Raw genomic sequence first — 56,580 nt, forward strand, 5'->3', positions numbered from 1 at the left:
CTCGGCCTCAACCTGAAGCGCTACGCGCATTTCACGTCGCCGATCCGCCGCTACGCCGACCTCATCGTGCATCGCGGACTTATTGCCGCACTCGGCCTCGGTCCGGGCGGGCTGACGCAGGACGAGGCAGCGCGGCTCGAAGACGTTGCGGTGCTGATCTCAGGCACGGAACGGCGCGCAATGGCCGCCGAGCGCGACACCGTCGACCGGCTGATCGCCGCCTATCTCGCCGAGCGCGTCGACGACCGGTTCGACGCCCGCATTTCCGGCGTCACCAAATCGGGACTATTTGTCCAATTGCCGCAGTACGGCGCGGATGGTTTCATCCCGGTGTCAACATTGAATGGCGATTACTATATATACGACGAAACGGCCCGCTCCCTGTTCGGAGAACGCTCGGGCAAAGGCTACCAGCTCGCGGATCGCGTCGAGGTCCGGCTCGTCGAAGTGGCGCCAATGGCCGGCGCCATTCGCTTCGAGATGTTGACCGACCCAAAGCCTTTGCCGGACTCCAAGCGGTCGTTTCACAAGGCCAAAGGCCGCGCCCGCGCGTCGCAATCGCGACCGGGTTCGCGCGGCAGGAGACGATGATGACAACAGCCATGGAAGAACAGTTTTCGGCGGAGAACATCACTCGGGCCGGGCCGCCCGCCCGCTGTGGACGGCGATGAAGCGTGGCATGCTCGGCCGCTGCCCGCATTGCGGCGAAGGCAAGCTATTTCGCGCCTTCACCAAGACCGTCGACACATGCAGCGTCTGCGGCGAGGAACTGCATCACCATCGCGCCGACGACCTTCCGGCCTATCTCGTCATCGTCATCGTCGGCCACCTCGTGCTCGGCGCCTTCATGGGTATCGAGGCGACATCGACCCTGTCCACGTGGCAGCACATCGCCATCTGGGTACCGCTGACCATCATCCTGGCGGTGGCGCTGCTGCAGCCGGTCAAGGGTGCCGTCATCGGACTGCAATGGGCCTTCTATATGCACGGATTCGGTGGCGAGAAGGATGTGATCGAACCACATCCCGGGATCTAAAACGCCGCCTGGCGCAACATACCGACCGTGAAAGGCCGCTTTCGCTTGCCAGAAGTTTCCGTTAGGTCCTGCGCATGGACGGTATGACCAAGGCGGAAGTCGACAGGATCGAGCGGAGCATGATCGCGCATAGCGGCCAGCCAATTCGTCCGCGCGACGCGGCGACCCTGATCCTGCTTGACCGCAAGGGCGATGAGGTGCTGGTCCTGATGGGCCGCCGCCACCCCGGCCACGCCTTCATGCCCGGCAAGTTCGTCTTTCCCGGCGGCCGCACTGATCCGGCCGACAGCCGCGTCCCGGTCGCCGCCGCATTGCATCCGGAGCAGGAAGCAAAGTTGATCGCCGGGCCTGGCCGCACAAGCGTCGCACGGGCGCGCGCGATCGCCTTGTCGGCCATCCGCGAGACCTATGAGGAAGCCGGGCTGCTGATCGGCCGCAAAGGCGCTTTCGCCACCGCCAGAGCCGATTGGCAGGGCTTTGCCGAACACGGCGTGCACCCCTCTCTCGATATGCTGCGTTTCGTCGCGCGCGCCATCACACCGCCCAACCGGGTGCGCCGCTTCGACACGCGCTTCTTCAGCGCCTGGCGCGACGATGTCGCCGTCGAACTGCCGGGGGGCGGCCCGACAAACGAACTCGAAGAGCTGGTCTGGCTACCGCTTGCCAAGGCCAGGGAAGCCGACATACCCGACATCACCCGAATGATCCTGGGCGAACTGGAAGAGCGCCTCGCCCATGATCCGCTGTTGCGCCCGGGTGGCCCCGTGCCCTTCTACCGGCTTGTCCGCAACCGCTTCACCCGCGAAATTCTGTAGAATATCGAGTATTCAGCATCCCATGACGGTCGATACCCAACCACAGGCCGACGAGCGCGTACATTGGCTGCCGATGGTGGCGGCGATCTCGTCGATCAGCGTCGTCGGCATCGCCATCGGCCTCGGCATGCCGTTGCTCAGCGTCATTCTTGAAACGCGCGGCCATTCGGCCTCGATGATCGGTCTCAACACGGCTGTCGCCGGCCTGGCCTCGATCGCCGGCGCGCCGCTGGCCACACCGCTCGCCATGCGGTTCGGCGTTGCCTGGACCATGATTGCCATGATCGCCGCTGGCGCCCTGGCCTTCATCGGCTTTCATTTCGCACCCGATTTCTGGATGTGGTTTCCGCTGCGCGTTGTGCTGCATATCGCGCTGACGGTGCTGTTCATCCTGTCGGAATTCTGGATCAGCACTTCGGCCCCGCCGCACCGGCGCGGGCTTGTCCTCGGCATCTACGCCACTGTTCTGTCGCTCGGCTTTGCCGCGGGGCCGTGGCTGTTCGCCCATCTTGGCAGTTCCGGCTTCAGGCCGTTCGGCGTCATCATCGCACTGGTGACGCTGGCCGCCATACCGGTGCTGGCGGCGCGCAACGAGAGCCCGACCATTGTCTCCGATGGCGAGACCAGCAATTTCCTGCGCTACATCTGGCTGGTGCCGTCGGCGACTGCAGCCGTGCTGGTGTTCGGCGCGGTCGAAACCGGCGGCTTTGCGCTGTTCCCGGTCTACGGCAACCGTATCGGCTACTCCGAGGCCGATGCAGCCCTGCTCCTGACCATGATTGGCCTCGGCAACGTGCTGCTGCAGATCCCGATCGGCATGATCAGCGACCGCGTCCGCGACCGCCGCTATCTGCTGATTGCCTGCGCCACCGTCGGCCTTGCCGGCACGATCTTCATGCCCTTCTTTGCCCAGAATTGGCACCTGATGGCGGCACTTCTGTTCGTCTGGGGCGGCGTTGTCGCTGCCATGTACACGATCGGCCTTGCCCACCTCGGCTCGCAGCTTTCCGGCCACGAACTGGCGTCCGCCAACGCCGCTTTCGTGCTTTGCTACGGCGTCGGCATGGTGCTCGGCCCGCAAGCGATCGGCATCGGAATGGATGCGTTCGGTCCATCCGGTTTCGGCTGGTCGCTCGGCCTGTTCTTCGCCGCCTACATCGCCCTGGTCAGCGTCAGGCTGATCCGCAAGATCCTCCTTTAGCGCGACACTTCTTCCAGCCTGCATTTCACGCGGCGACACTACACGCTGCTGACAGAACCGTGTCAGCAGCCCCCGATTATAAGGTTGCCTCAAACATCTGAAGTTGAGGATCCTCCCATGATCGACAGCGGCTTTGAAACCACTTCGTTGCGAATGACACTGCTCCTGCTCGTGACCTTCCAGGCGCCGGCCGCCGATGTCGACCGCATCATGGACGCGGTGGTTGCGATAGCGCCGCTGGCGATGGGCAAATACGACCGCAATGCCTATCAGTCGGCGCATGGCATCGAACGCTACAGGCCGCTTGACGGTGCGGCCGCCGGCGCCGAAACCGAGTTGCGGCGACGCCCCGGCACGGTCGAGGTTTCGTTCGAATTGCCCGACGACCAGACACTGGCCGCCCGGGTGGTCGAGGCGATTTTCCAGGCGCACAGCTACCAGGAACCGGTGATCCGCATTCAGCCGATCCTCGCCAGCCGCTCCAAGGGGCTGGACGACCGCGCCAATCCGAATCGCTGGTGGAACACGACCGGGGACTGGAAGAAGGTTGCCCCCGTTAGGGAAGAAGCTTAGAGCGGCCTTCCCTTCCCCCTTGTGGGAGAAGGAAGAGACAGCACCGCCGGGCTTGACTTTCCAGGCACGTTCTTTATGTGTCGCGCCAAGTTTCCCGCGTCCGGGTGTTTCCCCGTGCTCCAGCGGCCAAAACCCCACGAACATAACGGACTGAAATCATGGCCAAAGCCGCAAACATCAAGATCAAGCTTCTGTCGACCGCCGACACCGGTTTCTTCTACGTGACCAGCAAGAACAGCCGCACCAAGACCGACAAGCTGTCGTTCCGCAAGTACGACCCGGTCGCCAAGAAGCACGTCGAATTCAAGGAAACCAAGATCAAGTAATCTGGTTTCCTCCGCGAATGCCGAACGCCGCCCATTGGGCGGCGTTTTCGTTTGCAGGGCCATCGGGCGGAGTCTGCTGAGGCCAATGCAAACCCTACCCTTGGCCCGTCTCACACTTTTCCTGGAATCGCTTCAGGGTTGCCGTGGTGCGACCGCCTCGAGCGCCATTTGACCGGGCAAGGTGGCGTGGCTGGAATTTTGCCAGCCACCGGCGGGCGCGGAAAATACTGGGTCGTGACCTGCACCGCCTCGGCTGTCGCCTCATCGAACAGCAGCGAAATCAGTTTCAAGGCTTCGTCGAGGCCTGATGAGATGCCGCCACCGGTCAGTCGGTTGCCGGATTTGATGAAGCGCGCATGCGTCGTATCGACCTCGATCTTCGGAAAACTCTGCAGGCATTTGACGAACGCCCAATGGGTCGTGGCCTTGTGACCGTCAAGCAGCCCGGCGCGGGCAAGCAACAGGGCCCCCTCGCATACCGAGCAAACCCAGAGCGCATCCGCCGCCACCTGCCGCAGATAGGCGAGAAAAGGCGAATTGGCATCCGACATCATCGCGCTCAACGCTTCCGGCGCGCCGCCCGGCACCCAGAGGACATCGAGCGTTGGCGTTTGGGCAAAGCTGGCATGGGCTTCGAAACGCAGCCCGTTCACGGTCGTGACCGGGCCACCGACGGCGGACAGGATTTGGCAATCGAGCCCCTTCGCCGGGTCGACCCATTTGAACATTTCATAAGGTCCGGCAACGTCGAGCAAGTCCACGCCGTCATAGACTGGAATTCCAAGTTTCATGGTCTCCCCTCCTCCTGCTTCCGCAATCACTATGCGACAGCCGGCACTGGCGATAGGCGGCGATCGGACGATGAGGCCGGTCTAGCCGATGCGATCGCCGCTTTCCGGATCGAACAGATGCAGCGATGCCGGATCGGCCGACAGCCGCACCACGTCGCCGGGCTTCACGCCGGTACGGCCCATGGCAAAGACGCAGAGCTGCTGGCCGGCCAGCTTGACGTAGAACTGCGTCGAGAGGCCGAGCGGCTCCACCACCCCTACCTCGCCTTGCAGGGCGCCACCGTCCGCCAGCCTGACATGCTCGGGCCGCAGACCGACGGTGATGACGTCACCGTCCTTCAGCGGCAGGCCGTCCGGCAGGCGCAGCGCCTGGCCATCGGCCAGCACGGCCTCCGACGTGCTTCCCTTTCGAACCGTCGCCGGCATGAAATTCATGCCGGGCGAGCCGATGAAGCCGGCGACGAACATGTTCGCCGGCCGGTCATAGAGATCGAGCGGTGCGCCGACCTGCTGGATCAGCCCGTCATGCATGACGACGATCCGGTCGGCCATGGTCATGGCCTCGATCTGGTCGTGGGTGACATAGACCGAAGTGGTCTTCAACTGCTGGTGCAGCGCCTTGATCTCGGCGCGCATATGGACGCGCAGCTTGGCGTCGAGGTTCGACAGCGGCTCGTCGAACAGGAAGACCTTGGGATTGCGCACGATGGCGCGGCCCATGGCGACGCGTTGGCGCTGGCCGCCGGACAGTTGGCGCGGCAGGCGTTGCAGGAAAGTGTCGAGCCCGAGCCGCTTGGCGGCACTGTCCACCCGCGCATCGATCGCCGACTTTTCGGCTTTGCGCAGCATCAGGCTGAAGCCCATGTTCTTCGACACGTCCATATGCGGATAGAGCGCGTATGACTGGAACACCATGGCGATATCGCGGTCCTTCGGCGCGACGTCGTTGACCAGCCGCTCGCCGATGCGGATCTCGCCGCCTGACGCCTCTTCCAAACCGGCGATCATCCGCAGCAAGGTGGACTTGCCGCAGCCTGACGGGCCGACCAGGACGACGAACTCGCCATCGGCGATCTCAAGGTCGACCGCGTGCAGGACGCGGACGGCACCATAGTCCTTGCGGACCTTTTCGAGCGTAACAGAGGCCATCGATCATCCTTTGACGGCGCCGGCGGTCAGGCCGGTGACGAGATAGCGTTGCAGGAAGGCGAAGAAGATGCAGACCGGGATCAGCGCCAGGATGGACGCCGCCATCATCTGTCCCCAGTCGACGGCGAATTTGCCGATGAAGGTGAGCAGGCCGACGGCGAAGGTCTTCTGGTCGTCGCTGGAAATCAGCATCAGCGCGAACAACAACTCGCTCCAGGCGGCGGTGAAGACGAAACCGAGCGTCGCGCCCATGCCCGGCAGCGTCAGCGGCACGATGACCTTGCGCATCGCCTGCGCACGCGTACAGCCGTCGATCATCGCCGCCTCCTCCAGGTCCTTCGGGATGCCGTCGAAGAAGGACTGCATCAGGAAGGTGGCGAAGGCGGTGTTGAAGGCGGTGTAGATGATGATCAGCCCGGTCAGGCTGTTGATCAGGCCGATCTGCCCCATCACGCGGTAGATCGGTGGAATGACCATCACCAGCGGGAAGGTCTGGGTCAAAAGCAGCAGCAGCGCGAGCGCCGCCTTGCTGCGAAAGGTGAAGCGCGACATGGCATAGCCGGCGAGCGTCGCAACGACCGTCACCAGTGCAGCCGTCGACACCGAGACGATGACGCTGTTTAGGAAATAGCGCGGGAAATCGGTGGCCTCGAGCACGGTGACGAAATTCTGCAGCGTCATCTGCGACGGCCAGAAGGTGATGCCTTCGGAATAGAGAAGCCGCTCCGGCGTGACCGAGATCTTCAGCGTCCAGTAGATCGGGAACAGCGCAAAGATCACGTAAGCCGCGATTGCCGCGTAGAGGCCGATGCCGCCGAAAAACCGTTGCGAGGCCGAGCGTCCTGCGATCATCAGACGTGCCTCACCAGGGAGCGGCGAATGCCGATCAGCGCGATCGCATAGGCAATTAGCAGGACCAGCAGCAGCACGGCGACCGCCGAGGCATAGCCCTTGTCCAGCGATTTGAAGGCGCTGACATAGATGTAGACCGGCACCGTGTTGGTCGAGCCGGCAGGGCCGCCCTCGGTCATGACGAAGATCAGATCGGCGAAGGTGGCGATCCAGATGGTGCGCAGCATCACGGTGATGGCAATGGTCGGCGCCAGGAAGGGCAGCGTCACCTTGGTGAAGCGCTGCCAGGGCGAAGCGCCGTCGATGGCCGCTGCCTCATGCAGTTCCGATGGAATGGATTTCAGCGCCGCCAAAAGCGTGATGGCGAAGAACGGAATGCCGAACCAGACATTGGCGACGATCGGTCCCCACATGGCCGTTGAAGGATCGGACAGAATATTGGTCGGCTCGGCCTTCAGCCCCAGCGCGAACAGCCAGTGCGGCAGCGGACCGATGATCGGATTGAACAGCCAGGCCCAGGTCAGGCCCGACAGGAAGGACGGCACCGCCCAGGGCAGGAACACCAGGGCTTGCACCACCTTGCGGCCCGGGAATGGCTTGTCGAGCAGCAGCGCCAGGCCAAGACCGAGGAAGAACTGGAAGAACAGGCTGGCGACAGTCCACCACAGCGTGTTGACCAGCGCCTGCCCCAGCACCGGATCCGACAGCATCGCCCGATACTGCCCGAGCCCGACAAATTCCGACTTGAAAGCCGAGAATTTGCGGAAGGAGTAGCTGATACCGATGACCAGTGGCACCAGAAGCACCACGGCCAGAAGGATGATCGCCGGGCTGAGATAGAGCCAGGGCTCGATAGCGGCGTGCGATAGCCGCTTGCGACGCGGCTTGCCGGCGGATCGTATTTCGGACACGACATAGGTCATTGGCGGCTCTGCGGTGAATGGTGGATGCCGGCGTCGGCGACAGCGTCCTTCTCCCGTTTCACGGAGAGAAGATGCCGGCAGGCAGATGGGGGCTGCGCGGACCTTCTAACGATGGCGCCGCCTCCATCCGTCACTCTGCTTTATGCAAGTCGTGATCCCAAAACCGCTTCGCACTTTTGGGCGACATGCATTTTTGTTTTATGCAAGTCGTGATCTCAAAACCGCTTCGCACTTTTGAGCGACATGCATTGGTGACACCTTCTCCCCGTGAACGGGGAAAAGGGAAGAAAAACTACTTCTTGTTCTTCGCCAGCCAGTCCTGCTGTTCCTTGGTCAGGAAGGCAGCCCATTGGTCGGCAACGTCCTTGGCCGTCTTCTGGCCAAGCAGCACTTCCTGGAAATTCTTGATCGCCACCTGGTCGACGAAATTGCCGAGATTCTCCAGATGCGTCGGTGGCGTCACCATTTCATACTTGGAGCTGTCGCTCAGCTCCGTGAACCAGCCCTTGAACTGCTCGGTCTTGAAATGGGGATCCTGGTCGGCGCCATTGTGGATCGGGACGACACCGACCTCCTTGGCCCATTCCAGATTGTCCTTGGGCGACAGCAGCGTCGCCATCAGCTTCCAGGCGTCGTCCTTGTGCTGCGAGTTGGCGAACATCGCCCAGCCAGCATAGCCGAGCGTCGGGTAGGATTTGCCGCTCGGCCCGACCGGCAATGGCGCCACGGCGAAGTCGTCGGCGCTCATCTTGTCGGCGATGCCGAGCAGCGCGTCGGGGTCCTGGTTGAGCATGGCGCAGGTACCGGAATAGAAACCGGTGACCGTCTCGTTGAAGCCCCAGCTCACCGCATCCTTCGGCGCCAGGCCGTTCTTGTACATGTCGGCCAGCATCTGCAGACCCTTGACCGAGCCTTCCTCATTGATGGTCGAGGTGCCGTCCTCGTTGAAATAGCCGCCCTTGCCGGCGGCGATGTTCATGAACATGTGCATGCCGTTGAAGGCGCCCGGACCGCCGCGCAGGCAGTAGCCGTATTTGCCGGGAAGTGCCGAGATCTTCTTGGAGTCGGCGATGAAATCGTCAAGCGTGGCCGGCGGGCCGTCGAGGCCGGCTTCCTTGAACAGCTTCTTGTTCCAGAACAGCGCGTTCACATAGTAGCCGTAGGGGATCATGAACTGCGTGTTGTTGACCGTCGAGCCGAACTGCTTGGCGCGGTCGCCCAGCGTCTTGGCGTCGTCCCACTTGGCCATGTAGGGGCCGAGATCCTCGAGCTGTGCGTTGTTGGCATAGAGGCCCATCCAGCGTTCGGGCATCTCGACCACGTCGGGCGTATCGCCGGCCTGCACCATGGTCAGGAATTTTTCAAAGGCCTGGCCCCAGGGCAGCGAGATCAGCTCGACCTTGACGCCCGGATTGGCGGTTTCGAACTCGGCGATCTGCTTTTTCAGGAATTCGGTGCGCGGCGGGCTGGTGATGACTTCGACCATCTTGAGGGTCGAATCGGCCACAGCACTTCCGGCGGAAATCGCCAGCCCCGCAACGGTGGCAAGCATGACGGTCAGTTTTTTCATGTTCAAGACTCCCATTTTGAACCCGCTTGTTATTTTCTGGCTTTTTCGAAGGCTTGGGCGATGTCCTCCCACAGGTCTTCGACACTCTCCAATCCGACACTGAAGCGGATGGTTCGGGGGCTGACGCCGAAGCGCGCCATCGAATTCAGGCCCGGCGTCTGCTCCAGTGACGCCTTGGCAGGCACGACAAGGCTTTCGTGCCCGCCCCAGCTGACGCCGATGCGGAAATATTTCAGCGCATCGACGAAGACGGGGATGTCGATATCGTCCGTCACCTCGAAGGAGAACAGACCGGCATAGCCGGCCAAGGTGGCCTTGCCCGGGTGGTTCGAATAAGCGGGGTGGTTGACGCGCTCGACATTGGCATGCGCCTTCAGCCGTTCGGCGATGGTCAGTCCGCTCTTCATGTGGTGCGGCAGGCGCAGCGGCAGCGTGCGCAGACCGCGCAGCAGCAGCCAGGCCTCGAACGGCGACAGCTTGCCGCCGAGATAGGAATACGTCTGTTCGTTGATATGCTTGATATGGGCGGCCGAACCCGCCACCACGCCGGCGACGGTGTCGCTGTGGCCACCGAGATATTTCGAGGCCGAGTGCAGCACCAGGTCGACGCCGTGCGCGATCGGCTTCTGGAACACCGGCGTCGCCCAGGAATTGTCGATGCTGGTGACGATGCCCTGTTCCTTGGCCAACCGCGTCAGATGCGCGATATCCTGCAGCTCGAACATCATCGAGGTCGGGCTTTCCAGATAAAGCAACTTGGCGCCGGGAAGTGCCGCGGCGACCGCGTCCGGGTCGGAGCCATCGACGTAGTCGACCTTGATGTTGAGCCTCGGCAAGAGCCGCTCGAACAACCGGTAGGCATCGCCGTAGCAATTGCGCACCGCCACGATGCGCTCGCCGGCACCGACGAAAGCAAGCACCGTGGCGCTGATCGCCGCCATGCCGCTGGAAAAGCCGCGCGCGGCCTCAGCGCCTTCGAGCGCCGCCACCCGCGCCTCGAACTCCATCACGCTCGGGTTGTCGCCGCGCGAATAGATCGGCTGCTTTCGTTTGCCGGCGAAGGTGTCGGCCATCTCGGCATAGTTGGCGAAGGTGAACAGCGAGGTCTGGTAGATCGGCGGCACCACCGCACCACCCGGGAATGGCTCGTCATGCGCCAGCAGCGTTGCCGCCTCGGCGAGATAGTCGTGGTCGAAACCGGATGGGTGCTCGGTCATGTCTGGCTCGAAAGTTTGAGTTTGGCAGCACCGCGCTTCAGATCGTCCTCGACGGTGGCGATCAGCTTGAGCGCCTCGGCGCGGGCGCCCTGAGGATCGCGCGCGGCAATGCGTTCATAGATGGTGCGGTGATAGGGAAAGCTGGCATGGCCGAAGTCGCGCACACCCAGCGGATGCTCCCAGAAGCGATGGAACAGCTCATGCATGGCGGCAATGATCTGCTCGAACAGCGGATTGCCCGAGACCCGGTAGATCGCCTGGTGGAACTCCCAGTCCTCTTCCGACGACATGCCGTCGCGCGTGCGAAACGCCTGCTCCATGATGTCGAGCTTGCGCGCGATCTCGGCAATGTCGGCCTGGCTTGCACGCTCGGCACAGAGTGCGGCGGCCTCCGCCTCCAGCGCGCGGCGGATCTCCAGCGTCTGCATCAGGCTGGTGAAATCATTGCCGCCCGCCAGCGTCAGCGGCATATGCAGCATGTCTGGTGAGACGGCCGCCTTGAGATAGGTCCCGCTGCCTTGCCGGCGCTCGACCAGACCGAGCCCTTCCCAGCGCGTCAGCGCCTCACGCACGGTGTTGCGGCTTACCTTCAGCCGCTCTGCCAGAATGCGTTCGGTTGGCAGTCTCTCACCGGGCTGCAGGGCTTCGGCGCGAACAAACCCCACCAACGCCTTCAGCACGGCGTCATCGCGCGCCGTCGTCTGAATGGGTGGCAGGCTGTTCTGGTCCACATTTCCTCCAAGTGGTGCAATGGCCCAACCAATTTCTGCACATGCAAGAGATCCTGTCAATCGGTTGTCAGCAGACCGCGTCGCCGCAAGCGGCGACGCGATGCGTTTCAAGAGGCTAGGTGAGCCTGCTTCATTGTGGCTGTGGCGCCACGGCAGGCGGTCCGAACCAGACGGTCAGCGCCTCGGCAAGTCCAAGACGGGTTGAGTCCCCCACCCAGGCCACATATCCGTCGGGCCGGATCAACACGGCGGTCGGAGCGGCGACGGGACCAAGCACCGGAAGCTCCCATGGTCCGGAATATGTGGCGTCGATCTGCCGGACCCGATCCGCCCACGGTGTGATGTCGAAACCGCCTGGCTGACCGAAGTTGAGCAAGACCGGCCGGGCATGGTGCAGCAAGGCAAAGACCCGCAGCGGGCCGTTGACAGTGAGCAGGTCGAGGTCGGGCATCCGCCGGCCAAGCAGAGGATGCCCCTCGCCAAAATTGTAGTGAACGCCCAGACCGGACATCTCGCCGGCCATTCGTCTGCGCGGTTCGTCCATCCCGAGCAGTTCGGCAACGATGTCGCCCATGGCCTTGCCGCGGTCGTCCATACGCCGAAGCGCAACCTGCGCCATCGTGTTCTGCAAGACACGGGCGGCGACCGGGTAGCGCTCAGCCTGGTAGGTATCGAGGAGGTTCTCCGGTGAAACCCGCTTGACCACCTGCGCCAGCTTCCAGCCGAGGTTCACCGCATCCTGTACACCGATGTTGAGGCCCTGGCCGCCCATCGGGGGATGGATGTGTGCGGCATCGCCCGCCAGCAGGACGCGTCTGTCGCGGTAGGTCGCCGCTTGCCGCGACATGTCGGTGAAGCGCGAGAGCCAAGTCGGACTGTGGACCCCATAGTCGGTCCCATAGATGGCAACCAGCGCCTCGCTGAGATCGCGCAGTGTGGGTTCTCCGCCGGTCTTCAGTCGCGGTTCTGTCAGCACGACGCCGACTGTCCCACCCTCCCCGATCTTGCCCAATGCGTGGATACCGGAATCCGTGTTCCGGAAGCCCAACGGCGGATCCTCAGACATTTCGACCTCGGCGATCATCCAGCTCATCGTCGGATCCCATCCGGCGAATTCGATGCCAGCCGCTTTTCGGATGACGCTTCGCCCTCCGTCACAGCCCACCAGATAGTCCGTCTTCAATCGCTGGCCATCTGCCAACTCTATGGTGACCCTGCTGTCGTCCTGCGTGAACCCCGCAACCTCACGGCTGCGATAAATCGGCACTTTCAACTCGTCGACCCAACCGGCCAATATGCGTTCGGCGTGGTTCTGACGCAGCCCGAGCACGCAGTTGTACCGCGTTGGAAAATCGCTGATGTCCAACCGGATCATGTGGAAGCCCACGAACTGAAAGCGCTGTCCCTGTGACAGGAATCTGTCGGCAATCCCACGTTGATCGAGAACCTCGATGGCGCGTGCGTGCAGGCCGCCCGCACGCAAGCCAACAAGCTCCTGGTCGGCGCGCCGCTCGACAATAGCCACATCAACACCCGCCAACGCGAGTTCACCGGCCAACATCAGCCCGGTCGGACCGGCTCCGCCGATCACCACCGCATGATTTGAAATCATCAATCGTCACTCCCGTTTTCGTACCTGGTCTGGGTCGCCGTTTTACGGGAGGAGCCGGGTCTTGCCGCAAGCCCCTTGTGCGCCATATGTATGAACTGGAGAGGGTACTCTTCCCTTCAGGGCGCCATCCACGAATAAAGATTCTCGGGCAGTGACCGTGCGCGCCATATCGCTATCGCCGTTGATCCAAGAGAACAGAATCCGGATTTTTCACACGAAAAAAAGCAGAGTCATCCGTGCCTTGGCACGGAACTCTGATGTTCTGTCTGGAGAGGGGGCCGGTCGGCGTTTGGCAGCGGTACGAGGAGGCCACTATGTGCCAGCGCCGGCCGGCCGACCCCACGGACCCAGGAGATGCGGCGGACCTGAGCATCATGGGGTATTCCAGGGATCGAGCCGGCTGTCTATCCTCGTGCCGGCTTCGTCTTGGCCTGCACACTTGCGCAAGAGCTTAAGAAAATCAACCGTTTCTTAACCAAGGCTGGCAAATCGCTTGGATTAAGGTAAACGGGTAACCCTTTCGGGTTGACAGGATAATCGGGCCTGGGCCGTCACGCCGCCTTGGCGACGACGCGGTTGCGGCCGCCGCTCTTGGCTTCATAGAGCGCGAGGTCGGCGCGCTTCATCAGCGCCGCCACCGTGTCCACCCCCTTCAGCACCGACGACACGCCGACGCTGACGGTGACTTCGATCGTCTTGCCGTCCTGACCGATGGCAAAGGGCGCCTGAGCGATTTCGGCGCGGATGCGTTCGGCCACCTTCTCGGCCACCGCGCCATCGGTGTCCGGCATCACCACGACGAACTCCTCACCGCCAAAGCGGCAGGCAAGGTCGATGCCGCGGACATTCTTGCGCAGCCGTCGCGCGAATTCCCGCAACACTTCGTCGCCGCCGTCATGGCCGTGCGCGTCGTTGATCGACTTGAAACGGTCGAGATCGGTGATCATCAACGACAGCGGCCGCCGGCGCGCCACCGCGCGATCGAACAGCGTCTGCAGATGACTGTCGAGATAACGGCGGTTGTGCAGCCCGGTCAGGCCGTCGGTCACCGCCATCTCGATGGTCTGGGTGACGCTGGCCCGCAGTTGGTCGTTGTAGCGCTTGCGGCGCACCTGGGTGCGCAGCCGTGCCGTCAGTTCCTGCTGGTCGATCGGCCGCATCAGATAGTCGTTGATGCCGAGTTCGAGGCCGCGGATGATGCGCTCCTCCTCGCCCGCCTCCGCCAGCAGGATGATCGGGACGAACCGGGTGCGGTCGAGCGAACGCAGTTGCGAACACAGGCGGAGCGGATCGAAATTGGCGAAGGCGGTCGAGATCATCACGCATTCGTAGGACGTCTCGGCAGCCTGGAAGAAGCCGGCATGCGGATCGCTGGTGACATCGAGATCGGCGCGGTCGCGCAGCATCCTCTGGACGCGCTCGACGGAGGATTTGCGCTCGTCGATCAAAAGCACTTTCGGCGTCGTGTCCTCGGAGGCGAAATTGCGGCTCAGCAGCTCTTCGATGCCGATGTTGCGCGTCGTCGAGGCGCGCAGCCGCAACTCGTCGGTCAGCGACTTCAGCCGAACCAGGCTCTTGACGCGCGTCATCAGCTGCAGGTCGTTGACCGGCTTGGTCAGGAAGTCATCGGCGCCGGCTTCAAGCCCGCGCACGCGGTCGGAAACCTGGTCGAGCGCGGTGATCATCACCACCGGAATGTGCGATGTCGCCGGGTCGCTCTTCAGCCGCCGGCAGACCTCGAACCCGTCCATGTCGGGCATCATCACGTCGAGCAGCACGACATCGACTTTGCCGTTCTCGCACGTCTCGATGGCATCCGGCCCGTTGGTGGCGGTCAGCACCTCGAAATATTCGGCCAGCAGCCGGACCTCCAGCAGCCGCACATTGGCAGGGACGTCGTCGACGACGAGGATCCGTGCAGTCATTTCACAAGACTCCGGCTCGGCTGGAAGGGCGCATCATGCATCGCCCAAATAGGATTTGATGGTCTCGATGAAACGCGGCACCGAGATCGGCTTGGAGATATAGGCCTCGCAACCACCCTGGCGGATGCGTTCCTCGTCGCCTTTCATCGCGAAGGCGGTGACCGCGATGACCGGGATGACGTGCAGTTCGTCGTCCTCCTTCAGCCATTTGGTCACCTCCAGCCCCGACACTTCAGGCAACTGGATATCCATCAGGATGAGATCCGGCCGGTGCTGGCGCGCCAGATCGAGCGCTTCAAGACCGTTGCGGGTGCGCACGGTCTCGTAACCGCTTGCTTCGATGAGGTCCCGAAAGAGCTTCATGTTGAGCTCATTGTCCTCGACGATCATGACCTTCTTCGGCATCGACATCCCGTCCCGGCCGTCCTTCCGCTCGAAGGCGACCGTCATGCGCCCGTCTCGAGACGCACCAAACCCTGCTTCACTCTACGGCAATATGATTGACGAAACGGAAATCCACCGTGCGAAAAGCTGCCTGGATTCCACCTCGGGCGCCGCTCTAATGGCTTGCCGCAAGCATCTCTTGCCATTACTGCGGAAGAGACTCATTCCACACACCGAAGGTAGTGATGGCAAACGCAGCGTCAATGCGCGAAGAAGCGGAATCGATTGCGGTGAAGGCCCTGGGCTTCGTCGCCTCCGATCCGGAGCTGTTGCCGCGCTTTCTGGCGATCACCGGCATCGAGGCGCATTCGATCCGCAAGGCTGCCAGCGAACCGGGATTCTTGGCCGGCGTGCTGCAGTTCATTCTCGCCCACGAACCGACGCTGATGCGCTTTGCCGAGCAAACCGGCACGCCGCCGGCTGCTGTCGGCAAGGCGTTGCGGGCGCTGCCGCTGGGCGACGACAACCATGAGCATTCCACATGAGCGATGATCCCGAAACCGCGCGACAGATCGAGGAACTGGCCGCCGACGACCGTCCGCTGCTGGTGCTCGACGTCGACGACGTCGTGCTCGAATTCATCCGCCCCTTCCCGAATTTCCTCAAGGCGCGCGGCTTCGGCCTGACGCTGGCTTCCTTCCGGCTGACCGGCAACATCGCCGAGACGGCGAGCGGTCGCCTGATCGAACAGCCCGAAGTCACGGCACTTCTGGGCGATTTCTTTGACGCCCAAGCCGACTGGCAGACCATTGCCGACGGCGCCGCGGACGCCCTGGCGGCACTGGGCGATCGCGCCGAGATCATTCTGCTGACGGCCATGCCGCACAAGCACCGTGCCGTGCGTCGCGCCCATCTCGATGCCCTTGGCCTGGGCTACCCGCTTCTGACCACTGAAATGGCCAAGGGACCGGCGGTGGCCAGGCTTCGCGGCAAGACCGGCCGGCCGTTGGTCTTCGTCGATGATCAGCCGCACAATCTGGCATCGGTGCGGGAATCCGTCGCCGACGCCGATCTCTTCCACCTGATGGCCGACAATTCGCTGCGCGCATTCCTGCCGCCGGTGCCGGACGACATCGTCGTCGTCCAGGACTGGCACGAAGCCGCGCCGCTGATCGCCAGATCGCTGGGGCTGTAGCCTTCAGGGGTTCAGCTTCGCTCCCGCCCCGCTATCATCCCCGCCGCTATCGTCTCCGCTGTCACCATCATCGACGCTGTCGTCCACCGCAGGATCGGCCGGCTTGAGCATGACGCCGTTGACCATGACCGAGCCGTCGGCCTTGGCGTTGACGACCCATTCGATGCGCCCATCGGGCAGCGTCTTGCCAAAACCCTTCACCATGAGAGCGGCAGGTACGTACTGCGCCACCTCCGGTTCCGACTTCGCCGCCGCCTGCAGGCCCTCGACAAGCTTGTCGAAGCCGGTGACGTCGACCGTCATGCTTGCCTCGGGCTTCTCGCCGGGGAAGGTCATCTCGCCTTCCAGTGCGATCTCCGTGTCCTTGTTCTTCACGGTGCTGTGGCCGAGGACGACCTTCGGCGTCTTGGCCAAGAAGTCAGCTTTGAGCTTGTCGCCGAAATCAGCCGACAGCGGCGGATTCTGATTGAGATCAAAGGCTTCGATCGCCTTCTTCGCCATGCTGTCGAGATCGATATTGGCGCCACCGAAGTTCAACTCGACATCGGTGGGCAGCAGCGCCACGCTCCAGCTTGGCAGAAGCTGTTGCGGCACGGTCAGCCCCGACGCCTTGATGCCATAGGTGATCTTGCCATTCTGGGCGACGCCATCGGATCCGAACGCGGTGCTGAGTTGCGCCGCGCCGAAATTGCCGACCGGGCTTTCCACAGCGAAATCCTTGAAACCGTAGGTTCCCTCGACATGCTCCCAAACCGGCAAGGCGGCGAGCAGAAGCGATTTGAGTTGCGCCTGGTTTGCCTTCAGCATCGCCTCGTCTTCATTGGCGACCGCAAATGCCAGGAGATCGAGCAACGGCTTTGTCCGTACGCCCTTGCCGCTGGCCTCGACCGACAGTTCCGGCGATTTGACGTTGACCGGGAATTTCAGCCCGCTCTCAGGGTCGTCGAAATTGATCGTTTCGACGAAGTTCGACACCTTCTGCGAGGTTGTGAAATCGACGCCGCCAGTCGCGGACTTGGTCGCGGCGATCGTCGCAGTGCCGGCGCCGGCGCTCGCCTCCATGTGCTGCTTGGCATCCTTCGATGCCATCGTCATGCCGGCCATCGAACTGGTGCCGCTGGTGAAGGCCGCCAGATTGGGGTCGTAGACGCCTGAACCCTTGCCGTCCTTGATCGAAAACTGCGTGCTTTGCAGACCCTCGGGCCCGTTGAACTCGAAGGAAGCGCTCTGCGAAAAATCCATCGAGACATCCCAGGATCCATCGCTGCGCGGCCTGACCATCAAGGCATAGGGCACAACGTCCAATTTCAGCAGCTTTTGATCGGGCAGCGATTCGGCAAGCGCCTTGAAATCAAATGCGATCTTGTAGGCGTCGCCTTCGAACGAAACCTTCAGAATGCCTTTGTCGAGCGCCTTTTTGCCGACATAGCGGGACAGGTCTTCGGACAATTGCTTCGCACCCTGGTTGTCGACGGTCTGGCCGAAAGCAGGCGCGCTCAACGCAACAAGGAAAACAAATGGCAGGGCACGGTTCACGCGAATTCTCCGTTTGACCTAATGCATGTCGCCCAAAAGTGGGCAGCGGCTTTGGAACAACGACATGCATAAAGCAAAAGCTTGAAGCGCGTCGACTGAATCCGTTTCCATGCGACGCACTGTAGAAGGAACGCTTCGTTCGTCTGGTATGAAATTACCGCTTCAACCGCAAGGTGAGATCAACAAAGTCATCCAAGCGGACAATCTCGATCAAAGCACCAGCCGCATCAACGGCCGGCCTGCCTTGCGCTCCACAAGCCGCTCGAAACCGGCCTTCTCGAAGACCCGCGACGAGCCGACGAACAGCCCGATCGAACGCGAATCCCGGGACAGGTCGATCGGGCAGGCTTCGACCTGCCGGGCGCCATTCTTGCGGGCGAAATCGATGCCACCTTCGACCAGGCGATGCGTGATGCCCCTGCCGCGCGCCTTGGTGCGGATGAAGAAGCAGGAGATCGCCCAGACGGCCGGATCCATGGCGTCGGCGGGATCGACGGGTGCCGACCCCCTGCCCTGATTGTTCCATTCGGGCACGTCGGCGCGTGGTCCGATCTGCATCCAGCCGACCGCCTTGCCGTCTTCGAATGCCAGCAGGCCGGGCGGCGGACCGGCTTCGATGCGCGCCTTGATATGGTCCTTGTTGCGTTCCCGGCTGCTCTCGCGGCGCACCGCCGGCGCCAGCCGGAAATGCGTGCACCAGCAGCCGTAGCAGGCGCCCTGCTTGCCGAAGAGGTCCTCGAAATCCGCCCAAAGCTCGGGCACCAGCGGCGCTATGGTCGTGCTCATGCGTTCTCCCCAGGCCAGCCTTGTCGCTGGCCTTGCACTGTCGTACCATTGCTTCTGTTCTCTTTATGTTCGCAGCGATGGCGGCCCCTGTCAACAATCCCGATCACGGTTTTTGCCGCGACTGCCTGACGTTTCAGCGCAGCGAGACGCGCCGCTGCGAATGCTGCGGCAGCCCGCGGCTTGCGCGCCATCCCGAGCTTTACCGTCTGCATCTGGCCCATATCGATTGCGACGCCTTCTATGCGGCGATCGAAAAGCGCGACAACCCGGCGCTCAAGGACAAGCCGCTGATCATCGGCGGCGGCAAGCGCGGCGTCGTCTCCACCGCATGCTACATCGCCCGCATCCAGGGCGTGCGCTCGGCAATGCCGATGTTCAAGGCGCTCGAAGCCTGTCCAGGGGCGGTCGTCATCAGCCCCAACATGGAGAAATATGTCCGCGTCGGCCGCGAGGTGCGCGCCATGATGCAGGCGCTGACGCCGCTGGTCGAGCCGCTGTCGATCGACGAGGCGTTTCTCGATCTCGCCGGCACCGAACGGCTGCACGGCCTGCCGCCGGCGGTGGTGCTGGCGCGCTTCGCGCTGGCGGTCGAGAAGGAGATCGGCATCACCGTTTCGGCAGGCCTGTCCTACTGCAAGTTCCTCGCCAAGATCGCGTCCGACTTCCGCAAGCCGCGCGGCTTCTCGGTCATAGGCGAGGCAGAGGCGGTCGGCTTTCTGGCGTCGCAGCCGGTGACAATGATCTGGGGTGTCGGCAAGGCGTTCAACGCCACGCTGGAGCGCGACGGCATCCGCACCATCGGTCAGCTGCAGCAGATGGATCGTGGCGACCTGATGCGCCGTTACGGCACGATGGGCGACCGGCTCTACCATCTTTCGCGCGGCGAGGACGTTCGCCGCGTCGATCCCGACCAGGACGCCAAAAGCGTATCGGCCGAAACCACCTTCGACACCGACATCGCTTCGCTCGATGAGCTGGTCGCGGTGCTGAGAGGGCTTTCGGAGAAGGTCTCCGCACGGTTGAAGAAATCCGGCATTGCCGGGCGCACCGTCGTGCTGAAGCTGAAGACCCAGGATTTCAAGCTGCGCACGCGCAACCGCCAGCTCGGCGACCCGACCCGGCTCGCCGACCGCATCTTTCAGACCGGGGTGGAACTTCTTCGCAAGGAAACCGACGGCACGAAATATCGGCTGCTCGGCATCGGCGTCAGCGACCTCTCGGACGACGACAAGGCCGACCCGCCCGATCTGGTCGACGTCCAGTCGCGCAAGCGCGCCATGGCCGAAGGCGCCATCGATGCCTTGCGCGACAGGTTCGGCCGCAAGGCGGTGGAAACCGGCTATACATTCGGCAAGGGCCGCGACGCCCACCCGCCGGAGCCGATCGAGGACTGAGACAGGTGGTCGAGGTTCAGGTGCGCTGCAGATCGATCCTGCTGGTCACCACGCTCTTGCCGGTCTTCGGGTCGGTGTCGATGACAGTCAGCCGCATGCCGTTCTCGCCTCGTTTCTCGACCTTCATCTGCGCGTTTCGGTCACCATTGACCTCCGTGGCCCAGCGGATGCCGAGATTGATTGCGTTGCCGGAGCGGCTGCCGTTGAGTTGCGCCGGCCCCGTGCGAGAGCCGACATAGGTGCCGCTGTATTTCGCACCGCTGGCCTTCAGGTCCGCGCTGATGGCGCGCGTCACCACAACCAGCCCGCGGCAATTGCCGTCCAGCGACAGCGAGGTCGACGTCGCGTTTGACTTAAACGTACAGGACACGTTCACCGTCGGCGCTTCGGTGGTGACCTTGACGATACCCTGGCCGGCGAAATTGCCCTTGAACGACTGCAGGAATTTGGCCTCGTCGGCATGGGCTGCGTTTGCCTCGACCAACAGACAGCCAGCAAGCGCGAATTGCGCGAACGATCTCATCGAAGCTCTCCCTGTTGATTTTGAAAAGGCAGGACGGCAAGCGAAGCACGGCAGATTATCGAGACTCAACGCCCCTTGCCGCATCAGGTTCCGCCCGCAACATGACAGTTTTGCAACGCAGCTGGCCCAGAAGAATGCAGCGTCTAGCGATTGCGGCAAAAGCCCCGGCCTGCGACATAGCGGGCATGGTACCTGCCCCCTCCATCCCCAAGGCCGCGTTCTGGATGGCGCTGTCGATCGCGTCATTCCTGGCGATGTCGGTCGCCGGCCGCGCCACGACAGCCGAGCTCAACGTCTTCCAGGTGCTGGAACTGCGCTCGGTGATCGGCTTTTTCATCCTTCTGCCGCTGGTGATGATGAGCGGCGGCTTTGCCGCCATGCGCACGCAGCGCCCGGTCGCCCATATCGCCCGCAACGTCATCCACTACACCGGCCAGGCGGCATGGCTCTACGCGCTGACGCTGATCCCGCTGGCCGTGCTGATCTCGATCGAATTCACCACACCGATCTGGACCGCGATCCTGGCGGTGACCTTTCTGGGCGAAAGGCTCTCCCGGCCAAGGCTTGCGGCGATCGTACTGGGACTGATCGGCGTGGTGATCATCGTGCGCCCCGGCGTCGGCTCGGTCGATCCGGGGCACCTCGTCGTGCTGGGTGCCGCCGTCTGCTTCGGCATCTCGGTGGTCATGGTCAAGTCGCTGACACGGACGGACAGTGTCGTGCGCATCATCTTCTGGATGTTGATCATCCAGTCGGCACTCGGCCTCATCCCGGCGCTCTATGAGTGGCGCAACCCGCCGCTGGCGCTGTGGCCATGGATCGTGCTGATCGCCTTCACCGGCATGTCGTCGCATTTCTGCATGGCCCGCGCGCTTGCCTATGCCGACGCCACCGTCATTTCGCCGATGGATTTCCTGCGCGTGCCGCTGTCGGCGCTGATCGGCTGGCTACTCTATCAGGAGCAGATCGACGCCTTCACCGCCGGCGGCGCGCTGCTGATCCTGATGGGCAATTTGCTCAATCTTCAGCGAAAAGCGCCACAACCGGCGAAGATCGCCGCGTCATAGACCATGATCCAGTCCGCTGGAGATTGAGTCTGCGAAAATTTCGTGCCCTGATTAGATCTTGTCGCCAAGGCGGGATGAGCCGCTCCTGGAAACAGAGAGCAAGCGTGAGATGGTGCAACGATGCCTCTTATGATCGTCGCTGTTTTACTGATGTCGACGCTGGTGGCCACCAGCAAAGCGGAAGCCGAAGCGGGGACGCATCTTCTCGAGTCGGATAGCCCTATGGCTTCCTCCTATGGCCCGACTGTTGTGGCCGACTATTCCGCGTCCATGGCGCGTTATCGAACAAGCCTGCGCGCGCATTCCGGGACCGGTGGCCTTGTCGGCGATTTCGTTTCCTCGTTGCGCATTCCCTGGACCTGGCGTTCCGATGACGGAAGCACGGTTCGGCGCGTGGGCAACAGCCTGTTCTTGCTCACCGAGGGCGATTGCCTGAGCCGAATGTGCCGCGAGATACCTTGTCAACAGACGGAGTGGCCCGTGTTCGACTGCCGCGATGGTCATAAGCGCAAGATGGCGGCTCCCGGCCTGACGGGCATCAGCTTCGGCGGCGTCAACTACAGCCAGATAGGTGGTCCGCAGTTTTGAGCCTTCGGATCGGGGCTAAATTCGCCCGCCACGCGGTCACACCAGCTCCACTTCGACCACGCCGGGCACGGCACGCATCGCCGAGGCGATCTGCGGCGAGATCCGGTAGCGATTGGGCAGCTCGATCTCGATTTCTCCCGCGCCATCTTCCTTGATCAGCACGAAGCTGACCTGGCCTTCGCCCCTCACAGAAAGCTGGCCGGCCAGCGTGCCGATCGGCGCTGCGTTGCGCACGAAAATGCGCAGCGCCTTCTGGATGCGGCTTGCCTCGTCCTCCAGCGATTGTACCGAGTTGATGCGCAAATTGACGCCTTCCGGCCTGTCCTCGGCCGCAACGGTGATGACGACGGAGCGGCCGGGCTCGAGCAGGTCGCGATACTGCGCCAGTCCTTCGGAAAACAGCACGGCTTCATATTGGCCGGATGTATCGGAAAAGGCGACGACGCCCATCTTGTTGCCGGTGCGCGTCTTGCGCTCCTGCTTGGTGGTGACGGTGCCGGCGAGCCGGCCGGCGGCGGCACCGCGCTTGACCGCCGCTGAAAACTCGGCCCAGTTCTGCACCCGCATCTTCTGCAGGGCCGCCTTGTACTCGTCGAGCGGATGGGCGGAGAGGTAGAAGCCCACCACCTGGAATTCACGGTGCAGCCGGTCGGCGGCGAGCCACGGGTCCGTCGCCGGCAGGTTGAGCGCCTGCGACTGGGCGCCGAGCGAAGCGCCAAAGATATCGTGCTGGCCGGAGACCGCGTTCTGCTGCGCCAGGGACGCCAGACCCATCATCCGCTCCACCCCTGCCATCATGGAAGCACGGTCATGGCCGAAGCAGTCGAGCGCACCGGCCATGATCAGGCTTTCGAAGACGCGCTTGCCGACAATCTTGGGATCGACCCTTTCGCAGAAATCGGCGAGGTTCTTGAACGGCTTTTCGCCGCGCTGGGCAACGATGTGCTCGACCGCCGCGTCGCCGACGCCCTTCAGCGCTGCCAGCGAATAGTAGATGCGGTTCTCGCCAACCTCGAAAGCGCGGAAGCTCGTCATCACCGACGGCACCACCACCTCGATGCCGAGACGCAGCGCGTCCTGGCGGAAATCGGCGAGCTTGTCGGTGTTGCCCATGTCGAGCGTCATCGACGCCGCCAGGAACTCGACCGGATAATGCGCCTTGAGATAGGCGGTCTGGTAGGAGACCACCGCGTAGGCGGCTGCATGCGACTTGTTGAAACCATAGTCGGCGAACTTGGCCAGCAGGTCGAAAATGAAGTCGGCTTGCGGCTTGCCGACACCGCGCTCGACCGCGCCGGAGACGAAGCGCTCGCGCTGCTTGTCCATCTCGGCGCGGATCTTCTTGCCCATGGCGCGACGCAGAAGGTCGGCTTCGCCGAGCGAATAACCGGCAAGCTCCTGCGCGATCTGCATGACCTGTTCCTGGTAGACGATGACGCCTTGCGTCTCCTTCACCAGATGGTCGATCTTGGGATGGATCGACGCCATCTCCTCCTCGCCATGCTTTCGGGCGTTGTAGGTCGGGATGTTCTCCATCGGCCCCGGCCGGTACAGCGCCACCAGGGCGATGATGTCCTCGATGCAGTCGGGCCGCATGCCGATCAGCGCCTTGCGCATGCCGGCACTTTCCACCTGGAACACGCCGACCACTTCGCCACGCGACAGCATCGCATAGGTCTCGGGATCGTCGAGCGGGATCGTCGCCAGGTCGATCTCGATGCCGCGGCGGCGGATCAGCTTGACCGCGGTTTCCAGTGTGGTCAGCGTCTTCAGGCCGAGGAAGTCGAACTTCACCAGTCCGGCCTGCTCGACATACTTCATGTTGAACTGGGTGACCGGCATGTCCGAGCGCGGATCGCGGTACATCGGCACCAGCTCCGACAGCGGCCGGTCACCGATGACGATGCCGGCGGCGTGCGTCGAAGCATGGCGGTAGAGGCCCTCCAGCTTCTGCGCCATGTCGAGCAGCGTCTGGACGATCGGCTCCTTCTCGGCCTCTTCGGCAAAGCGCGGCTCGTTGGCGATGGCGTCGGCGAGCTTGACCGGATTGGCCGGGTTCTGCGGCACCATCTTGGAGAGCTTGTCGACCTGGCCGTAGGGCATCTGCAGAACGCGGCCGACGTCGCGCAGCACGGCGCGGGCCTGCAGCGTACCGAAGGTGATGATCTGGCCGACCTGGTCGCGACCGTATTTCTGCTGGACGTAGCGGATCACCTCCTCGCGGCGATCCTGGCAGAAGTCGATATCGAAGTCGGGCATCGACACGCGGTCGGGGTTGAGGAAGCGCTCGAACAGCAAGGAGAAGCGCAACGGATCGATGTCGGTGATGGTCGTCGAATAGGCGACCAGCGACCCGGCGCCCGAACCCCGGCCCGGCCCGACCGGAATGCCTTGCGCCTTGGCCCATTTGATGAAGTCGGCAACGATCAGGAAGTAGCCGGGAAACTTCATCTTGGTGATGATGCCAAGCTCGAAATTCAACCGCTCGCGATATTGCTCGACCGTGTAGCCTGGTGTCGGACCGTGCGCGGCCAGCCGCGCCTCGAGACCCTCATGCGCCTGCCGCGCCAGTTCATCGGCTTCCGCCTGCACGGCGGCGTCATTGTCGGCGACGTCACCGCCCGTGAAGCGCGGCAGGATCGGGTTGCGGTTCTTCGGATAGTAGGAGCAGCGCAGCGCGATCTCGACGGTGTTGTCGATCGCTTCCGGCAGGTCGGCAAACAGCCTGGCCATATCGGCCTGGCTGCGCAGGAAATTGTCCGGTGACAGCCGGCGGCGGTTGTCGACGGCGACGACCGAACCCTCGGCGATGGCGATCAGCGCGTCATGCGCGTCATAATCGTCGCGCGCAGAGAAGAACGCCTCGTTGGTGGCGACCAGCGGCAGTTCGTGGGCATAGGCGAGATCGATCGAGGATTTCTCGATCATTCGATCATAACCCGAAACCCGATCCAGCTCGACATAGAGCCGGTCCCCGAACATCGTCTTGAGGGTCAAAAGCCGTGCCTCGGCAAGATCTCTACGATCTTCCTTGAGCGCAATGCCGATCGGGCCGCGCGGCCCACCGCTGAGGCAGATCAGCCCGTCGCAATAGCCTGCCATCATGTCGGTGGTCAGGTGCACCGCTTCGCCTGGCGGCGTTTCCAGGTAGACGCGGCTGACCAGCCTGACCAGGTTGGAATAGCCGGCCTCGGTCGCCGCGATCAGGATGACCGGCCGCATGTCCGGGCCTTGCCGCCGGCGGTCGCGCTGGCCATCGCTGTTCTCGCCGGAAAAGGCGAGCGAGATCTGGCAACCGATGATCGGCTGGATGCCGTCCTTGACCGCCTTCTGCGCGAATTCCAGTGCGCCGAACAAATTGTTGGTGTCGGTAACGGCAATCGCCGGGGCCTCGTCCTTGACCGCGTGGGCCACCACCTTGCCGATCTGCAAGGCGCCCTCCAGCAGCGAATAGGCCGAATGCACGCGCAGATGGACGAAGGGCCTCGCCGGCGCCTCCGGCCGCGCGGCCGCTATCGCGGCTTCGCGCATCAGGGGATCGCGGGGAAGTCTGTCGTCTGCCATGGTTTTTCGCGCTGCCCGAAGGACTTGAGTCGATGGAGATGTATTGTCCGGGACCGCGCGATACCAGTCCAGCACAAACGACCGCTGACCACAGGCTTGCCGTCCCTGCCCCGGCTCGCTTAAACGAATTCCATGATCACCGCATCGACAGCCAGGCTGTCACCCGGCTTGGCGTTGAGTTTTGCCACGACAAGATCGCGTTCGGCACGCAGCACGTTTTCCATCTTCATCGCCTCGACGACGGCCAATGTCTCGCCGGTCTTGACCTCCTGGCCCTCGGTGACGGCAATCGACACGACAAGGCCAGGCATCGGACACAGCAGCAGTTTCGACGTGTCCGGTGCCACCTTCTCCGGCATCAGCCTTTCCAGTTCGGCAATGCGCGGCAGCATGGCGCGCGCGGTCACCGACACGCCCTTCCAGGCAATGCGAAAGCCGTTGGCAACAGGCCTGACCTGGGCGGCGACCTTGCGTTGACCGACCGTGCCGCGCCAGATCAGGTCGCCCGGCCGCCAGTCGGAGGCAACGGTCAGCGCCTTGCCGCCCTCGATCGACAGATCGATTTCCATCGGGATGGAAATCATGCCCTCGAGGACGGACGCCGACAAATAGTCTTCACCGATCTTCACCACCCAGTCGCGCTTCAGCGCTCCCGAATGCGGCGCCAGCCGCCCGCCCAGCCTGTCGAGCCGGTCGCGGCGTAGCAGTTCCACCGCGGTCGCAATCGATGCCAGCACGGCTTTGTCATCGTCGTTTGGTATGACAGGCGCAAAACCGTCGGGGTATTCCTCCGCGATGAAACCGGTCGATATCAGCCCTTCCCGCCAGCGCGGATGCTGCATCAGGGCAGCGAGGAACGGAATGTTGTGCTCGATGCCGTCGACGATAAAGCTGTCGAGCGCTTCCGACATGGCATCGATGGCTGCGAGCCGCGTCGGCGCCCAGGTGCACAGCTTGGCGAGCATCGGATCGTAGAACATCGAAATCTCGGAGCCTTCGGTGACGCCGGTGTCGTTGCGGATGACGACATCGCCGAATTGTCCTTCCTCAGGCGGCCGGTAGCGCGTCAGCCGGCCGATCGATGGCAGGAAATTGCGGTACGGATCCTCGGCGTAGAGCCGGCTTTCCACCGCCCAGCCGTTGAGCTTCACATCGCTTTGCTTCAAGGCGAGCTTTTCGCCGGCGGCGACGCGGATCATCTGCTCGACCAGATCGATGCCGGTGACGAGCTCCGTCACCGGGTGCTCGACCTGCAATCGTGTATTCATTTCAAGGAAATAGAAGTTCCTGTCCTTGTCGACGATGAACTCGACCGTGCCGGCGCTCTGGTAGTCCACCGCCCTGGCCAGCGCCACCGACTGCTCGCCCATGGCCTTGCGCGTCCTGGCGTCGAGAAACGGCGACGGCGCCTCCTCGGCAACCTTTTGGTTGCGGCGCTGGATCGAGCATTCGCGCTCGCCGAGATAGAGCGCGTTGCCATGCGCATCGGCCAGCACCTGGATCTCGATATGGCGCGGATCGACGACGAACTTCTCGATGAAGACGCGGTCGTCGCCGAACGAACTCTTGGCTTCCGAGCGTGCCCGGTCGAAGCCGTCGCGCACTTCCGGCTGGCTCCAGGCGATGCGCATGCCCTTGCCGCCGCCACCGGCCGAGGCCTTGATCATCACGGGATAACCGATCTCGCCGGCGATCTTTTCGGCATGGTCGGCATTCTCGATGACGCCGAGCCAGCCGGGCACGGTGGAAACCTTGGCGGCATTGGCGAACTTCTTCGATTCGATCTTGTCGCCCATCGCCCTGATCGCCTTGGGCTTCGGGCCGATGAAGACGATGCCTTCCGCCTCCAGCGCCTCGCAGAAGGCAGCCCGCTCGGACAGGAAGCCGTAGCCGGGATGCACGGCCTGCGCACCCGTCGCCTTGCAGGCGGCAATGATCTTCTCCGGCACGAGGTAGCTCTGCGCAGCCGGCGACGGCCCGATATGCACCGCCTCGTCGGCCATCTCGACATGCACTGCATCGCGATCGGCGTCGGAATAGACCGCGACCGTGGCGATGCCCATCTTGCGCGCCGTCCTGATGACACGGCAGGCAATCTCGCCGCGATTGGCGATCAGGATCTTGGTGAACATGCTGAAGTCATCCCTCGGGTCGGCCGTTCCTTTTATGGCCTGTGCCGGCGCGGTCAAGCCGGGCGGGTCAATCGCGGTCTTTCAATCGATTTGGGATTAAATTTCTCCGCGCTGGCCCAAGCCTGGAACCAGCTTCCAGTTGATCGCATCATCAAAACCTGAAAGCTTGAGGAAAAATCGCCCCAAAAATCGCCCTTGGAGGAATTGCCCGATGAAAACCCGCGCCGCTGTCGCTGTCGCCGCCGGAAAGCCGCTGGAGATCATGGAGGTCGACCTCGATGGTCCGCGCGACGGCGAGGTGCTGGTCGAGATCAAGGCGACCGGCATATGCCACACCGACGAATTCACGCTGTCGGGCGCCGATCCCGAAGGCCTGTTTCCGGCCATCCTCGGCCATGAGGGCGCCGGCGTCGTCGTCGATGTCGGCAAGGGCGTCACTTCGGTCAAGAAGGGTGACCACGTCATCCCGCTCTATACGCCGGAATGCCGGCAGTGCCCGTCCTGCCTGTCGCGCAAGACCAATCTGTGCACCGCCATCCGCGCCACGCAGGGCCAGGGCTTGATGCCCGACGGCTCGTCGCGCTTCTCGATCGGCAAGGACAAGATTTTTCACTATATGGGCTGTTCGACCTTCTCCAACTTCACCGTGCTGCCAGAGATCGCGGTGGCCAAGGTCAATCCCGACGCCCCCTTCGACAAGATCTGCTACATCGGCTGCGGCGTCACCACCGGCATCGGTGCGGTCATCAACACGGCCAAGGTCGAGCAAGGCGCCACCGCGGTCGTCTTCGGCCTCGGCGGCATCGGCCTCAACGTCATCCAGGGCCTGAAACTTGCCGGTGCCGACATGATTATCGGCGTCGACTTGAACAACGACAAGAAGGCCTGGGGCGAGAAGTTCGGCATGACGCATTTCGTCAATCCGAAGGAGATCGACGGCGATATCGTGCCCCATCTCGTCAACATGACCAAGCGAGGCGCCGACCAGATCGGCGGCGCCGATTACACGTTCGACTGCACCGGCAACACCAAGGTGATGCGGCAGGCGCTGGAAGCCTCGCATCGCGGCTGGGGCAAATCGGTCGTCATTGGCGTGGCCGGTGCCGGCCAGGAGATCTCGACGCGGCCGTTCCAGCTGGTCACCGGGCGCAGCTGGATGGGCACCGCCTTCGGCGGCGCGCGCGGCCGCACCGATGTGCCGAAAATCGTCGACTGGTACATGGACGGCAAGATCCAGATCGACCCGATGATCACTCACACGCTGAAGCTCGAGGACATCAACACGGGGTTCGACCTGATGCATGAGGGCAAGTCGATCCGAAGCGTCGTGGTTTACTGAAGAAGACCACAAGCCGCCGACCAACCGGCCTGCGACCTCTGTGGTTCACAACTGGGAGGAAAAAAAATGCCGGAAAAACTGCATCCGAAAATCGACAATGGTCTGCCCAAGGAGAGTGCAAGCTTTGCCGGCGGCACGCTGGTCTGCGCCTGCACCAGCAGGCCGGTCAAGGTGAAGGTCAAGGGCCAGATCGCCCATAACCATGCCTGCGGCTGCACCAAATGCTGGAAGCCGGAGGGCGCGTTGTTCTCGGTCGTTGCCGTGGCCGGCACCGGCGACGTCACCGTCACCGAAAACGGCGACAAGCTCAAGGTGGTCGACCCCAGCGCGCTGATCCTGCGTCATGCCTGCACCGGCTGCGGCGTTCACATGCATGGTCCGGTCGAGCGCGACCATGCGTTCAAGGGCCTGTCCTTCATCCACCCCGAACGCTTCGTCGAGGACGGCTGGTCGCCGCCGGGCTTCACCGCCTTCGTTTCGTCGATCATCGAATCCGGTGTCGATCCGAAGCGGATGGACGGCATCCGCGCGCAGCTGAAGTCAATCGGGCTGGAACCCTATGACTGCCTCAATCCCGGCCTGATGGACTATATCGCGACCTGGACGGCCAAGAAGTCCGGCGCCTTGCCGGCTTAGAAACCGATTGGATTATGTCCATGGGGCCGTGCGAAATCGCCCGGCCCCATATTCATTGGAACCCACGATGCCCGCACCGTCAATTCTCGTCGACGCCGATGCCTGCCCGGTCAAGGCCGAGGTGGAGAAGGTCGCCGAGCGCCATGGCGTCGTCGTCACCTACGTCTCCAATGGCGGCCTGAGGCCGTCGCGCGATCCGATGATCCGGAACGTCGTGGTGTCCAAAGGCGCCGACGCCGCCGATGACTGGATCGTTGAGAACGCGAAACTCAACGACATCGTGATCACATCAGACATCCCGCTTGCCGCCCGTGCGGTGGCGCTCGGCGCCCATGTGCTCGGACCAACCGGGCGCCCGTTCACGCCGGAAACGATCGGCATGGCGGTGGCGATGCGCGATCTCAAGCAGCATTTGCGCGAGACCGGCGAAAGCAAGGGCTACAATGCCAGCTTCGCGCCGCAGGACCGCTCGCGGTTTCTCGGCGAACTCGACCGCATCTTGCGGCGGGCGCTCAAATCCGCCACACCGCAGTAGAAACCGAGCGCCATCCAGGGTTGGAACCGCCATGGCTGCCGAAATCCCGATGAAGAACCCCATGCAGCGCCACATGCTGTTCGCGGTGTCGTTCGGCTTCGGCGTCGTAGCGGTTGTCGTGGCGTTGCTGCTGCATGCCCCGCTCGCCTATTCGATCGGCGCCAACGCATTCTTTGCCACTTACGTCATTCTTGTCGTCGCCCAGATGCCAAAGTTCACCGGCAGGTATCTGAGCAAGAATGCGCGCGCCACCGACCAGCCGGTTCTGGTCATCTTCGCGGTGACGCTGGTCGTCGTCGGCGTTGCCACTTTCTCGCTGTTCCAACTGATCAATCAGAAAGACAGCGCCCATCCCGTCGAGCTTGGCTTCGCGCTGTTGTCGATCCCGCTCGGCTGGTTCACCATCCATGCCATGGCGGCGCTCCATTATGCGCATGTCTACTGGATGGACGGCGATGCGGTAGACGCCGAGACCAAGAAGAAAATCCCCGTCGGCGGGCTGCTGTTCCCGGGCGACAAGAGGCCGGAAGGCTGGGATTTCCTCTACTTCTCGGCGGTCATCGGCATGACCGCGCAGACTGCCGACACCAACATCTCGACAACGCATATGCGTCGTGTCGTGCTTGGCCATTCGATCCTGTCATTCTTCTTCAACACGGTCATCGTCGCCGCGGCCGTCAATCTCGCCGTCAGCCTGGGCAGCCCATAATAATTTCGTGATCGGATGAAACATCGGTTTGGTTGGCGACGTATCAGGAGGACAATGAGCGCGCAGGCCATGCCGCGAGGCCGGGAGACGAGACAAGATGGAATCCGTTGCCAGAAGCCAACCCACCGCCGGGGCGGACCCTGCCGTACGCAAGGAGGAGACGCTGATCTACCGCCAGTCGCGCTGGACGCGGCTGACGCACTGGATCTGGGCCATCTCGCTGTTCTTCATGCTGCTTTCCGGCCTGCAGATCTTCAACGCCCGCCCGCAGCTCTATATCGGCAAGCAGTCGGGCTTCGACTACAACAACACCATCTTCGCCATCGGCGCCGAGAGCACCGACGCCGGGACACGTGGCTACACCGAAATCTTCGGGCATCGCTTCGACACCACGGGCGTGCTCGGCTGGTCGGGTCCGGCGGGCCAGGAGACGGCGCGCGGCTTCCCGTCCTGGGCGACGGTCCCGTCCTACTATGACCTCGGCACTGCCCGCGTCATCCATTTCTTCTTTGCCTGGATACTGACCACGACCTTGATCGTCTGGCTGGTCGCCAGCACCGTGAACGGCCATCTGCGCCGCGATCTCGCGCCGCGCCTCGACGATCTGAAACGGCTGCCGCAAGACATCATCGACCACGCCAGACTCAAATTCCACCACACGCGCGAATACAACACGCTGCAGAAGATGGCCTATGGCGGCGTGCTGTTCGTGCTCCTCCCGCTGATGATCATCACCGGCTTGGCGATGTCACCCAGCATGGACTCGGTGCTGCCGTTCCTCAACGATCTGCTCGGTGGCCGGCAGACGGCACGCACCATCCATTTCACCGTCATGGTGCTGCTGGTCGCCTTCTTCATCATCCACATCCTGATGATCCTGGCCGCCGGTCCGATCAACGAACTGCGCTCCATCATCACCGGCTGGTACCGTACAGATCCTCCCGCGCAGGACGACAATTCCACCGAGAGGAGCGCGTGACATGGCGAAGTTCGAGATCAGCCGCCGGAAATTCCTGACGGGTGCCAGCCTTGGCGCATCCGGCATCATGCTGTCGGGCTGCGACGCCTTCGACAGCCAGCTAAGCATCGGCAGCGGCCTGCGCAGCTTCCTCGAAAATGCCAATGGCCTGACCTACCGGGCGCAACGCCTGCTCGCCGGACGCGATGCGCTGGCGCCGGAATTCACCGAGGCCGATATCCGCCAGCCGCAGCGGCCGAACGGCGTCACGGCTCCCGACGACGACGTGTATAAGGGCTTGCTCGCCAACAACTTCGCCGACTGGCGGCTGGAAGTTTCAGGCCTTGTCGAAAAGCCGCTGTCGCTCAGCCGCGAGCAATTGATGAACATGCCGAGCCGCACCCAGATCACCCGCCATGACTGCGTCGAAGGCTGGAGCTGCATCGCCAAATGGACCGGCACGCCGCTGTCGCTGGTGCTCGACCAGGCGGTGGTCAAGCCGCAGGCGCGCTATGTCATGTTCCATTGTCTCGACACGATCGACCGCAGCCTCTCCGGCGACATCAAATATTACGGCACCATCGACCTGATCGATGCCCGCCACCCGCAGACGATCCTGGCCTATGGCCTGAACGGCAAGCCGCTGCCGGTCGAGAACGGCGCGCCGCTGCGTGTCCGCGTCGAGCGCCAGCTCGGCTACAAGATGCCGAAATATCTCTACAAGATCGAGCTGGTCGACAGCTTCGCCAATGTCGGCGGCGGTCGAGGCGGATATTGGGAAGACAATGGCTACGACTGGTACGGTGGAATCTGAACCGCACACCGCATCATGATCATCGGCTCGGCAGCGAGCGCTGCCGCCCGGTTCAAGCAACCTTGTCGAGCAGTGGCCTCAGCGCCGGATGGATTTCCGGCGAGGCCTGCTTGATCAGGGTCAGCAGCGCGCGCTCGTTCTCGTAAAGAGGTCTGTCCGCCCCGATATGCTCGATCAGCCAGCTGGCTTCGCCGGCATCGATCGTCTCGGCGCGGCGGGCCAGGGCCTCGGCCGCCCTGTTCTTGGCTTCCCACTCGGCCTCGATGTCGTCCGGGGAGCGGTAGGCCTCCATGATCGCGGCGAGACCACCGGAGACCATACGGCTGAAGAAGCTGCCGATTTCCGGATCGGCGTGTTCGAGGAAGGCATCACGACGCAGCGCCACTTCGCGCGTCGGCGCCTCGTAGCCGGCCGAGCACATGACGAAATTGGCGATCGCCTTGACGAACAGATCGTTCCATGACGGATCGTTGTCGGCCTGGGCCGTGCGCTCGTTGATCTTGAACAGCACCTCGGCTTCGGCGCGGGTGATAGCGATGTTGCCGTCGCCGCCATGGGCATGGAGGATCCGGCGCAGCAGCTCGACCTCCGCCTTGGCAATCAGTCCGGGAACCAGCGCGCCACCGAGCATCAGCGGTCCCTTGCCATCGATGACGGCGTGGGCGACCTGCTCCAGCGCATAGACGCAAAGCTGGCTCGGCGACGATCTTGCTTTTTCCAGCACATGGACCAGCAATTCGAGTTCGGTTCGGCTGTCGACCATGCCGTCACGCGAGATCGTGCGAATCAGCCAGTCGGCATTCTCCTGCGAGATGTAGCCCGACGGCTTTTCCTGATGGACGATGTAGTCGGTGACCGCTTCGACGAAGAAGTCCGGCCATTCCTGGCACTTTTCCTTCGCCGTCGCGTCGAGCGCGAACAGCGCCTCGGCCTCGCCGCGCGTCACAACGCCGTCGCCGAACACTTCCTGGCGCAACATGGCCACGTCTTCCCCAGTGATACGGCTTTTCGAGGCCAGCCCCGCCACCGGCGCGCTCATGATCAATTCGCCCATTTGTCGTCCCCGTCCGCTGCCGGCAAGCGCCGGCCCAAAGCTCATAGCCGCCAATATATCGGCAGTGTCTTGAAAAACCGGCAAACGGCGTGGTTAGCGAAGACTTGTCGGCCAGTGCATGTCGCCCAAAAGTGTGCAGCGGTTTTGGGAGAACGACATACATCAAAGGTGTCGCAGGCAGGTGACAATGTGTCGTCGACGGGCTATGGATGACGAGTCGAGGGCTCGGTTTGAGTCCTACCTGTTTGCGGGAGAGAGCAGCGAGAGCTGCCGCCGAAGGGGAAATCGCCCGAAATCTCTCAGGCAAAAGAACCGTAGACGGGAAAGACACTCTGGAAAGTCGGGGCTTGCCCCCGCGCCGAAGGTGTAAGCGCCGCTGACAGAGTTCCGGCTGCGCGAGTCTCTCAGGCTTCAGACAGAGGGGCACGGACTGGTCGCCATTCGCGACCGATTGCGTGCGACTCTGGAGACGACATGACGGGCGACGACACCAAACACCTTCCCCTCGAAGACATCCACGTGGCCGCCGGTGCGCGCTTTGGCGCCTTTGCCGGCTGGTCGATGCCGCTGACCTATCCGGCCGGCGTCATGAAGGAGCATCTGCATACCCGCGAGCATGCCGGCCTGTTCGACATCTCGCATATGAAACTGTTCGAGGTTAGTGGGCCGGAGGCGGTTGCGCTGCTCAACCGCGCCTGCCCCCTGGATGCCGGCGCGCTCGAAATCTCGCAGTCCAAACTGTCCTTCTTCCTCAATGAGGCCGGCGGCATTCTGGACGATCTGATCGTCACCAGGCTCGGTGGCGAGCGCTTCATGGTGGTCGCCAACGCCGGCAACGCCGTGACCGACGAAAAGCATTTGCGTGCGCTTGCCGCGGATTTCGGCGCCAAGGTCGAGCCGCTCGATCGCGTCTTCCTGGCCATCCAGGGCCCGGAAGCCTGGGCCGCCCTTTCCCGCGCCGGCATCGAGACCGGCTCGCTGCTGTTCATGCATGGTGTCGAGCCACGGCAGAACTGGTTCATGAGCCGTTCCGGCTATACCGGCGAGGATGGTTTCGAGATCGGCCTGCCGGAGGCCGACGCGCGCGACCTCGTCGCGAAGCTGCTCGGCGATGAACGCGTGCTGTGGATCGGCCTTGCCGCGCGCGACAGCCTGCGGCTGGAGGCCGGGCTCTGCCTGCATGGCCAGGACATCACGCCGGAAACCGACCCGGCCAGCGCCGGACTGATGTGGGCGATCCCGAAAGAGATTCGCGCTAGCGGCGCCTTCATCGGCGCCGACGCGCTGCGCGCCGCGGTGGAACGAGGCCCCGCGCAAAAGCGCGTCGGTCTGAAGCCGGAAGGCCGCCAGCCGGTGCGTGCCGGCGCCGCGCTCTTTGATGCCGACGGCAATCCCGCCGGCCATGTCACGTCAGGCGGCTTTGGCCCGTCCGCCGGCCACCCGGTCGCCATGGGCTACGTCGCGACGCCTCTGGCAAAGCCCGGGACACGGGTTTTCGCCGATGTGCGCGGCACGAAGATCCCAGTCGATATCAGCTCCCTGCCCTTCACGCCTCATCGCTACCGCAAAGGATAATTCCGATGGCAAAGACCTATTTCACCGAAGATCACGAGTGGTTGCGCGTCGAGGGCGGCATCGCCACCGTCGGCATCACCGATTACGCGCAGGAGCAGCTCGGCGATCTCGTCTTCGTCGAACTGCCCGAGACCGGAAAGAAGCTGGCCAAGGGCGACACCGCCGTGGTGGTCGAATCCGTCAAGGCGGCCTCCGACGTCTATGCGCCGGTCGACGGCGAGATCACCGAGGCCAATGGCACGCTGTCTTCGGACCCATCGCTGGTCAATTCGGCGGCAACCGGCGCCGGCTGGCTGTGGAAGATGAAGCTCGCCGACGAAAGCCAGCTCGCCAGCCTCATGGATGAGGCCGCCTACAAAGCCCATATCGGCTGATATCAGGACTTGGACACATGACCGCAGCACCTTATCCCTTCTCGGCCCGCCACATCGGCCCCGGCCTCAATGACACCAGAGCGATGCTCGCCGTCATCGGCGTTCCCTCGATCGAGACGCTGATCAGCCAGTCCGTGCCGAGATCGATCCGCCTCGACCAGCCGCTCGCCTTGCCCGCACCGGCCAGCGAAGCGGAAGCGCTGGCCGAACTGTCGGCAACCATGGCGAAAAATACGGTGCTGAAGAGCTTCATCGGCGCCGGCTACCACGGCGTCCACGTGCCGCCGGTCATCCAGCGCAACCTGTTCGAGAACCCGGCCTGGTACACGGCCTACACGCCCTACCAGGCCGAGATCAGCCAGGGCCGGCTCGAAATGCTGTTCAACTTCCAGACACTGGTTACCGAACTGACCGGCCTGCCGGTGGCGTCGGCCTCGCTGCTCGATGAAGCAACCGCCGTGGCTGAAGCCGTCGGCATTGCTTTGCGCCATCACCGCGACAAGCGCACCAAGGTGGCGCTGGCCGGCACCCCGCACCCACAGACACTGGATGTCGTGCGCACCCGCGCCGAGCCGCTCGGCACCGAGGTCGACGGCGAGACGATCGACGATAACACCGCCGCCCTGCTCGTCTCCTGGCCCGACACATTCGGCGTCTATGGCGACCACAAGGCGGCGATCGAAAAGGCCCGCGCAACCGGCGCGCTGGTGATTTTCATTGCCGACCCGCTCGGCCTGACGCTGACCGACGCGCCGGGCAAGCTCGGCGCTGACATTGCCGTCGGCCCGATGCAGCGCTTCGGCGTGCCGATGGGCTTTGGCGGCCCGCATGCCGCCTATTGCGCCGTCTCCGACAAACTGACCCGGCTGATGCCCGGTCGTCTCGTCGGCCAGTCGACCGACAGCAAGGGCCGGCCCGGCTACCGCCTCGCTTTGCAGACGCGCGAGCAGCACATCCGCCGCGACAAGGCGACCTCCAACATCTGCACCGCGCAGGCGCTGCTTGCCAACATGGCGACGGCCTATGCCATCTGGCACGGCCCCGCCGGCTTGCAGGCGATTGCCGGGCGCATCCATGCGCTGGCCAGTCGTCTGGCCGCCGGCCTCAACTCCGCGGGCATCTCGGTGACGGGCGCCCGCCGCTTCGACACCGTGACGGCGGAGGTCAAGGGCAGAGCCGCCGAGATTGCCGCCGCCGCCGAAAAGACCGGCCGGCTGCTGCGGGTAATCGACGCCAACACCGTCAGCATCGCCTTCGACGAGACGTCAACCGAGGCCGATCTCGGCGCGATTGCGGCACTCTTTGGCGCCAAGCCCGGCGCCGACGCCAGCACCATGCCCGGCAAGCCGCGCGGCAAGGAGTTCCTGACCCAGCCTGTGTTCCACGAAAACAAGTCGGAAACCGACATGATGCGCTTCCTGCGCCGGCTGGCCGACAAGGACCTGGCGCTCGACCGCTCCATGATCCCGCTCGGATCCTGCACCATGAAGCTCAACGCCGCCGCCGAGATGATGCCGGTGAGTTGGCCAAGCGTCGCCAATTTGCATCCCTTCGCGCCGGCCAGCCATTCGGCGGGCTACCGCGCCATGGCCGGCGAACTGGAGGGCTGGCTGTCGGAGATCACCGGCTTCGACGCGGTCAGCCTACAGCCCAATGCCGGCAGCCAGGGCGAATATGCCGGACTGCTCGCCATCCGCGCCTATCACCGCTCGCGCGGCGAAGGCCATCGCACCATCTGCCTTATCCCATCCTCGGCGCATGGCACCAATCCGGCGAGCGCGGCGATGGCAGGCATGAGCGTCGTCGTCGTGCGCTGTCTGGAGGATGGCAATATCGACATGGACGATATGAGGGCCAAGGCCAATGAGCATTCCAAGAACCTTGCGGCGCTGATGTTCACCTATCCCTCGACGCATGGCGTCTACGAGGAAGGCGCGCGCCATCTCTGCGCCCTCATCCATGAGCATGGTGGACAGGTCTATTTCGACGGCGCCAACCTCAACGCCTTGGTCGGCCTCGCTCGCCCCGGCGACATCGGCGCCGATGTCTGCCATATGAACCTGCACAAGACCTTCTGCATCCCGCATGGCGGCGGCGGTCCAGGCGTCGGCCCGATCGGCGTCAAGGCGCACCTCAAGCCCTATCTGCCGGGTCATGTCACCGAAGGCTCGGCGCATGCCGTGTCGGCCTCACCTTTCGGCAGTGCTTCCATCCTGCCGATTACCTGGATGTACATCCGCATGATGGGCGCTTCCGGCCTGAAGCAGGCGACCGAGACGGCGATCGTTTCGGCAAACTACGTGGCGACGCGGCTCGCACCGCATTTTCCGCTCCTCTACAAGGGCAGGCACGATCGCATTGCCCATGAGTGCATCCTGGACACCCGCGTTCTCAAGGAGAGCGCCGGCATCAGTGTCGACGACGTCGCCAAGCGCCTGATCGACTATGGTTTCCATGCGCCGACCATGTCGTTCCCGGTCGCCGGCACGCTGATGGTGGAGCCGACCGAGTCCGAGCCCAAGCGGGAACTCGACCGCTTCTGCGAGGCGATGATCGCCATCGCCGGAGAGGCAGCGAAAGTCGCCAGGGGCGAATGGCCTTTGGCCGACAATCCGCTGGTCAACGCGCCGCACACCGCCGCCGAGACGCTGGCCGGCCAGTGGACCCATCCCTACTCGCGGCTGGAAGCGGCCTATCCCGCCGGCGATGCCGACACGGCGGCCAAATACTGGCCGCCGGTGTCGCGCATCGACAATGTCGCCGGCGACCGCAACCTGGTCTGTTCCTGCCCGCCGCTGTCTGACTATCTGGGTGCGGCCGAGTAGCTACGCTGAGCGCAAGGCCGGCTCGACCGGTTCGGCCTTGCCCGTCCTTTTGCGGCTGATGACGCAATTTCGCCCGGCGCGCTTGGCCGCATAAAGCGCCGCGTCGGCCTCGGCCAGCACCTCATCGAGGCTGCGGCTGTCGGCTTCGCCAAAGCCGATGCCGCCGCTGACCGTGCTGCGCAACGGACCGAGTTGGGTGGCAACGATTTCGGTGCCGAAGGCAACGCCGATCTTGCTGGCGAGATCGTAGGCCCTTTCATCGGTCATCCGCGACATGACGACGGCGAATTCCTCGCCGCCAAGGCGAAAGGCGTCGACGCCGGTCCTGGCATATTTCTTGATCACCGCGGCGAAGCGGCACAGGACCTGGTCGCCGACCGGGTGACCGTAGACGTCGTTCGTCCGCTTGAAATGGTCGAGGTCGAACATGACAACGAACATGAAGGGACCGAAACTGCGCTCGCCATAGAGCGATTTCAGCGCCCGGCGGTTCATCAACCCCGTCAGCGGGTCGGTCATGGTCTCGGCCTTCAACTCGATCTGCGCCTGCAGATGGTGGAGGGAAAGCGTCAATGCGCCGAGCCCGGTCATGCAGGCCACCGCCACGACGGAGTTCAGTCGTTCGGCCCAGTTGTCGGGCGCGGCCGCGAGCGCCCACTGCCCCTTGCCCAGCAGAACCATGCCGCAGAGCGCGAACGACACCGCACAGGTGCCGCTCAGAAACGAAACCACCAGCAGGATCCGGCGATCATGGCTGCCGTTGATCCAGAACATGGCGCCGATCGCCGAGAGCAGCGCCGTGACAGTCGCGTAGGTGATGATGAAGCCGACGCCATCAAGGCCGACGAAGGTCACGGCCGCACAAACAGCCATGGCGGCAAGCGTCGGTGCGACGGCACGTCTGTGGCCGGGTACGCCAAGATACTGCATGGACGACTGGCAGATGATCAGGAACCCCAGGCTGAGCAGTGCAAGCACGACCTGGCAGAGCAACGGATCAGGCTCCTTGGTGTATCGCCAGAACAGGATCACATGGGCGACGAGCACCAGAATGCCGCACGCCACGGTCAGGACGAAGCCCGCCTTGGGCGCGGTGAACCAGATCGCGAACATGGTGGCGCTGAGGCAGATGCCCGACAGCGCGGCCGCGAGCAGGAGCGAACTGAAGTCCAGCATATCGGGTGGGTGCCTCTCGAGCGTCGGCGGTTGCGCTACACTCTAGGCCAGCAGCAGCCCTCGGACATGATTTTCAGCCGATCGTCCGACGCGACCTGCCGAAAGGGTTTACAAAGCGTCGATGCCATCTGTCCCAAAACCGTACCTTTGGCCGCAGCGATCGGTTCAACCCTTGTTCAAGAGGGCGAGATTGGCGTTGACGACCGTCGGATCGGCCATGCCAGCCCTCGCTTCCAGCAGCAACGCCCTGGCCTTCTTGCGATCGCCACGCAACAACTGCGAATAGCCCATGTTGTTGACGATCTGCGGCTTGCGGCCGGCGACTTTCAAAAGCTGGTTGTAGGCACGGTCGGCGAAGTCGAAGCGGCCAAGTTCGTCATAGGAAGCGGCGAGCCCCATCCAGGCTTCGGCATTGTCGGCCTTCAACTCGACGGCCTTGCGGAAATGCTGTTCGGCGAGGCCGTAATTGGCGTCGCGAAACTGCGCTTTGCCTTGTGCCAGGTCGGAGGTGTCGATGTCCTTTGCCGCCGGTTGGATAGCTGTGGTCTTGGTGGTATCGACGCCGCCCGTCGTACAGCCAGACATCATCAAGACGGCCGCCAGCGCGGCCATTGCCGTGAAATTATTGTGACGCATGCCCCTGCCTCATCGCCCGATTTGCCGGGTCGTTCTTCAGGAAACAGAACTACATCCGAGCAATTAAACTTCGGTGCCGAAACGCGCTCAAAATTAAGCTTCGGGCACACCGGCCATTAACCACGAAGCCGCAACAGCCTCGGGCAATGACCTATCTCCCGAAGAATCCCTTCAGCAGGGACGCGCGGCGTTCTCACGGCTCCATTGCCTTGAGCGCTGCCGGAACCGGATAGCGGCTGCCGTCGTAGCGCAGCCGGTAAGTCCGCTTCATGGGCTTGCCGGGATGGGACTGGCACTCGCCATCCTTGTCCGGTGCGGGTTCGTCGGTGTTCGCCCGCTCGACCGCGATGATGTCGTGATAGCCGTGGTGGCTCGCCGGGTTCATTGCCAGGCTGACCTGGCTGGAATGAAAGGATCCGGCGCAACTGGCATCGCCGTCGCCGCCATTGCCGGCCACGGCAAGGCCGCCGAGCACCAACCGCAGGGTATCGCCGGCGAGGGCATAGAGCCGCAGGCCGGTTTCGGCGAAGGGAGTGGCCTGCGAATGGGTTGCCAATTCGATGCGCAGACCAAAGGCGGTTACACCGGGCGCCAGCCCATAGCCGCCGGTATCGAATTCGACCTTGCGGATGGCGATGGCATCATCGGTCATCAGCCCGGGCTGGAGCAGGCGCTGGCGCAGCTGCAGGCTCTTCCTGTCGACGACCAGAAGCTCAATATCGCCAACATGCCTGTCGTCGCCGGATTCGGCGCTGTCGATCAGCGGAACTGCGACCAGCAGCAAGTCATCATGGGCAGGCCATATCTTGCAGACCAGGCCAAATGGCGTTTCACCGTCCGGGAGCGTCAAGGGGATGCTGATATGGGGTTCAAGGGTCAACGAGGCGCCGTCGGCGTTCCTGCGGGCCTTGGGATAAGCCTGCTGCACCAAGGCGACAACATCGCCGCAATCGCCGGCCGCGGCCCAGGCGGGCGACAGACTGGCCGCGACGAGGCCGAGGAAGAGGGTGCGCAACAGTATTCGCATGGGATTCTCACTCATTTGCGGGCTTGCAGACCCCGATGCGGCGTGTTCAGGCCGGCCTCACCTGAATATCGGCAGATTCTAGTGCGCCATCGTCATTTTGACGATAATCGGGATGATGGCGATCATCAGCACCACCGGCAGGATGCACACGGTCACCGGCACCGACATCTTGGCCGGCAGAGCGTGCGCCTTTTCCTCGGCCAGCGACATGCGCTTGTGGCGCATTTCGTCGGAAAAGACGCGCAGCGCCCCCGACAGGCTGGTGCCGAGCTCCTTCGATTGCTGCAGCAGCGTGGCGAAGGAACGCACCTCGTCCAGGCTGAGGCGGTCGGCGAGCGCCTTCAGCGCGTCGTCGAGACTGCGCCCCGCCCTCAGCTCCAGCGACACAAGCTGCAGGTTCTGGCTGAGCGCGGGATAGGTCTTGGCGAGTTCCTTGGAGACGCGCTCGATGCCGGCCTCCATGCTCATGCCGGCATCCGAGCAGACGATCATCAGGTCCATGAAATCGGGAAAGCCGTTGCGGTATTCGCGCCTCTTCTCCCCCACCTTCTGGGTCAGCACCAGACCAGGCAGGAAATAGCCCGCCACGCCCGACAGGATGACGAAGGCCCAGCGGCTGGCCATCGTCGAGTCGGGGCTGCCCAGCCACTGGTTCATCACAAAGGCGCCGATCGCCGAGCCGACCAGCGCGGCGAAGCGCACGAGAAAGAACATACCGACGGCGCGCGGCTCCATGTAGCCCGCCTGGATGAGCTTCATGCGCAGCCGGGCGACATTTTCCGGATCGCTCTTGGCGTAGAATTCCTGCGCCCTCTTCACCGCCTTCTCACGCACGATGCGGGCATTCTTCTTCTGCACCGGTTCGGGCTTGGCGGCCACCGGACCGTCATCCACCTTGAGCCGGCGCTTGACCTCGTTGCGGTCGCCTTTCGCCGTCACCATCGGCCAGGCAACCGCGACGGCACCCACGACCAGCAGCAGGATGGCCACGGGCACCAACGAGGTCGGCGCGAGCGAGGCGAGGAATTCGATGAAGCCTTGCATGTCAGAACCTGAAATTCGACATCTTGAACATCATCAGATTGCCCAGCATCAGCCAGGCGACCGAGCCGCCGATCAGGTACCAGGTCTTCGGCTCACCCCAGACGTCGCGGTAGAAGCCAGGCATCAGCGCCATGATGGCGGCAAACAGCAGCGCCGGTATCGCCGTCAGAATGTAGGCCGACATGCGGCCTTCGGTCGAAATGGCGCGCACCTTGCGGCGCAGTTTGCCGCGCTCGCGGATCGTCAACGCCAGGCCGTCGAGGATTTCGCGTAGATTGCCGCCCGAACTACTCTGGATCGAGACGGCGGTGATGAACAGCGGCAGGTCCTCATGGCCGACCCGGTCGAACAGCGAGTTCAGGGCCGTAACCAGATCCGATCCATAGGTCACCTCATCGGCGATGACGCCAAACTCGGTGCCGATCGGGTCGGGCATCTCGCGTGACACCATGGCGATCGCCACCGGCACCGGGTGCCCGGCCTTCAGGCCGCGCGTGATCAGTTCCAGTGCCTCCGGCAGTTGCGTGCCGAACCGCTTCAGCCGGCGGCCGCGTTTGAAGCGCAGCGTCATCACCGGCAGTATCGGCACAAGCATGACAAACAGGATAAGCCCGAGCAGCGGCGGCATGCCGTACCAGATCGCGGCCACAGCCGCGGCGAACGCTACGCCGCAGGTGATCATCAAGAATTTCGACAGCGGCATGATCATGCCCGACTGGGTTCGCAAGGCGCGGAACCGGTCCGGCGAAAACAGCGACGTCCCCGCGTCAAGGCCGCGCTCCTTGCGCAGCTGGACGAGCACCTGCTCCTGGCTGATCCTGTTTTCCTGCAGTTTCATGCGCCGGTTGATGGCGGTGCGCTTGTCGCTGCGGCCGGCATAAAGCAGGTAGCAGGCCTCGGCGATCAGGATGCCGGTAAGTGCCGCCGCGGCATAGACGACGTAGATCGCGCTGAGCCCGTCGAACACCTGGCTACTCCTGCGGCCGGCCGGGTTCGAAATATCGTCCGGGGAACTCGATGCCCATGGCGCGCAGATCCTCGAGGAACCGCGGCCGGATACCGGTCGCCTCGTAGTGGCCGAGGATCTTGCCGTCGGCCTCCATGCCGGTGCGCACGAAGCGGAAGATCTCCTGCATCTGGATCACGTCGCCTTCCATGCCGGTCACCTCGGCGACGCTCGTCACCTTGCGCTTGCCGTCGGACAGGCGCGTCAGCTGGACGATCAGGTCGAGCGCGCTGGCGATCTGGCTGCGGATCGACTGCACCGTCATCGGCATGCCGGTCATGCCAAGCATCTGCTCGAGGCGTGAAATGGCGTCGCGCGGTGTGTTGGCATGGATGGTCGCCATCGACCCCTCATGGCCGGTGTTCATCGCCTGCAGCATGTCGAAGGCTTCCTCGCCGCGGCACTCGCCGAGGATGACGCGGTCGGGGCGCATGCGCAGCGCGTTCTTGACCAGATCGCGCTGCTTCAATTCGCCATGGCCTTCGATGTTGGCTGGACGCGTTTCCATGCGCGCCACATGCGGCTGCTGCAGTTGGAGCTCGGCCGCGTCCTCGATGGTGATCAGCCGCTCGTCTTCCGGGATGAAGGCCGACAGCGCGTTGAGCATGGTCGTCTTGCCTGTGCCGGTGCCGCCCGAAATGATCGTCGTCTTGCGGGCATGCACGGCCGCCGCCAGCACTTCGGCCATGTTCTGGGTGATGGCGCCGAATTCGACCAGTCTGTGCAGGCCGAGCTTGTTCTTGGAGAATTTGCGGATCGACACCAGCGGCCCGTCGACCGCGACCGGGCGGATGGCGGCGTTGAAACGCGAGCCGTCCAGCATGCGCGCATCGACCATCGGCTGCGATTCGTCGACCCGGCGGCCGACCGCGGCAACGATCTTGTTGATGATGCGCAGCAGATGCGCCTCGTCCTTGAACGGAATATGGACCGCCTGAAGCTTGCCCTTCTTTTCGACAAAGCAGTTCTGGTGGCCGTTGATCAGGATGTCGTTGATATCGGGATCCTTGAGCAGCGGCTCCAGCGGACCGAGGCCGACCATCTCGTCGACGATGTCGTCGACCAGCGCGTCAAGCTCGACGGTGTTGATCGCCATCCGCTCCTGCTTGGTCTTTTCCGACACGAAGTCATGCACTTGCCGGCGCATCTCATCCTTGGGCAAACGCTCCAGCGCGACAAGGTTGATCTCCTCGAGCAGCAGCCGGTGGATACGCACGCGCGCATCGAGCACCTTGTTGGCATTCTTTGCCGGTGCTGCTTCCGGCTTTGCCGGCAAAACCTTTCGGTTCGTCGGAATGACGACAGCATGATGCGCGACCGGTATTGGCTCGGCAGCGCGCTGCGGACGCGCATCGCGGTTCTGCAGGGTGGAAAAGCGGCTGGTCATCCGGCCTTCCTCTTCAGCAATCCCCGGCCCATGCCAAACAGCGAGCGCGATTTCGCCCGCGGTTGGACCGCTTCCTCCGGCAGGATGATCTTCTTCAGATCGTTGATGACATTGGCGTTCGGATCGATCTCGTGCAGCGGCACGCCGCGATCGACCGCCTCGCGCACCAGCCGGTAGTTGTTGGCGATGCCGCCGACGAAATGCTCGCCGAGGATTTCCTGGACGTCCGCCTGCTTGATGCCGTTGTCGAACATCTTCTGCTCGAAGCGGTTGACGATGACGTTCGGCTTCACTTCCTTGCCGGCGGTCTCGTAGACCGCCTGAATCAGCCGCTGCGTGTGGCGCAGGCACGGCACCGTCATTTCCGCGACGATGTAGAGCTTGTTGGAACCGAGCAGCACGGTCTCCGTCCATGGAAACCAGGTGCGCGGCATGTCGATGACGACATTGTCGAAATAGGCCGAGACGAGGTCCAGCATGCGCACCACGACATCGGTCTTGAACGAGCGCATTTCCGCCGGTTGCGTCGGCGCCGCCAGGACGCAAAGCCCGCTGGCATGCTTCGACAGCATCACATCGAGCAATTGCCGGTCGAGGCGTTCAGGCTGGTTCTCGATCTCGGTGATGTCGAAACGCGGTTCGAGGTCGAGATATTCGGCACAGGCGCCCTGCTGGAAATTGAGGTCGACCACGCAAGTCGACGCGCCGCGCGTCACCGAGTGATGCAGCTGGAAGGCGGTCTGCAGCGCCAGCGTCGTGGTGCCGACGCCGCCCGCGGCGGGCATGAAGGTGTAGATCTGCGACTCGGTGTTTTCCTCGCGCCCGGGCCCCTGCAGCGCCCGCACCACGGAGCGCACCAGGTCGGCGGTGGTGATCGGCTTGACCAGGAAATCCGCGACCTTGAGCTGCACCAGGATACGCACGGCGGCGGCATTGAACTCCTGGGTGACGACGACCACCGGCACCTTGTCTTCCAGCCGGCGCATGATGCGCTGCAGCGACTCGACCTCCTCCAGCCTTGCCGCATCCATGTCCACGATGATGGCGCCGAAGTCGGTTTCCTGGATTTCGCCGCGCAGCTCGGTGACGTTCTTTTCCACTGTCGAGAGTTGGATGATCTCGGAGGCGGCGAATGCGGTCCGCGTGTCCTGCACGAAGGTCCTGTCGGTCGATACGAGCAGGATCTTCCTGGTCTTGATGCCGTTTGCCATTCTGTCAGCCTGTCCGGTCGCCGCCTGTTGGATCAGTTGCCCGTGGAATCAATTGCTTGTCGTGGATTGCGACGCCTTCGCATCGGCCGCCTGATCAGGAGTGATGGCCACCGCGCCGCCGCGCTGGGCTGGAACGAGGAGCTTTGTGTTCTGGACACCGTATTTCCACGGATCGACCATCTGCATGACGGTGTCGGCGGCCTGCGCCTCGCCAGCGGCCGACGTCACCCCCTCGGTGCGCACATAGTCGTCGCTGGTGCAGCCGGCGGCGAAGCCGGCCAGCAGCAAGGCGATGCTCGATCTCAAGACCAGGCGCATGGTTTCAGTCCTTCGGCAGGTCGAGGAAATGCCCGACCGTGGTCACGGCAGCCGGCTGCGCGACAGTGCCGCCGGCCATCGCCAGCGCGCGACCGGTGTCGGACGTCTTCACTTCGTCGGTGTTGTTGAGGAAATAGTCGGCGTTGCTGGCCGCCTGCGTACCATCGGTCGGCACGATGAGTTTCTTCGACGGATCGACCGGCTTGACCAGATAAGGTGTGACGATCATGACCAGGTCGGTCTCGCGCCGCTGATAGGATTTCGACGAAAACAGCGCCCCAAGCACAGGCATTTTGCCGAGGCCGGGAATGCGCGATGTGGTGATGTCGTTTTGCGACTGTAGCAATCCGGCGATCATGAAGCTCTGGCCATTCTTCAGGTCGACCGACGTCCTGGCGCGGCGCACGATGAAGCCGGGCACCGATATGCTGCCGATATTGTAAGAGGCCGACGCGTCGATCGAGGAGACTTCCGGCGCGATGTCCAGGCTGACCAACCCGTCTTTCAGCACCGTTGGCGTGAAATCCAGGCTGACGCCGTATTTCTTGTAGCTGACCGAGATCTTGCCGTTGTCCTCGGAGACCGGGATCGGAAATTCGCCACCGGCGAGGAAGCTTGCCGTTTGGCCGGAACGGGCGATCAGGTTCGGTTCGGCCAACCGACGGGCCAGGCCGCGCTCTTCCAGCGCCTTGATGGCGATATCGATCGACACACCGTTCGACAGCAACCGGCCGATGATCTCGCCGGTCCCTGCCGCCGGCACGGTGCCCGGATCGAGCGAGACATCACGCCCGCCGAGGCCGTAGGCAAAATTGGCGCTGTATTTGGCGCCGAGATCCTGGCCCGCCTGGCGGTTGATCTCGACAAAGCGAACGTTGAGCTGGACCTGCTGCGACGACGAGATGTTGACCGAGTTGATCACCTCCTCGGTGCCGGAAAAACGCGTCGCGATCTTGTTTGCCTTTTCGGCGGCGACCGCGTCATCCGCCTCGCCCGACAGCACGACACGGCCGTTGGCCGAGCCGACCTTGATCCTGGCATCCGGCACGCTGGCGCGGATGGTGCTGGCCAGCTGGTCGGTGTCGAGCGTCACCTCGATATCGACGGTGCCGACCAGCTGCTTCTTCTCATCGAACAGCGCGATGCCGGTGGTGCCGAGGTTGTTGCCGAGCACGTAGAAGGATTTGTCGGTCAGCGGATTGACGTTGGCGATCTCCGGGTCGCCGATGACGATCTGGTAGAAGGCGGCACTCGTCATGATGGTCCTCGGCTTGCCCTTGGCCACCTTGATCGACGCATTCTTGGTCGACGACACATAGACGATGTCGTTGTCGGCCCTGGCCGAGGTGCCGAAGGCCAGCATCGCGGCAGCAGCCAGCGAAGCCGCGACAGCCAGGGAGCGCACAACGCGCAACCGTCCCATGACCCGATGTGTTATCAGCCCGAACATTGTCCCGTCCCTCACCCAGTCCCCACTGGCTTCTATTTCTGGTCCCGCAAAGGAACCTGGTATTCCTCGGCCTTTGTGCCGCGCGTTACGATGACCGTCTTGAACTTCGGTTTCTCCGGCCCCTTCGCCACGGCATCGAACAACGAACTGGCCGCCGCCTGCACGTTCGAGGCGACCGATCCACCGAAGGAAGAGATGGTGGTGACGCCGTTCTTGCCGTCACCGCTTTCGCTGGCGGAGCGAAGCGACAGCGACAGCGTGCCGACTGTGCGGGCAAGCGCCACTTTCTGCGCCCCTTCGGTCGTCACCTCGAGGGTCACGGAATTGGCAATCTGCGGCGTTGTCTGGCGCTCGTCGGCGCCCTGCCCGACGCTCAGCACCTTGGCATCGGAGACGACGATCTCGGAGGTGATGGTCGAACCGGCAGCGCCTTGCGCGTTCTTGGCCACTTCCTGGATTTCGCCGGCATCGCGCGTCAGCACGACATCAACCCGGTCGCCAGGCGTGACGAAGCCGCCGACACCGGCAATCTCGTCGGTGCGGATGGTCACCGCCCGCATTCCGGGCGTCAACATGTTGGAAAGCGTCGCGCGGCCATTTGGCCCGGACAGCTTGGCAAGCAGCACCGGTTCGTTGACCTCGATCGGCGTCAGCACCACGCGGTTGCCCTCGCCAAGCAACCCGTCGATGGTCGGGAAGGCACCCTGCGGCAGGGAATCCTGCGGCCAGGGGATTTCGGTGAGCTTCGCGCGGTCGAGCTCCATGCCATAGCGCAACGGAGCATTGGCCACCACGATGGTCTTGAACTCGATTTTGGGTGCGGCCGGCGCGGCGATCGACGCCGTCTTCTCTTCGTTGTCGGCCTTGGCCTGGCTCTTGACCCAGAAATCCGCGGCAAAGATCGAGATCGCGCCGAAAACGGCGGCGATGCCGATCATCGATATGGCCTTGCCCCTCACGCCGAAACCCCTGATGCCCGTAGTTTCTTGTTTTGTTGGGCTCATGCTAGGCGGCATTGTTAAAGAATCAGGAATCTTGCCTGGCGGCATTTGACCTATTTCCGCCGGCTTGGTTATCGAATGGTTTTGGGTTAAGAGGGGGCAATTCCCCGAACGGAACAGGAACCTCGGTCGCTTGGCGCTGAAAAGCGTGGCAGTATCGCGAGGTGATTCGCAGCATCGGACCCTATGGCAGGCATGGACGACAACAACGATCTTTTCGGCAGTCTGGACAAGCAGCCGCAGCCGGTGCGCGCACCGGCGCGCCCGGCGGATCCGCTGGTGCAAGCCACGAAGCGTCCTGCCGCGACCAAGGATGGCAGCGAGGGCTATAGCGCCGCCGACATCGAGGTTCTGGAAGGACTGGAGCCGGTGCGCCGCCGGCCAGGCATGTATATCGGCGGCACCGACGACAAGGCGATGCATCACCTGTTCGCCGAGGTCATCGACAATTCCATGGACGAGGCGGTCGCCGGCCATGCCACCTTCATCGATGTCGAGCTTTCCGCCGACGGCTATCTCACCGTCACCGACAATGGCCGCGGCATCCCGGTCGACCCGCATCCGAAGTTCAAGAAACCGGCGCTCGAAGTGATCATGACGACGCTGCATTCGGGCGGCAAGTTCGACTCGAAGGTCTACGAGACTTCAGGCGGCCTGCATGGCGTCGGCGTCTCAGTGGTCAACGCGCTGTCGGACCATCTCGAGGTCGAGGTGGCGCGTGGCCGCCAGCTCTATCGCCAGCGCTTTTCGCGCGGCGTCCCGGTAACCGGCCTGGAGCACCTAGGCGAGGTCCACAACCGGCGCGGAACAAGAACCCGCTTCCATCCCGACGAGCAGATTTTCGGCAAGGGCGCGGCGTTCGAACCGGCGCGGCTCTACCGCATGACGCGCTCGAAAGCCTATCTGTTCGGCGGTGTCGAAATCCGCTGGACCTGCGATCCGTCGCTGATCAAGGAAAAGGACCAGACGCCGGCCAAGGCGGAGTTCCATTTTCCCGGCGGCCTGAAGGATTATCTCAAGGCATCGCTCGGCGACGAATTCCAGGTGACGCGCGAAATGTTCGCCGGCAAGAGCGACAGGCAAGGCGGCCATGGCTCGCTCGAATGGGCGGTGACCTGGTTCGGCGGCGACGGCTTCATCAATTCCTACTGCAACACCATCCCGACAGGCGAAGGCGGCACGCATGAGGCCGGCTTCCGCAATGTGCTGACGCGGGGCCTGCGCGCCTATGCCGATCTCGTCGGCAACAAGCGCGCCTCGATCGTCACCTCGGAAGACGTCATGATCTCCGCGGCGGGCATGCTGTCGGTGTTCATCCGCGAGCCCGAATTCGTCGGCCAGACCAAGGACCGGCTGGCAACGATCGAGGCAATCCGCATTGTCGAGACCGCGATCCGCGACCCGTTCGATCATTGGCTGGCCGACAATCCGCAGGAAGCCTCGAAGCTGCTCGAATGGGTGATCGCGCGCGCCGACGAGCGGGTACGCCGGCGCCAGGAAAAAGAAGTGTCGCGCAAAAGCGCGGTGCGCAAATTGCGGCTGCCGGGCAAGCTCGCCGACTGCACGCAGAACGCCGCGGCCGGCGCCGAACTCTTCATCGTCGAGGGTGACTCGGCCGGTGGCTCGGCCAAGCAGGCGCGCGACCGCGCCAGCCAGGCCGTGTTGCCGCTGCGCGGAAAAATCCTCAACGTCGCCAGCGCCGGCAATGACAAGCTTGCCGGCAACCAGCAGATTTCGGACCTGATCCAGGCGCTCGGCTGCGGCACGCGGTCGAAATATCGCGACGAGGATTTGCGCTACGACCGCGTCATCATCATGACCGACGCCGACGTCGACGGCGCCCACATCGCTTCGCTGCTGATCACCTTCTTCTACCAGGAGATGCCGGCGCTGGTGCGTGGCGGCCACCTCTATCTGGCGGTGCCGCCGCTCTACTCGATCCGGCAAGGCGGCAAGGTCGCTTATGCACGCGACGATGCGCACAAGGACGAGCTTCTGCGCACCGAGTTCACCGGGCGCGGCAAGGTCGAACTTGGCCGCTTCAAGGGTCTGGGCGAAATGATGGCCTCACAGCTCAAGGAAACCACCATGGACCCGAAGAAGCGCACGCTGCTCAGGGTCGATGTGATCGATGCCGAGGCCGCCACCAAGGACGCTGTCGATGCGTTGATGGGCACCAAGCCGGAAGCCCGCTTCCGCTTCATCCAGGAGCGCGCCGAATTCGCCGAAACGGAAGTGCTGGATATCTGAGCCACAGCCGGGTCTATCTGTTTGTTTTGACGCGATTCCGGACGGAAAACCGCTTCACACTTTTCCTGGAATTGCTCTAGCCTGCGCTTCTGATACGGAGCAGCATGTGATCTGGGCGCGGCTGAAGGGCTATTTCGAGACCAGTTTGGCCGGGCTGACGCAGCCGACGCGTTCGGACTGGATTTTCTCGCTGCGCACCGTTTCGGCCGGCTTGATCGCGCTGCTGGTCGCCTACGCCCTCAAGCTCGACCACCCTCAATGGGCCATGATGACGGTGTTCATCGTCGCCCAGCCTGTCGCCGGCATGGTGCTGGCGAAAGGCTTCTATCGGCTGCTCGGCACGCTTGCCGGGGGCATGGCTGCGATCGGCATTACCACGATCTTCGGCACCGGCCCCTGGGTGCTGGTGACCGTGCTTGCCGTCTGGATAGGCATCTGCACCTTCGTCTCGTCACTGCTGCGCAATCCCGAAGCCTATGGTGCCGCCCTTGCCGGCTACACCGCGATGATCATCGGCCTGCCTGCCTTCGGACAGCCACACCTCGTCGTCGACCTCGCGGTCGCGCGCTGTGCCGAGATCGTGCTCGGCATTGTCTGCGCCGGCCTGACCAGCCGGCTGATCCTGCCCAAACTGGCCAGCGACGCCATCATCTCGCGGTTGAAACGCTGCATTCTCGATCTAGCCACCTATGCCGGTGGCGCATTCTCCGGCGGCGATCCGGCAACGCTGTCGGGCCTGCACCGAAAGCTGGTCGCCGATACGCAGACTCTAGGCGAGATGCGCGCCTACGCCAGGCTCGAAGCGCCGAGCTTCGCGCCCCGCGCCCATCCGGTCCGACGCACCATCGGACAGCTGCTCTCGGCGCTGTCGGCCGCACGCGCGCTGCACTCCCACGCAGCCCCGAAGAACGCGGCGCTCATTCCGGTGCGCTCGGAGCTGCAAGCCCTGGTCAGCGAATTGGCGGCCAAACCCGGCGCGCTGGATGACACCGCGCCCTGGGTGGCCCGGCTCGACGCGATCTCGGTCAAGGCCCGGCAAATGCCCGATGCCTCGGCCGCTCAGGGCGACGACAGGGTCGGCACCATCACCCGACTCACCATCGCCGCCGATTTCGCCGAAGCGCTCAGGCAGGTGTTGCGCGGTCTTGACGCCTTGCGCGCACCTGTCACGCGCCCTGCCCGGGGCAACAGGCAGCCCGCGCTGGTGGTGCACCGCGACTATGCCGGTGCTTCGCGCAATGCGGTGCGCGCTGCCCTTGCCACCTTGCTGGTCGCGGCCTTCTGGTTGACGACGAAATGGTCGGAAGCGGCCGGCACGGTCATTCTCGTTGCCGTCGTGTCGAGCCTGTTTGCCGCTCGCCCCGACCCCGTGCAAGTGGCCTGGGGCTTCTTCAAGGGAACGCTGCTGGCGCTCCCCTTTGCCTTTCTCGTCGGCCAGGTCGCTTTGCCCGCTTTGCCCGGCTTCGGCTGGTTCATGCTGTTTGTCGTGCCTATCCTGGTGCCGACGGCGCTCGCGATGGCCAATCCGCGGTATGTCGGCGTGGCGACGGCCTTCGCCATCAACTTCCTCGCCTTCCTCAGTCCGCATCAGGCAATGACCTATGATCCCAGGCCCTTCTTCGCCGGTTCGGCGTCGATCCTGGTCGGCATCCTGCTGGCGATCGGTGTCTTCATCCTCGTGCTGCCCGCCGATCCGTGGCTCGCGGCCAACCGCATCGTACGCGCCATGCGCGAGGATCTGGCGCGGCTTTGCCTGCATGACCGCGTGCCAAGGCGTTCGGCCTTCGAGAGCCTCGCCTATGACCGCGTCAACCAGCTGATGCCGCTGGTGCAGAATGCCGGCAGGAAGGGCGATGCGGTTCTCGGCGGCAGCGTCGCCGCCGTCACCGTTGGCCTGGAAATCCTGCGGCTGCGCGATGCTGCCCAAGGTCACGCCATCCCGTCCGAGACCGCGCTGTCGATCGCCAACTTCCTGCGGGGACTGGCGCGCGAATTGCTCTTCCGCGCCCCCGGTGATCCGCAGACCTCGACCATCGCCGTTGCCCGACACTATGCGGCGAGCATAGCGCAGCGAAACGGCACCAGCGAGATGCTGCAAGTCGCGGCATCACTGCGCATCATTGCCGCCGCGATAGAGGATTTTCCCGATTTCTTCGCGAGAGAACGGAGCTAGAGCGGCCAAGCGTGTCGAGATTTACTTCAAGCCGCAGCGATCGCCAGCGCGTGACCACGCGCATTCTCACGCAGTGCGTCGAGATGGATCGACTTGATCAAGGCCGCGAGATCGCCTTCCGCCGACTGGCCGCCCAATTCCCTGAGCATCAGCCAGCTGACCTCCTGCACACCGGCGACACGCTTGCCATTGGCGACCTCACGCCAGATTTTGAGCGCGCGCAGGATGATGGCATGCGTGGCGGCGGCGAGGCCTGCGCTGCGAAACAGCGCCTGCAGAGCCACATCGTGCCCGCCGGCCAGAAGCGCCCTCACCCTTTGTTCGGACTGTTGGCTGAGCGCGACCAGCGCCGAGCCGAAGAAATCGACCTTGCCATGCGTGATGGTGCGGATGAGGAAGCTGGCGGTGAGATCGCCGCGCAGCCTGAGATGCTCGATCAGCGCCGGATGTTCTTCCTGGCGCGTGCCTTCGATCAGCGTCACCGATGCCTTGACGCATGCATCGCGCATGACGCGGTCGGCTCGCGCCGCACCCATCAAGGCCATGACCAGCGGCGACGTTTTCAGCATCTCGCCGAGCTTGACGAGCAGCATATGCCGGCAGTCGGCAGGCAGGCGGGCGTCCGATATCAGCGCCTCGCGCACCAGGGGCAGATGGCCGTAGCGTTCGGCCATGCGGCGGAAGCTGAGCGAGGCGATGTCGGCGCCGCTATTGGCGAGCAGCACGGCGCAGGCTTCCGCCTCGCCGATCTCGGCGATCGCCGCCGACAGCGCCATCGAGACGAACGGCCGGTCGGCGATCAATTTCTGCGTCGCTTTCGGACTGCTGGCCACGCGGTTGATCAGGTCGGCGTCGGTGAGCAGAGGCGAACGCGCCAGCACCACGCCGGCGACTTCCGGCTGGTCGGAGGCCAGCGCGCTGATGATCTGCAACGGCGCGTGTTGGCTCATCGACAGCGCTTCGGCCATCGCCAGCCGTACCTTCGAGGAAGCATCGTCGAGCAGCAGCGTGAGCGCCGCCTCGGCGGCACAGCGATCCTCGAAAGGCAGGTCGGAATTGACATAGGCTCGGGCCAGCGCGTTGGCCGCGGCAGCGCGCTCCGAGACCCTGGCGGTGCAAATCCATCTCAAAAAATGCGAAACAACCATACCCGCCTGCTTACGCCCCTTGCCAGAACGCTTCTGGCCCCGTGCAGACGGTAGGCAGAAAAGGTTTACGAACGGTTCACCATGTTCATTAACTGGCTTGCGAGCCCCGAATGCAGCGCCTATCACCCCCATAGGCAGCAGAGGAGCACGATATGGCCGGGCTTTATTTGGAAGAGTTCGTCGTCGGCCGCGTCTTCCAGCACACGCTGCGCAAGACCGTCACCGAGAGCGACAACATGCTGTTTTCGGTGATGACGCTGAACCCGCAGCCGCTGCATATCGACTTCGATTTCGCCGCCAAGAGCGAATGGGGCAAGCCGCTGGTCAACTCGCTGTTCACGCTCGGCCTGATGATCGGCATTTCTGTCAACGACATCACCGTTGGCACCACGGTCGCCAATCTCGGCATGAAGGAAACCGTCTTTCCGCATCCGGTATTCCATGGCGACACCATCCGTGTCGAAACGACGGTGATTTCAGTGCGCGAGTCTAGGTCGAAGCCCGATCGCGGCATCGTCGAATTCGAACATCGCGCCTATAATCAGCACGGCGATCTCGTCGCCAAATGCACGAGGCAAGCGATGATGCTGAAGAAGGCCGCCTGATGCGTTCTCTGCTGTTCGTTCCCGGCGATTCCGAAAGGAAGCTGGAAAAGGGGTTTGGCGCCGGCGCCGACGTGGTCATCGTCGATCTCGAAGATTCCGTTGCGCCACGAAACAAGGCGCTGGCGCGCGAGATCGCGGCACGCTTCATCACCGACCGCAGGGCGCAAACCGGTTCAACGATCTACGTGCGCGTCAACGATCTGTCGACAGGCATGACGGATGACGATCTGGCGGCGCTTGTCTCAGCCAAGCCCGACGGCATCATGCTGCCCAAGTCGAACAACGGCCAGGACGTGCAGCATCTCTCGGCAAAGCTCAGGGTGCACGAGGCCGAAAACGACCTGGCCGACGGCGCGATCAAGATCCTGCCGATCATCACCGAAACACCGGCGGGCGTGCTGGCGGCGGCGACCTATGCTGGCGCAAGCGCGCGGCTTGCCGGCCTCACCTGGGGCGCGGAAGACCTGTCGGCGGCGCTCGGCGCGCGCACCGCCCGCGACGAGCGCGGCCGCTACACGGACGTGTTCCGCCACGCTCGCCTGATGACCATCCTTGCCGCGGGTGCGGCGGAAGTCGCGGCGATCGACACCGTATTCCCGAATTTTCGCGACATGGCGGCCTTCGAAGCGGAATGCGCCGAGGCCGAGCGGGATGGCTTCACCGGCAAGATGGCGATCCACCCCGATCAGGTGCCCGTCATCAACGCTGCCTTCACGCCCTCTGCCGAGGCGGTCAGACAATCGGCGGCAATCGTCGCGGCGTTCGCGGCGGCGGGAAATCCCGGCGTCGTCGGCATAGACGGCAAGATGTATGACCGCCCGCACCTGCGGCTGGCCGAACGTCTTCTGGTTCGGGCCAAGGCAGCCGGGATTTAATGGTTCCTCAGTCCCGCGCCAGCACGATAATCCGGTCTTCCGGCAGATAGGCCAGCGCTTCCGCCCTCAGCGGGTTGACGGTGACGCCGCCCAGCGCCCGCTGGTCGGCCTCTCCGGCGCGGATGCGCCTGTAACCTATGGCGATCTCGCCGCGCAACCGCGCCGATTCCGCGATCGTCCAGAAGGTCAACGGCTGGTCGATCGCGACATAGTCGGCGACCGGACGCATGTAGATTTCGGAGCCCTTCTCGTCGAGCAGGTCATCGAAGATCGCGGCGAGGTGGTGGTTCTCGGACGCCTGCGCCAGCATCAGGCTGACCAGCCTGTTGCTGACGACGAAATCATCAGCCTTGGTCACTGCCGCAAGCTCCCGGTTGCGCACGTCGATCATCTCGCTGACGACGTTGATGTGCAGGCCGGCATCATCCGCGATCTTGCGCAGATGCAGCAGCGTCACCAGCGTGCGCGTATCGGCGGGCTGCGCTGCCATGGTTTCGCTGTAGCCAAGGACGAGCACGTGGTCGTAGGAAGGCACGTCCAGGCTTGCCAGCGCGGTGCTGCTCG

The 56,580-nt window shown here is 63.5% G+C and carries 52 protein-coding genes and 1 riboswitch (1 of these 53 only partly in view); of the genes, 24 read left to right on the top strand and 28 right to left on the bottom strand.

Annotated features, from left to right (window positions below; all coding sequences use genetic code 11):
- The 6 genes from ACFSQT_RS25845 to rpmG form a co-directional block, all read left to right on the top strand.
- Nucleotides 1-591, top strand: a 591-nt coding sequence (locus ACFSQT_RS25845) for an RNB domain-containing ribonuclease (protein WP_379023459.1), incomplete at its 5' end; no start/stop codon positions are given.
- 76 nt (nt 592-667) lie between these two features.
- On the top strand, nt 668-1,036 hold the full coding sequence (locus tag ACFSQT_RS25850; RefSeq protein WP_379023461.1) for a DUF983 domain-containing protein: 369 nt from the start codon (nt 668-670) through the stop codon (nt 1,034-1,036).
- Between the two features lie 74 nt (nt 1,037-1,110).
- On the top strand, nt 1,111-1,851 hold the full coding sequence (locus ACFSQT_RS25855; RefSeq protein ID WP_379022710.1) for an NUDIX hydrolase: 741 nt from the start codon (nt 1,111-1,113) through the stop codon (nt 1,849-1,851).
- A gap of 22 nt (nt 1,852-1,873) precedes the next feature.
- Nucleotides 1,874-3,052 carry an MFS transporter gene (locus ACFSQT_RS25860; RefSeq protein WP_379023463.1) on the top strand — a complete coding sequence of 393 codons (1,179 nt, stop codon included), beginning with the start codon at nt 1,874-1,876 and terminating at the stop codon, nt 3,050-3,052.
- Between the two features lie 117 nt (nt 3,053-3,169).
- Entirely contained in the window at nt 3,170-3,625 is a 456-nt protein-coding gene (locus ACFSQT_RS25865) for a YqfO family protein (RefSeq protein WP_379023465.1), read from the top strand.
- A gap of 158 nt (nt 3,626-3,783) precedes the next feature.
- On the top strand, nt 3,784-3,951 hold the full coding sequence (rpmG, locus tag ACFSQT_RS25870) for a 50S ribosomal protein L33 (RefSeq protein WP_006201775.1): 168 nt from the start codon (nt 3,784-3,786) through the stop codon (nt 3,949-3,951).
- Nucleotides 3,952-4,061: 110 nt separating this feature from the next.
- Here rpmG and ACFSQT_RS25875 read toward each other — a convergent pair whose 3' ends face one another.
- From ACFSQT_RS25875 to ACFSQT_RS25920, 10 genes are all read right to left on the bottom strand, one after another.
- Nucleotides 4,062-4,742, bottom strand: coding sequence for a DJ-1/PfpI family protein (locus tag ACFSQT_RS25875; protein ID WP_379023467.1), 681 nt, complete (start codon nt 4,740-4,742; stop codon nt 4,062-4,064).
- An 81-nt stretch (nt 4,743-4,823) separates the two neighbouring features.
- On the bottom strand, nt 4,824-5,891 hold the full coding sequence (locus ACFSQT_RS25880) for an ABC transporter ATP-binding protein (protein ID WP_379023469.1): 1,068 nt from the start codon (nt 5,889-5,891) through the stop codon (nt 4,824-4,826).
- A 3-nt stretch (nt 5,892-5,894) separates the two neighbouring features.
- Nucleotides 5,895-6,743, bottom strand: a complete 849-nt coding sequence (locus tag ACFSQT_RS25885) for a carbohydrate ABC transporter permease (protein ID WP_379023471.1) — start codon at nt 6,741-6,743, stop codon at nt 5,895-5,897.
- A complete protein-coding gene (locus tag ACFSQT_RS25890; protein WP_379023473.1) occupies nt 6,743-7,666 on the bottom strand; it encodes a carbohydrate ABC transporter permease in 924 nt (307 codons plus the stop codon). The genes ACFSQT_RS25885 and ACFSQT_RS25890 overlap by 1 nt, the downstream gene beginning before the upstream one ends.
- Before the next feature lie 292 nt (nt 7,667-7,958).
- On the bottom strand, nt 7,959-9,236 hold the full coding sequence (locus ACFSQT_RS25895) for an ABC transporter substrate-binding protein (protein WP_379023475.1): 1,278 nt from the start codon (nt 9,234-9,236) through the stop codon (nt 7,959-7,961).
- Nucleotides 9,237-9,265: 29 nt separating this feature from the next.
- Nucleotides 9,266-10,453 (bottom strand): PLP-dependent transferase, encoded by a 1,188-nt coding sequence (locus ACFSQT_RS25900; protein ID WP_379023477.1) that lies wholly within the window; start codon nt 10,451-10,453, stop codon nt 9,266-9,268.
- Nucleotides 10,450-11,184: a FadR/GntR family transcriptional regulator gene (locus ACFSQT_RS25905; protein ID WP_379023479.1), complete on the bottom strand. Its 735-nt coding sequence runs from the start codon at nt 11,182-11,184 to the stop codon at nt 10,450-10,452. Before ACFSQT_RS25905 ends, ACFSQT_RS25900 begins: the two co-directional genes overlap by 4 nt.
- 130 nt (nt 11,185-11,314) lie before the next feature.
- Nucleotides 11,315-12,796, bottom strand: a complete 1,482-nt coding sequence (locus ACFSQT_RS25910) for an FAD-dependent monooxygenase (protein ID WP_379023481.1) — start codon at nt 12,794-12,796, stop codon at nt 11,315-11,317.
- A gap of 551 nt (nt 12,797-13,347) precedes the next feature.
- The gene (locus tag ACFSQT_RS25915; RefSeq protein ID WP_379023483.1) at nt 13,348-14,721 is read right to left on the bottom strand and encodes a PleD family two-component system response regulator; all 1,374 of its coding nucleotides are present in this window, start codon (nt 14,719-14,721) and stop codon (nt 13,348-13,350) included.
- A 33-nt stretch (nt 14,722-14,754) separates the two neighbouring features.
- Nucleotides 14,755-15,171, bottom strand: a complete 417-nt coding sequence (locus ACFSQT_RS25920; protein WP_379023485.1) for a response regulator — start codon at nt 15,169-15,171, stop codon at nt 14,755-14,757.
- Between the two features lie 179 nt (nt 15,172-15,350).
- On the opposite strand from ACFSQT_RS25920, the gene ACFSQT_RS25925 reads away from it, so the two are divergent.
- Both ACFSQT_RS25925 and ACFSQT_RS25930 read left to right on the top strand, forming a co-directional pair.
- Nucleotides 15,351-15,650 (top strand): DUF3572 domain-containing protein, encoded by a 300-nt coding sequence (locus tag ACFSQT_RS25925; RefSeq protein WP_379023487.1) that lies wholly within the window; start codon nt 15,351-15,353, stop codon nt 15,648-15,650.
- A complete protein-coding gene (locus ACFSQT_RS25930; protein ID WP_379023489.1) occupies nt 15,647-16,300 on the top strand; it encodes a hypothetical protein in 654 nt (217 codons plus the stop codon). Before ACFSQT_RS25925 ends, ACFSQT_RS25930 begins: the two co-directional genes overlap by 4 nt.
- A gap of 3 nt (nt 16,301-16,303) precedes the next feature.
- On the opposite strand, the gene ACFSQT_RS25935 is transcribed toward ACFSQT_RS25930, so the two are convergent.
- Together ACFSQT_RS25935 and ACFSQT_RS25940 are read right to left on the bottom strand one after the other, a co-directional pair.
- Nucleotides 16,304-17,836: an uL18 family ribosomal protein gene (locus tag ACFSQT_RS25935; RefSeq protein ID WP_379023491.1), complete on the bottom strand. Its 1,533-nt coding sequence runs from the start codon at nt 17,834-17,836 to the stop codon at nt 16,304-16,306.
- A gap of 210 nt (nt 17,837-18,046) precedes the next feature.
- Complete coding sequence (locus ACFSQT_RS25940; protein ID WP_379023493.1) at nt 18,047-18,622, bottom strand: GNAT family N-acetyltransferase; 576 nt, start codon at nt 18,620-18,622, stop codon at nt 18,047-18,049.
- Between the two features lie 65 nt (nt 18,623-18,687).
- Between ACFSQT_RS25940 and ACFSQT_RS25945 the strand changes: the two genes are divergently transcribed.
- Nucleotides 18,688-20,016: a DNA polymerase IV gene (locus ACFSQT_RS25945; protein WP_379023495.1), complete on the top strand. Its 1,329-nt coding sequence runs from the start codon at nt 18,688-18,690 to the stop codon at nt 20,014-20,016.
- Nucleotides 20,017-20,032: 16 nt separating this feature from the next.
- Here the strand turns inward: ACFSQT_RS25945 and ACFSQT_RS25950 are convergent, their stop codons facing one another.
- Nucleotides 20,033-20,539, bottom strand: a complete 507-nt coding sequence (locus ACFSQT_RS25950) for a hypothetical protein (RefSeq protein ID WP_379023497.1) — start codon at nt 20,537-20,539, stop codon at nt 20,033-20,035.
- 185 nt (nt 20,540-20,724) lie between these two features.
- Here ACFSQT_RS25950 and ACFSQT_RS25955 point away from each other — a divergent pair, with 185 nt between their 5' ends.
- Together ACFSQT_RS25955 and ACFSQT_RS25960 are read left to right on the top strand one after the other, a co-directional pair.
- Nucleotides 20,725-21,606: a DMT family transporter gene (locus tag ACFSQT_RS25955; protein ID WP_379023499.1), complete on the top strand. Its 882-nt coding sequence runs from the start codon at nt 20,725-20,727 to the stop codon at nt 21,604-21,606.
- 129 nt (nt 21,607-21,735) lie between these two features.
- Nucleotides 21,736-22,194: a hypothetical protein gene (locus ACFSQT_RS25960; RefSeq protein WP_379023501.1), complete on the top strand. Its 459-nt coding sequence runs from the start codon at nt 21,736-21,738 to the stop codon at nt 22,192-22,194.
- 36 nt (nt 22,195-22,230) lie between these two features.
- Here the strand turns inward: ACFSQT_RS25960 and dnaE are convergent, their stop codons facing one another.
- Both dnaE and ACFSQT_RS25970 read right to left on the bottom strand, forming a co-directional pair.
- Nucleotides 22,231-25,725 (bottom strand): DNA polymerase III subunit alpha, encoded by a 3,495-nt coding sequence (gene dnaE / locus ACFSQT_RS25965; RefSeq protein WP_379023633.1) that lies wholly within the window; start codon nt 25,723-25,725, stop codon nt 22,231-22,233.
- Nucleotides 25,726-25,877: 152 nt separating this feature from the next.
- Nucleotides 25,878-27,890 (bottom strand): acetyl-CoA carboxylase biotin carboxylase subunit, encoded by a 2,013-nt coding sequence (locus tag ACFSQT_RS25970; RefSeq protein ID WP_379023503.1) that lies wholly within the window; start codon nt 27,888-27,890, stop codon nt 25,878-25,880.
- A 211-nt stretch (nt 27,891-28,101) separates the two neighbouring features.
- Here ACFSQT_RS25970 and ACFSQT_RS25975 point away from each other — a divergent pair, with 211 nt between their 5' ends.
- The 6 genes from ACFSQT_RS25975 to ACFSQT_RS26000 all read left to right on the top strand — a co-directional run bounded on the left by ACFSQT_RS25975 (nt 28,102) and on the right by ACFSQT_RS26000 (nt 32,881).
- Nucleotides 28,102-29,229 carry an S-(hydroxymethyl)glutathione dehydrogenase/class III alcohol dehydrogenase gene (locus ACFSQT_RS25975; RefSeq protein ID WP_379023505.1) on the top strand — a complete coding sequence of 376 codons (1,128 nt, stop codon included), beginning with the start codon at nt 28,102-28,104 and terminating at the stop codon, nt 29,227-29,229.
- A 66-nt stretch (nt 29,230-29,295) separates the two neighbouring features.
- Nucleotides 29,296-29,865 carry an S-(hydroxymethyl)glutathione synthase gene (gene gfa, locus ACFSQT_RS25980; RefSeq protein ID WP_379023507.1) on the top strand — a complete coding sequence of 190 codons (570 nt, stop codon included), beginning with the start codon at nt 29,296-29,298 and terminating at the stop codon, nt 29,863-29,865.
- 67 nt (nt 29,866-29,932) lie between these two features.
- Nucleotides 29,933-30,400 carry a YaiI/YqxD family protein gene (locus ACFSQT_RS25985; RefSeq protein ID WP_379023509.1) on the top strand — a complete coding sequence of 156 codons (468 nt, stop codon included), beginning with the start codon at nt 29,933-29,935 and terminating at the stop codon, nt 30,398-30,400.
- A 31-nt stretch (nt 30,401-30,431) separates the two neighbouring features.
- The gene (locus tag ACFSQT_RS25990; RefSeq protein WP_379023511.1) at nt 30,432-31,109 is read left to right on the top strand and encodes a DUF1345 domain-containing protein; all 678 of its coding nucleotides are present in this window, start codon (nt 30,432-30,434) and stop codon (nt 31,107-31,109) included.
- A gap of 97 nt (nt 31,110-31,206) precedes the next feature.
- A complete protein-coding gene (locus ACFSQT_RS25995) occupies nt 31,207-32,088 on the top strand; it encodes a cytochrome b/b6 domain-containing protein (protein ID WP_379023513.1) in 882 nt (293 codons plus the stop codon).
- Between the two features lies 1 nt (nt 32,089).
- Nucleotides 32,090-32,881 carry a molybdopterin-binding protein gene (locus ACFSQT_RS26000; RefSeq protein WP_379023515.1) on the top strand — a complete coding sequence of 264 codons (792 nt, stop codon included), beginning with the start codon at nt 32,090-32,092 and terminating at the stop codon, nt 32,879-32,881.
- Between the two features lie 52 nt (nt 32,882-32,933).
- Here the strand turns inward: ACFSQT_RS26000 and ACFSQT_RS26005 are convergent, their stop codons facing one another.
- Entirely contained in the window at nt 32,934-33,935 is a 1,002-nt protein-coding gene (locus ACFSQT_RS26005) for a hypothetical protein (protein WP_379023517.1), read from the bottom strand.
- 238 nt (nt 33,936-34,173) lie between these two features.
- Nucleotides 34,174-34,260, top strand: a riboswitch (glycine riboswitch).
- A gap of 149 nt (nt 34,261-34,409) precedes the next feature.
- Here ACFSQT_RS26005 and gcvT point away from each other — a divergent pair.
- The 3 genes from gcvT to gcvP are packed head-to-tail and all read left to right on the top strand — an operon-like array spanning nt 34,410 to nt 38,709.
- The gene (gcvT, locus tag ACFSQT_RS26010) at nt 34,410-35,510 is read left to right on the top strand and encodes a glycine cleavage system aminomethyltransferase GcvT (RefSeq protein ID WP_379023519.1); all 1,101 of its coding nucleotides are present in this window, start codon (nt 34,410-34,412) and stop codon (nt 35,508-35,510) included.
- Nucleotides 35,511-35,515: 5 nt separating this feature from the next.
- On the top strand, nt 35,516-35,884 hold the full coding sequence (gene gcvH / locus ACFSQT_RS26015) for a glycine cleavage system protein GcvH (RefSeq protein ID WP_379023521.1): 369 nt from the start codon (nt 35,516-35,518) through the stop codon (nt 35,882-35,884).
- A 17-nt stretch (nt 35,885-35,901) separates the two neighbouring features.
- On the top strand, nt 35,902-38,709 hold the full coding sequence (gene gcvP / locus ACFSQT_RS26020; protein ID WP_379023523.1) for an aminomethyl-transferring glycine dehydrogenase: 2,808 nt from the start codon (nt 35,902-35,904) through the stop codon (nt 38,707-38,709).
- Here the strand turns inward: gcvP and ACFSQT_RS26025 are convergent, their stop codons facing one another.
- The 10 genes from ACFSQT_RS26025 to cpaB all read right to left on the bottom strand — a co-directional run bounded on the left by ACFSQT_RS26025 (nt 38,710) and on the right by cpaB (nt 48,923).
- A complete protein-coding gene (locus tag ACFSQT_RS26025) occupies nt 38,710-39,885 on the bottom strand; it encodes a GGDEF domain-containing protein (protein WP_379023525.1) in 1,176 nt (391 codons plus the stop codon). It lies immediately after the preceding gene.
- A 165-nt stretch (nt 39,886-40,050) separates the two neighbouring features.
- A complete protein-coding gene (locus ACFSQT_RS26030) occupies nt 40,051-40,521 on the bottom strand; it encodes a tetratricopeptide repeat protein (RefSeq protein WP_379023527.1) in 471 nt (156 codons plus the stop codon).
- A 193-nt stretch (nt 40,522-40,714) separates the two neighbouring features.
- Nucleotides 40,715-41,548, bottom strand: coding sequence for a PA3715 family protein (locus tag ACFSQT_RS26035; RefSeq protein ID WP_379023529.1), 834 nt, complete (start codon nt 41,546-41,548; stop codon nt 40,715-40,717).
- 78 nt (nt 41,549-41,626) lie between these two features.
- A complete protein-coding gene (locus tag ACFSQT_RS26040) occupies nt 41,627-42,592 on the bottom strand; it encodes a type II secretion system F family protein (protein ID WP_379023531.1) in 966 nt (321 codons plus the stop codon).
- 1 nt (nt 42,593) lies between these two features.
- The gene (locus ACFSQT_RS26045; RefSeq protein WP_379023533.1) at nt 42,594-43,559 is read right to left on the bottom strand and encodes a type II secretion system F family protein; all 966 of its coding nucleotides are present in this window, start codon (nt 43,557-43,559) and stop codon (nt 42,594-42,596) included.
- 4 nt (nt 43,560-43,563) lie between these two features.
- The gene (locus tag ACFSQT_RS26050; RefSeq protein ID WP_379023535.1) at nt 43,564-44,985 is read right to left on the bottom strand and encodes a CpaF family protein; all 1,422 of its coding nucleotides are present in this window, start codon (nt 44,983-44,985) and stop codon (nt 43,564-43,566) included.
- On the bottom strand, nt 44,982-46,196 hold the full coding sequence (locus ACFSQT_RS26055) for an AAA family ATPase (RefSeq protein ID WP_379023537.1): 1,215 nt from the start codon (nt 46,194-46,196) through the stop codon (nt 44,982-44,984). Before ACFSQT_RS26055 ends, ACFSQT_RS26050 begins: the two co-directional genes overlap by 4 nt.
- A gap of 48 nt (nt 46,197-46,244) precedes the next feature.
- The gene (locus ACFSQT_RS26060) at nt 46,245-46,514 is read right to left on the bottom strand and encodes a hypothetical protein (protein ID WP_379023539.1); all 270 of its coding nucleotides are present in this window, start codon (nt 46,512-46,514) and stop codon (nt 46,245-46,247) included.
- A gap of 4 nt (nt 46,515-46,518) precedes the next feature.
- Entirely contained in the window at nt 46,519-47,937 is a 1,419-nt protein-coding gene (locus ACFSQT_RS26065) for a type II and III secretion system protein family protein (protein WP_379023635.1), read from the bottom strand.
- A 59-nt stretch (nt 47,938-47,996) separates the two neighbouring features.
- A complete protein-coding gene (gene cpaB, locus ACFSQT_RS26070) occupies nt 47,997-48,923 on the bottom strand; it encodes a Flp pilus assembly protein CpaB (protein ID WP_379023541.1) in 927 nt (308 codons plus the stop codon).
- A gap of 237 nt (nt 48,924-49,160) precedes the next feature.
- On the opposite strand from cpaB, the gene parE reads away from it, so the two are divergent.
- Both parE and ACFSQT_RS26080 read left to right on the top strand, forming a co-directional pair.
- Nucleotides 49,161-51,215 (top strand): DNA topoisomerase IV subunit B, encoded by a 2,055-nt coding sequence (parE, locus tag ACFSQT_RS26075; RefSeq protein ID WP_379023543.1) that lies wholly within the window; start codon nt 49,161-49,163, stop codon nt 51,213-51,215.
- 106 nt (nt 51,216-51,321) lie between these two features.
- Nucleotides 51,322-53,388: an FUSC family protein gene (locus ACFSQT_RS26080; RefSeq protein WP_379023545.1), complete on the top strand. Its 2,067-nt coding sequence runs from the start codon at nt 51,322-51,324 to the stop codon at nt 53,386-53,388.
- A 26-nt stretch (nt 53,389-53,414) separates the two neighbouring features.
- On the opposite strand, the gene ACFSQT_RS26085 is transcribed toward ACFSQT_RS26080, so the two are convergent.
- Nucleotides 53,415-54,536 carry a DUF2336 domain-containing protein gene (locus ACFSQT_RS26085; protein ID WP_379023547.1) on the bottom strand — a complete coding sequence of 374 codons (1,122 nt, stop codon included), beginning with the start codon at nt 54,534-54,536 and terminating at the stop codon, nt 53,415-53,417.
- A 152-nt stretch (nt 54,537-54,688) separates the two neighbouring features.
- On the opposite strand from ACFSQT_RS26085, the gene ACFSQT_RS26090 reads away from it, so the two are divergent.
- Nucleotides 54,689-55,141, top strand: coding sequence for a MaoC family dehydratase (locus ACFSQT_RS26090; RefSeq protein ID WP_379023549.1), 453 nt, complete (start codon nt 54,689-54,691; stop codon nt 55,139-55,141).
- Nucleotides 55,141-56,016 (top strand): HpcH/HpaI aldolase/citrate lyase family protein, encoded by an 876-nt coding sequence (locus ACFSQT_RS26095; RefSeq protein WP_379023551.1) that lies wholly within the window; start codon nt 55,141-55,143, stop codon nt 56,014-56,016. Before ACFSQT_RS26090 ends, ACFSQT_RS26095 begins: the two co-directional genes overlap by 1 nt.
- A gap of 7 nt (nt 56,017-56,023) precedes the next feature.
- On the opposite strand, the gene ACFSQT_RS26100 is transcribed toward ACFSQT_RS26095, so the two are convergent.
- Nucleotides 56,024-56,580, bottom strand: partial view of a CASTOR/POLLUX-related putative ion channel gene (locus tag ACFSQT_RS26100; RefSeq protein ID WP_379023553.1) — the 3' end only. The gene runs 1,345 nt beyond the window's last position; only the last 557 of its 1,902 coding nucleotides appear in the window; its start codon lies off the right edge, out of view; it ends in the stop codon at nt 56,024-56,026.

The organism is Mesorhizobium calcicola, from assembly GCF_042682105.1.
Taxonomy (GTDB): Bacteria; Pseudomonadota; Alphaproteobacteria; order Rhizobiales; family Rhizobiaceae; genus Mesorhizobium; species Mesorhizobium calcicola.

Excerpts from the sequence above, each read along its gene's own strand:
- ACFSQT_RS25850 (WP_379023461.1), top strand. The coding sequence starts at position 668 with ATGAAGCGTGGCATGCTCGGCCGCTGCCCGCATTGCGGCGAAGGCAAG.
- ACFSQT_RS25855 (WP_379022710.1), top strand. The coding sequence starts at position 1,111 with ATGGACGGTATGACCAAGGCGGAAGTCGACAGGATCGAGCGGAGCATG.
- ACFSQT_RS25860 (WP_379023463.1), top strand. The coding sequence starts at position 1,874 with ATGACGGTCGATACCCAACCACAGGCCGACGAGCGCGTACATTGGCTG.
- ACFSQT_RS25865 (WP_379023465.1), top strand. The coding sequence starts at position 3,170 with ATGATCGACAGCGGCTTTGAAACCACTTCGTTGCGAATGACACTGCTC.
- rpmG (WP_006201775.1), top strand. The coding sequence starts at position 3,784 with ATGGCCAAAGCCGCAAACATCAAGATCAAGCTTCTGTCGACCGCCGAC.
- ACFSQT_RS25875 (WP_379023467.1), bottom strand. The coding sequence starts at position 4,742 with ATGAAACTTGGAATTCCAGTCTATGACGGCGTGGACTTGCTCGACGTT.
- ACFSQT_RS25880 (WP_379023469.1), bottom strand. The coding sequence starts at position 5,891 with ATGGCCTCTGTTACGCTCGAAAAGGTCCGCAAGGACTATGGTGCCGTC.
- ACFSQT_RS25885 (WP_379023471.1), bottom strand. The coding sequence starts at position 6,743 with ATGATCGCAGGACGCTCGGCCTCGCAACGGTTTTTCGGCGGCATCGGC.
- ACFSQT_RS25890 (WP_379023473.1), bottom strand. The coding sequence starts at position 7,666 with ATGACCTATGTCGTGTCCGAAATACGATCCGCCGGCAAGCCGCGTCGC.
- ACFSQT_RS25895 (WP_379023475.1), bottom strand. The coding sequence starts at position 9,236 with ATGAAAAAACTGACCGTCATGCTTGCCACCGTTGCGGGGCTGGCGATT.
- ACFSQT_RS25900 (WP_379023477.1), bottom strand. The coding sequence starts at position 10,453 with ATGACCGAGCACCCATCCGGTTTCGACCACGACTATCTCGCCGAGGCG.
- ACFSQT_RS25910 (WP_379023481.1), bottom strand. The coding sequence starts at position 12,796 with ATGATTTCAAATCATGCGGTGGTGATCGGCGGAGCCGGTCCGACCGGG.
- ACFSQT_RS25915 (WP_379023483.1), bottom strand. The coding sequence starts at position 14,721 with ATGACTGCACGGATCCTCGTCGTCGACGACGTCCCTGCCAATGTGCGG.
- ACFSQT_RS25920 (WP_379023485.1), bottom strand. The coding sequence starts at position 15,171 with ATGACGGTCGCCTTCGAGCGGAAGGACGGCCGGGACGGGATGTCGATG.
- ACFSQT_RS25925 (WP_379023487.1), top strand. The coding sequence starts at position 15,351 with ATGGCAAACGCAGCGTCAATGCGCGAAGAAGCGGAATCGATTGCGGTG.
- ACFSQT_RS25930 (WP_379023489.1), top strand. The coding sequence starts at position 15,647 with ATGAGCGATGATCCCGAAACCGCGCGACAGATCGAGGAACTGGCCGCC.
- ACFSQT_RS25940 (WP_379023493.1), bottom strand. The coding sequence starts at position 18,622 with ATGAGCACGACCATAGCGCCGCTGGTGCCCGAGCTTTGGGCGGATTTC.
- ACFSQT_RS25945 (WP_379023495.1), top strand. The coding sequence starts at position 18,688 with ATGTTCGCAGCGATGGCGGCCCCTGTCAACAATCCCGATCACGGTTTT.
- ACFSQT_RS25950 (WP_379023497.1), bottom strand. The coding sequence starts at position 20,539 with ATGAGATCGTTCGCGCAATTCGCGCTTGCTGGCTGTCTGTTGGTCGAG.
- ACFSQT_RS25955 (WP_379023499.1), top strand. The coding sequence starts at position 20,725 with ATGGTACCTGCCCCCTCCATCCCCAAGGCCGCGTTCTGGATGGCGCTG.
- ACFSQT_RS25960 (WP_379023501.1), top strand. The coding sequence starts at position 21,736 with ATGATCGTCGCTGTTTTACTGATGTCGACGCTGGTGGCCACCAGCAAA.
- dnaE (WP_379023633.1), bottom strand. The coding sequence starts at position 25,725 with ATGCGCGAAGCCGCGATAGCGGCCGCGCGGCCGGAGGCGCCGGCGAGG.
- ACFSQT_RS25970 (WP_379023503.1), bottom strand. The coding sequence starts at position 27,890 with ATGTTCACCAAGATCCTGATCGCCAATCGCGGCGAGATTGCCTGCCGT.
- ACFSQT_RS25975 (WP_379023505.1), top strand. The coding sequence starts at position 28,102 with ATGAAAACCCGCGCCGCTGTCGCTGTCGCCGCCGGAAAGCCGCTGGAG.
- gfa (WP_379023507.1), top strand. The coding sequence starts at position 29,296 with ATGCCGGAAAAACTGCATCCGAAAATCGACAATGGTCTGCCCAAGGAG.
- ACFSQT_RS25985 (WP_379023509.1), top strand. The coding sequence starts at position 29,933 with ATGCCCGCACCGTCAATTCTCGTCGACGCCGATGCCTGCCCGGTCAAG.
- ACFSQT_RS25990 (WP_379023511.1), top strand. The coding sequence starts at position 30,432 with ATGGCTGCCGAAATCCCGATGAAGAACCCCATGCAGCGCCACATGCTG.
- ACFSQT_RS25995 (WP_379023513.1), top strand. The coding sequence starts at position 31,207 with ATGGAATCCGTTGCCAGAAGCCAACCCACCGCCGGGGCGGACCCTGCC.
- ACFSQT_RS26000 (WP_379023515.1), top strand. The coding sequence starts at position 32,090 with ATGGCGAAGTTCGAGATCAGCCGCCGGAAATTCCTGACGGGTGCCAGC.
- ACFSQT_RS26005 (WP_379023517.1), bottom strand. The coding sequence starts at position 33,935 with ATGGGCGAATTGATCATGAGCGCGCCGGTGGCGGGGCTGGCCTCGAAA.
- gcvT (WP_379023519.1), top strand. The coding sequence starts at position 34,410 with ATGACGGGCGACGACACCAAACACCTTCCCCTCGAAGACATCCACGTG.
- gcvH (WP_379023521.1), top strand. The coding sequence starts at position 35,516 with ATGGCAAAGACCTATTTCACCGAAGATCACGAGTGGTTGCGCGTCGAG.
- gcvP (WP_379023523.1), top strand. The coding sequence starts at position 35,902 with ATGACCGCAGCACCTTATCCCTTCTCGGCCCGCCACATCGGCCCCGGC.
- ACFSQT_RS26025 (WP_379023525.1), bottom strand. The coding sequence starts at position 39,885 with ATGCTGGACTTCAGTTCGCTCCTGCTCGCGGCCGCGCTGTCGGGCATC.
- ACFSQT_RS26030 (WP_379023527.1), bottom strand. The coding sequence starts at position 40,521 with ATGCGTCACAATAATTTCACGGCAATGGCCGCGCTGGCGGCCGTCTTG.
- ACFSQT_RS26035 (WP_379023529.1), bottom strand. The coding sequence starts at position 41,548 with ATGCGAATACTGTTGCGCACCCTCTTCCTCGGCCTCGTCGCGGCCAGT.
- ACFSQT_RS26040 (WP_379023531.1), bottom strand. The coding sequence starts at position 42,592 with ATGCAAGGCTTCATCGAATTCCTCGCCTCGCTCGCGCCGACCTCGTTG.
- ACFSQT_RS26050 (WP_379023535.1), bottom strand. The coding sequence starts at position 44,985 with ATGACCAGCCGCTTTTCCACCCTGCAGAACCGCGATGCGCGTCCGCAG.
- ACFSQT_RS26055 (WP_379023537.1), bottom strand. The coding sequence starts at position 46,196 with ATGGCAAACGGCATCAAGACCAGGAAGATCCTGCTCGTATCGACCGAC.
- ACFSQT_RS26060 (WP_379023539.1), bottom strand. The coding sequence starts at position 46,514 with ATGCGCCTGGTCTTGAGATCGAGCATCGCCTTGCTGCTGGCCGGCTTC.
- ACFSQT_RS26065 (WP_379023635.1), bottom strand. The coding sequence starts at position 47,937 with ATGGGACGGTTGCGCGTTGTGCGCTCCCTGGCTGTCGCGGCTTCGCTG.
- parE (WP_379023543.1), top strand. The coding sequence starts at position 49,161 with ATGGACGACAACAACGATCTTTTCGGCAGTCTGGACAAGCAGCCGCAG.
- ACFSQT_RS26085 (WP_379023547.1), bottom strand. The coding sequence starts at position 54,536 with ATGGTTGTTTCGCATTTTTTGAGATGGATTTGCACCGCCAGGGTCTCG.
- ACFSQT_RS26090 (WP_379023549.1), top strand. The coding sequence starts at position 54,689 with ATGGCCGGGCTTTATTTGGAAGAGTTCGTCGTCGGCCGCGTCTTCCAG.
- ACFSQT_RS26095 (WP_379023551.1), top strand. The coding sequence starts at position 55,141 with ATGCGTTCTCTGCTGTTCGTTCCCGGCGATTCCGAAAGGAAGCTGGAA.